Raw genomic sequence first — 57,671 nt, 5'->3', positions numbered from 1 at the left:
TTTGGTGATAAAGCAAATTTCCTTGCAGGATATTTTGAAGATAGAAATTTAAAGATTGATCTTCAAGAATTTTATTTTTATCATAATGTTGCTGCAATTCTAAGCAAATATTTTGACTGGATTCCAGAAACAGATTTGCCAATTGAAACATTTGAGTCGGAAGGTGATTTCGAATTCCCATTTTAATATTTGATAAACATTCCCATTTCCAGCTACGTCACATTTTGGCGCAATCACCATTTATCTTTACTGAAAATTAAGCATTATAAACCTTAAAATCAGTAAAAATGGAAAATCAAAAAGAAACAAGACTTCGCTTATTTGCAGAAGGTGGAAGCATCAAAATTTGCAGTATTTATAAAGGAAATAACGAAGGTTTTGATTATTTTGTAGAATCATCAGATGTGGAAATGTGCGTTGAAGATATCATGAAAGAACCACCTTTAATTCACGAGTCATTTTATGGCGCATTTAATGAATTAGATAAGAGATATTGTTGGCATTTTTTACATATAGATTTTGTAGATGAAGATTTTTCCGAATATGTTGCGGACAAATTATTAGAAAAACTAAATGATCCGCTCGAAATGTGGCAAGATTTTGAAGCAGAAAATTTTGAGAAAATATTGGGAATCAAAATCGCTCAAAAGAAAATGCAAACCAAAACAGGATTTTCAGAAATTACCGTTAAAACTTTAGCCAAAGAAACCGAATACTTTTACCAAGAATTTGTAGATAGTTATGCAAATGAAATCGGGCAAAAATTCAAGTTGGAAAGTACCGTAGAAACTTGGAGTACTTTCCGTGGAGAATCTTTTCACTTTACAGGAACTTTAGAAATAGTCGGAAATACCATTATTTTAAAAAATGAAAATAAGGAAATTTGCCATATTTTGCCTGTAGAAAAATTTCAAATTGCAGCCAAACCAGAAGTTGCTTTGGAGAAAAAATGGGTTTTCGAAATTGTTTGAAAAGTAAATTGTTGAAATTAACTTTATTTTCTGTTTTATAGATTTTTTCTTCCATTCTACGTTTCACAGTAGTGTAATTTTTCTTAAATTTCAACTTCATAAAGAAACGCAATAATAATTTTCAAAATACTTCTCTTTTATGAAATACGTTTTGAATTTGCTTCAGGAAATGACTCCAGAGCAGAAAGAACCTTTAGCTAAAATACTGGGATTAAAAAATCAATCTGATTCCGAAATCATCAAGAAATTTTCCAAAATGCTTCTTCCAGTTAAAGGATTTATGCAAGAACCCATGAATTATGATCAGGTTTTAAAGTCACTATCTGAAAAGAACGGTGAAGTAATCGATTTTAGCAAAGGCAATGTTATCGCCGAAAAGGAATTGTATCTGAAATTATTTCAAAATGAATTTGAAAAGTTGAGTCAAGAAGATAAGCAGAAAATTATTGAAGAATTAGAAAAAGCGGGTTTGAACAAAGACCAAATATCATCTTTAAGTGGTATTACAGCAATAAGCATTGCACAATTATCAGGTTTTGGAATTTATATGTTGGCAAGTACAACTTTGGGAGCCATAACTTCTATGTTAGGTTTGACGCTTCCTTTTGCTGTTTATACCGGAATGTCTTCCGCAATTTCTTTTATTATTGGTCCTGTTGGTTTTTTGGTAATGGGCGTAATGATTTACCGAAGTTTCCGTCATGTTAAAAGTTGGGAAGAAGTACAAGAAATACTTAACGAGAGTTGGAAAGAAGTAGTTACTTTATTTAGTGGAGATTATGATCGTGCAACGCAATGTTTCAAATATTTGGCTGCTTCCAGAATTGTTCTTGAGCAGAATTTTAATAAAGAAAAAGAAGGTAACGATGAAGAAATACAAAGTATTAATCGAAGAACAGTAGAAATTCAAGACAAGATTGAAACTCAAAAATTAGAGATAAAAAATATTCAAAATGCTGTTGGGCAAAAAAAAGATCTCATTTATCGGATAGAAAATGAAATTAGGGAAAGGCATAATGAAATTGCACGTGTCAATTCCGAAATTTACTCAATCAAAGAGAAAATTGGAGATTACGAAATTAAAAAGTCAGAATTGAATATGGAAAAGCAACAAGGAGAAGCAGAATTACTTGCCATTCAACAAAATTCTAAAACCTTACAAGAAAGAATTAAAAATATTACTCAATAGCAGCCAACAAAATTGGCTTTAGATATTAAAGTATTTAAATCGGTAAATACAGCGACAATTAAAAATCAAATGACTCAAGACACCATAAAAAAACTCGAAATAGAACTTTGGGAAGCAGCAGACGAACTGCGTGCGAATTCTAAACTCACGGCTTCCGAATACAAAGATCCTTTGCTGGGTTTAATCCTACTGCGATTTGCAGAAAATAAATACGAAGAAGCTAAAGAGAATCTGGCGAAAACTTTGCCCATTAATCCACGAACCAAACAAAGACGGGAAGCAACCAAAGAAGATTTTGCTGCCGCAGGTTCTATGCAATTACCCGAAAAAGCACAATACAGTTATTTGGCTTCTCTGCCGGAAAGCGAAGATTTGGCAGAAGCGGTGAACACAGCAATGAAACTTATCGAAGCCGAGTATGAAGAATTAGCGGGAATTTTACCCAAGAATTATCAGGACTTAACACCGGAAGATGATTCCGATAATAATCTGTTGGCGAATCTGATTCGGATTTTTAATTCCGATTCGGTACGTAATGCTAAAGGTGATGTTTTTGGTAGGGTTTATGAATATTTCCTGATGAAACTTTCCATGATGGGAGCGGGTGCGCAGGAAGGTGGTGAGTTTTTTACGCCGCCCTCTTTGGTGCAACTCATTGTAAATTTTATTCAACCCAATCACGGGATTATTCACGATCCTGCTTGTGGGTCGGGTGGAATGTTTGTGCAAACAGCGCATTTCATCAAAGACACCGAAAACAAAAGTGTCAACCAAGCCATCACGGTTTATGGAACCGAATATAAATCAAATACCACACGTTTGGCAAAGATGAACTTAGCCATTCATGGGATTGAGGGGAAAATCGCCAACAACAATTCTTTTTATTCAGATCCGCATGAGCTGTTTGGCAAATGTGATTTCGTGATGGCGAATCCGCCCTTTAATGTGGATAAAGTAGATGCGAAAAACAAATTTCTGGCAGAAGATCAGCGTTTGCCTTTTGGTGCGCCACTGACTGGGAAAGGAACGATCGGAAATGGAAATTATCTGTGGATTCAGTATTTTATGTCTTACCTGAATCCTACAGGAAGAGCCGGTTTTGTAATGGCATCTTCGGCCACAGATGCTGGAAATGCGGAGAAACGAATTCGGGAAGAACTGGTGAAATCGGGCAATGTAGATTGTATTGTTTCCATAAGCAACAACTTTTTCTATACGCGGTCTTTGCCGTGTCATTTGTGGTTTTTTGATAAAGGAAAATCTAAAAGCAACCGCGATAAAATTCTAATGATTGATGCCCGAAACGTTTACCGAAAAGTAAGCACGACCATTAATGATTTCTCGGAAGAACAGATGGAAGGTTTAACCGCAATTATGGCAATGCACCGCGGCGAACAACCTAAAGTTGCCAATGACAATGCTTGGTTCAACGAACATTTCCCCGACGGAAAATATCAGGATATTGAAGGTTTGTGCAAAGTGGTGACTTTGGAAGAAGTAGCCGAACAGGATTACAGTTTGACGCCGGGACGGTATGTAGGTGTGAATATCGATATTGATATGGATTTTGATTACAAAAGCCGCATGGAAATTTTGCATAATGAATTGGCAGATTTGAATGCCGAAGCGAATGATTTGATGAACCAAATTCAATCTTTTAAATTATGAGAGAGGGTTGGAAAGAAGAAAAAATTGGAAATTATGTAAAGCTACAGCAAGGTTTTGCATTAAATAAAAAGAGTGATCACTACATTTCTGAAAAACCTACAGCATTTCCATTGCTGAAGATTTCTGATTTGATAAATGGAACAAAAACTTTATTTGTTAAAGAAACTATACCTAAACAGTTTCTTTTTTTTGAGGATGAACTTATTTATAGCAGAACTGGACAAGTTGGTTTAATTTTTAAAAATAAAAAAGGTGTAGTTTATAATAATTGCTTTAAGATTAAACCAACGGTAGATTTAGATTCTAATTTTTTGTTTTACTTTTTAAAGCAGCAATATGTAATTAATTATGCACAAACATTAGCAACAGGAACTGCACAACCAGACTTAAATCATAGTGCTTTTAAAAGTATTAAAATTTTATTTCCGGAAAAGTTAGAAACCCAGCGCAAGATTGCTTCTATTTTATCGGGTTATGATGATTTGATAGAGAACAACTTGAAGCGCATTAAAATTTTGGAAGAAATGGCACAACAAACCTATGAAGAATGGTTTGTGCGCATGCGTTTTCCGGGTTTTGAAACTGCGGTGTTGAATGAGGAGACGGGTTTGCCGGAAGGTTGGGAGAAAGTGAAGTTGGGAGATAAAATTGAAGTCGGACGAGGAAGTTCGCCACGTCCAATTGCCGACAAGAAATATTTTGAAGGTGGGACAATTCCTTGGTTGAAAATTGCAGATGCCACTGCTTCAAAAATCTATATCTATAAAACCAAAGAATATGTAAACGATTACGGTGCATCGTTCAGTAGAAAATTGCCCGTAGGTTCATTAATATTGGCAGCAAGCGGTACATTGGGGTTTCCAATGTTTTTAGGAGTTGAAGCATGTATTCATGATGGGTGGATCTATTTCAAAGGTATTAAAGAAGAATTGAAAGAATATTTCTATTTCAGTTTTATAGGATTAAAACAGTATTTTGATGGAATCGCTTACGGTGCAGCAATCCAAAATATTAATACTACAATATTAAGAGAATCGCCATTAATTATTCCTGATTTTAAAACATTACAAAATTTTAAAATAATTGCTTCAAGCGCATTAGAAACTATCGTAAATCTACAGCAACAAAACCAACGTTTACGGGAGTCGCGGGATCTTTTGTTGCCACGGTTGATGATGGGGATGATTGAAGTTTAATAAAACGATAATGTATGTTTGATGAATTAGAAAAATACAAAGAAAATGGTCATTTCTTTTTTCAAAAAGGAGATAACCTAAAAAACGTTAGCAAAAATGTTCCTGATAAACCGGGTGTTTATTATTTTTTACGTTTGCGAAAAGGAAAGATAGATTTGGTGTATATCGGAAAATCTGGAACGATGATGCAAAATGGGCTGTTTAGAAATCAATTGCTTAAAAATCGTTTGAATAATAAGCAAGGGGGAATGAAACGGCAATTTTTTTTAGATTTAAAATTAGCTGATGAAGAAATAGATGCAGTTGATATTTATTGGTTTGTAACTCACAATGAACAGCATCACGATTTACCCGCATTTGTAGAAGGGATATTACTACAACGTTATTTTGAAATGTATGGAGAATTGCCTGAATGGAATAGCGGATTTTAAGAAACAAACAATCATTTTATCTAATTGAATTTTAAGGAAAATAAAAAAATAAACTATAATAATTATGAATGAAACTGGTGTTAATGAACTTGAATTGATAGCCATTCCAGATTTAATGGAACGAAATTTTTTCATTCCAGATTATCAAAGAGGTTATCGGTGGGAAGAAATACATATTTTCCAATTACTTTCTGATATTTGGGATTTTACTAATAAAAATAGTGGAGATTTCTACTGTTTACAACCTATTGTAGTAAAAGAATTGGACCCGACAATTGTTGAAAAAAACAAATTAGAATCTTCATTTGATAACAACAGATGGTTTGAGGTAATAGACGGTCAACAAAGATTGACTACAATAAGGCTTATTATTCAAATGAATAATATTATAACACCTATTTCTAAAATTAAAAATTGTTATAATTTGTTTTATGAAACACGCTCTGAACTAAAGGATGTTTTTGAAAAATTAAGTATTACGTCAGAAGATGATAGCTTAAATGTAGTGGTTGATAAAACTAGTATCGACTCTTTTTATTTAACATCTGGCTTGAAGCATATTGTAGATTGGTTTAATCTACCTGGGAAAGATTATGAAAAAAGAGCAACTATGCAACAGTTTCCAAGCTTCTTTTCCGTGTTTTTTGGTCAAAAATCAAAACCAGAATCCCAAAGACAAGGTAAATCTACACAAGTAATTTGGTATGAGGTTAATCAAACTGAAAAAGACAGTTCATTAGATTCTAAAAAATTATTTAACAGATTGAATGATTCCAAAATCCCGTTGACTAATTCTGAATTGATAAAAGCATTATTTCTTTCAGAAGACAGTAAATTCAAATTAGATTATCTACCAAGCAATAGTGCGGATGAAGATTTACAAAATCTTGCATTAAAAATAGATAAAGCCAAAAAACAAAATCATATTTCCAAAAAATGGGATATGATTGAACATTCTTTGGGAAGTCCAAGATTTTGGAATTTTGTAACCAATAATGACATAACAAAATACAGTTCAAAAATTGAATTGTTGTTTGATTTAGTTTCCAAAAAGCATATTAAAAATGAAAAATTTAGTGATTTAAATAAAAATGACAATTTATATACTTTTTTATATTTTGACCGAAAAATAAGAAAAGGCAGTGATTTGTGGGAGATTTGGATGCAAATAGAACTGTATTATGAAACCATCTGCTACTGGTTTGAAGATAGAGATCTTTACCACAAAATTGGATATCTTGTGTGTATCATGGGAGATAGTATTTTAATAGATTTATTAGCAAAAGCATCAACACAGAATAAAGATGAATTTTTAAAATATTTAAAAAGTGCAATTACAAAAAGTGTAAGTTTCGATTTAGCGACTATAGATTATAAACAAAATTACGAAGAAATACAGCGTATTCTCATCTTATATAATGTAGAAACGGTTCGCAGATTAGAAAGTTTAGATTTTTATCCTTTCCATCTTCATAAAGAAATGAAATGGACTTTGGAACATATTCATGCCCAGAATTCTGACAATTTAAATAAAGATGAAAAAAAATCTTGGTACAATTGGATTGATGAGCATATTCCTGTTTTATCACATTTTATAACAATTGACACCATTTCAGATACAAATAAATCTGAACTTCAACTAATATTAAAAAGTTTAGTAACACAGCGAGAAAGTTCCAAATTAGATTTCTCAACATTTTTAAATGAATTTAATAGAGTTATTAAATTTTTAAATTTAATAGATACATCAAGCGGTTCAAAAAATAAAGTTCATCTGCTTTCAAATATGGCATTACTTGGTGGTTTAGAGAATACGATTTTAAGTAATTCTATTTTTGAAGTAAAAAGAAAAGAAATTCTTAGAATGGATGCAGATGGGAAATATATTCCACTTTGTACAAAAAATCTATTCTTAAAATACCATAATGTAAAAGATGAAAATTTTCTTAATCAACAATTATATTTTTGGAGCGAAAATGATCGAAAGAATTATTTGACGCATATAAATCTAATTTTAAGCGAATATCTTGAAATAGAAAACCTCTCGCCAATAACAGAAAGCCTAAAACCAGAATTACTAGAAGAATGAAAAATAGAAAATACACTTTTTGGTCACTACTGCAAAGAGGTAGGATCGTTATACCGCAAATTCAACGAGATTATGCTTATGGAAGAGATACAGAAAAAGCAAACAACGTTAGGAAAGATTTGCTAAATGCCATGTTTGATGCTCTTAAAAATGATATTTATAACATAGAAGAAACTCTTGTGTTAGATTTCGTTTATGGAAGTATTTTAAAGGATAAAAGTATGACGCCCATTGATGGGCAACAAAGATTAACGACTTTATTTTTACTGCATCTTTATGCATCTATAGAAAATGGAATTGTAAAAAATAAAGAATTATTGCAGTTTTCGTACGAGACAAGACATTCTGCAAATGAATTTTGTAAATCTTTGATTAATGATTTTATTTATGATTTAGATTCAAATAAAACTATTTCAATTCAAATTCAAAATCAAGCAAAATTTTTGAATTCTTACCATGACGATCCTACAATACAATCAATGTTGGTTGTTTTAGATGATGTTCATAAAAAGTTTTATAATGTTGAAAAATTATGGGAAAAACTTACTACTCAGGAAAGAATAATATTTTATTATTTAGATCTTGAAAAATTTGGACTTACTGATGATTTATATATAAAAATGAATTCCAGAGGAAAAAGTCTTACAAGATATGAGATTTTTAAATCTTCTTTTGAAAAGTATCTTGAAGAAAAATTTCCAACTTACAAAGAAGAAATATCTAATAAGTTAGATGTTCAATGGACTAATATGCTTTGGAAAGAAGAATGTAAAATTGATTCTGGTTTTTTAAATCTATTTAAAAACATTTTCACACTTAGATATTATCTACAAAATTCTGAGGCAAAAAAAATCGAGGATGCAGATCGATGTTTTCGTGAAATGATTGCTTCAAAAGAAGATTTAGAGTTTTTCATTAAATTCTTAGACGCCTTTTATTTGTTGTATAATAAGGATGAAAAAGGTATATCGGAATATTATAGTCGATTTTTTTATCATTCGAATAATGGATTAGGTAAAAACAATTTAATTAGGGTTTTTTGGCAAGGTGATGACAATCTTTTTATTAAAGCAACTTCTTCCACTTTACGATATGCTGAATTAATCATGTTTTATGCATTAAATCTTTCACTGCAAAATGACCTTGAAGAAAATATTTTATTCTTTAGATTTAGACAATTGCGAAACCTGATTTCAAACAGTAATTTTGAAATGAGACCAGAAAATATGAATAGATTTTTATTACAAGTAAATGATCTTATTCTATTTGGAAAAATTCCAACGGACACGTTTAATCAAAATCAAATTGATGAAGAAAATTTAGTAGAAAAGTTTAGCGATGTAGAAAACAAACTTTTGGTTTTTGAGAATCATGATATTTTACGTGGTTCATTGTCGCTATTTGTTAATAATATAGTGGATTTCAGTATAATATTGGAGAAATTCGTAGATATTTTTGATGATAATTATAAAGCAAATACACCTTTAATAAGAAAAGCATTACTTTCTACCGGTGATTATTCCAATCGCGATAAAGATGAACGCAAAAGATTTTTAATTCACAAGAGTGATGCTTGGCGAGATTTCTTTACAACTAATCAAAGAAGATTTGAACAGGAAGAAATAATTAAAACTTTAGATAAAATAAATATTGGTACAGATGTAAAACAATCATTAGAAAACAGTTCAATTGATTATCTAAAAGCTTCTAAAAAAGACTGGAAATATTATTTTATTAAATATGATAATCAAGCACATGATGCTGAAACTCAAGGTTACTATTATTGGAAAAATCGCGATGTAAATCCATTAGAGGTAATTATGTTAAATAGTAGTATGGAATCTTCTACCAATCTAGAATGGAATATTTTTAATTGGATATTGTTTGACAATAATAGGGAAATAATTTATTTGGATTATCATGGTGCTTCTAAAATGCTTTTGCTGAAGGCAGGATTAACAATGGATGCAAAGCAAGAAGGTTTTAAAATAGAAATAACAAATGAGCAAACTAACTTATTTGATAATTTATTACAAGAAAATTTAGTAAATGAAGAAGGTTTTTATAAGATTGAACCTGATGAAGATTTTATTGAAAAAGGTCAATTATTAATTGATAAAATTGAATTAATTTTACAAGAAATAGCAGTTTTAGATTTATAATTAATATAATTTTATGTCCTACGAATACTCAGAAGACGCACTCATAGAACAAGCCACCGAAGACGTTCTGAAAGAACTCGGTTGGAAGGTGGTTACTGCTTGGCAAAATGAAAGTTTTGGCGAACAGGGATTGTTGGGTCGTGATAACAAAACTGAAGTTATTTTAGAAAGGTCTGTCTTGGCGGCTTTGAAAAGATTGAATCCTAATTTACCGGAACTGGCTTATTCCAGAGCGATTGACAAACTGGAGCAGCGGGAGGCGGATAAAACAATATCCCAACAAAACAAAGCCAAATACCAATTGCTGAAAAATGGCATCGAAGTTTCGTTTGTAAATGCAGCAGGGAAATCTGAAAAGAAAACCTTGAAGATTTTTGATTATAAAGACTATCGCAACAATGATTTTCTAGCCGTAAGGCAATTGGAAGTCAGCGGTGAACTGCATAACCGACGTCCTGATGTTATTGGTTTTGTCAATGGCATTCCTTTGGTTTTCTTTGAACTGAAATCGCATGCTGTCGATTTGCGTTCGGCGTATGATGATAATTTTAAAGATTACAAAGACACCATTCCGCATTTGTTTTACCACAATGCCTTTGTAATTTTAAGTAATGGGACGGATGCGAAAGTTGGAACCATAACCAGTCCGTATAAATATTTTCTGGACTGGAAAAGAATTACCGAAGATGCGGAAGGATTGGTGAGTTTAGATACCATGTTGCGTGGAACTTGTTCCCCGGAAAATCTGATGGACATTTTTGAGAACTTTTTGTTATTTGATGAAAGCAACGGAAACATTGTAAAGTTAATGGCGAAAAATCACCAGTTTATCGGTGTGAATAAAGTTTTAGAAAATGTTACTAACATTGAAGATCTTGAAGGGAAGTTAGGTGTTTATTGGCATACCCAAGGTTCGGGAAAAACCTATTCCATGGTTTTTATGTGTGAAAAGATTCATCGGAAGTTTGGCGGTTCTTATACTTTTTTAATAGTCGTTGATCGAACTGAACTGGAGAACCAAGCCTACGATACTTTTTCAGGAGTTGGAGTAGTAAACAATAAAAATGTCATTGCCGGCAAAAAGAAAGGAATTACAGGACGCGATCATCTGCGGGAATTGTTGAGTGAAAATCACCGTTATGTATTTTCTTTAATCCATAAATTTTCGATTGATCCAAATCTGGAGACAGAATATCCGCTCATTACCGACCGAAAAAACATTATCGTTATTTCTGATGAAGCACACAGAACGCAAGGTGGAAAATATGCTAGAAATATGCGTTTCTTCGGCTTGCCAAATGCGTCTTATTTAGGATTTACAGGAACACCGATTATCAAAGATGAAGAAGAAGTCACCAAAAATATATTTGGAGAATATGTTTCGGTTTATGATTTTAAAAGAGCCATTGAAGATGAAGCAACATTACCTTTAAAATACCTTAATCGTGGCGAACGTTTGAATATTGAAAATCCTGCCTTAGATGAACAGATGGCGGAGATTTTAGAAGAAGAAAATCTGGACGAAGATCAAAAGAAAAAACTGGCGTATTTGTTCAGTAAAGAATATCCAATCTTAACGGCTGAATCACGTTTGCGTGCGATTGCCAAAGATTTAGTTTGGCATTTCAATGAAAGAGGTTATCAGGGAAAAGCAATGTTGGTTGCTTTAGATAAACCTACGGCTGTTCGGATGTACGATTTTGTAATGGAATATTGGCCAGAATATTTGGCTGAATTAAAACAAAGAATTGACCAATCAAACGACAGTCAGGAAGTACAGGAATTAAACAGAAAGTATGAGTTAGTTGCTACCACAGAAGTTTGCGTGGTCATTAGTTCAGAGCAAAATGAAATTGATAAGTTCAAGAAAATGAATTTGGAGATCGAACCACATCGCCGAAGAATGGTGGAGCGCAATCTGGAAAAAGAATTTAAAGATGAAGACAATCCTTTCCGATTAGCCATCGTTTGTGCCATGTGGATTACCGGATTTGATGCGCCTTGCGTTTCTACCGTTTATCTGGATAAACCGATTAAAGGACATACTTTGATGCAAACTATTGCTCGTGCCAATCGAGTTTACGATGACGAAAAAGAAAACGGTTTAATCGTTGATTATGGAAATGTCTATCAACAATTAGAAAAGGCTTATGCCATCTACGGAGAAGGACAGAAAGGAAAAGGAAGTGAAGACGGAAAGAAAGACACCAAACCTTTTGAGCAGTTAAAAGCAATAGCTGCAGAGATTCAGCAAGCAATTAATGAGGTTGTGGAAATGTTGAAGGAAGAAGATTTTGATCTGATGACTTTAATAGAGTCAACAGCGATGGGGAAAATTGCAGCGGTGAACAATGGAGCTAATGCAGTTTGCAGAAATGAGGAATCAAGAGCGAAATTTGAAATCGCAGCACGCAATGTTTTTAGAAAATATAAAGCCTTATTTCCAGAAAAGGAAGCCAAGAAATTCACCAAGCAATACAACGCAATTGATGCGATTTACAATAAACTGAACCAGAAAACAAAAAGTGCCGATGTCACGGAGATTATTTTGCGTTTGCAAAGTGTTGTAAATGATTCCATAATTATAGATACAGTTTCTGAACCCGTAAACGTTGCCATTGATTTATCAAATTTGGATGCTGATGCTTTGCGCAAAGCTTTTGAGAAAGTTCAGCGTAAAAATGAATTGGTTTACGATCTGAATAAAGCAGTAGAGCAGAAATTAGAACAAATGCTCAAGGAGAATCCTTTGCGAATGGAATTTTATGATCGCTATAAAGAAATTGTTGAAGAATATAACAATGGAAAATCTGAAGCGGAATTAAAACGAAGTTTTACGAAATTAACAGATTTTGTCCAAACACTTTCAACAGAAGAAAAGAGAGCGTTTCAAGAAAATTTAGATGAACCGACTTTGTCGATTTTCGATTTGCTGATTCAAAATAAAGAATTGACTCAAACTGAAAGAGAACAGGTTAAAAAAGTGGCAAAAGATACTTTAGAAAAACTGCAAACCGAAAAATTAAATATTCTAAACTGGAAAGAAAGTCGGGAAATGAAAGCCGGGATTAAAACTACAATATACGATCAATTGCTTTGGCTACCAGAGGAGAAATATACAGATGAAGAAGTGAGTTTGAAAAGTTTGGCTGTTTATCAGCATGTTTATAGTTATGCACAATTTTAAAACTTCTATTTTAATCTAACTTAACCGCCATATTTCGGCGTAGTGACTTACCATCTTTGTAAAAATAAATTACAAAGCATGGAAACAAAAATCACTTTCAACGTTTTAGAATGTATCGAAACCATTCACAAATTTTCTAAATATTCTCATCTTCGTGAACCTCTTTTTGAGTCGATTGAAAAAGAATTGGCATCGCTTTGTCCGTATTTACAACTGAATAAAATAGAAGTTGTTTTATTTGCAAATGCTTTTGTTTCGTGGTTTGAGGAAGCTTCCTTTACAAAAGTATTTCAGTATTTCGGAATGACCAGTTTTCAAGTGCTCAAATATCGAGAAGCCATTGAAGTTTTGTACCAACGAAATCTTTTGATGAATAAAGAAAGCCGGAAAAGACAAATTTCCACCTATGAATTGTCGCAATCCGTGATCAACACGATTTCCAAAAATGAACCATTAAAAATCTTTCAGAATAAAAATTGTACTAAAGAGAAAAATTTTGTGGATTTGCTCGAAGAATTTGATGGAATGAGCGATCAGTTGGATGCAAATATGATTCATCAATATGATTTTACGGATTATATAGAAACGCTTTGCGAAGAAAATTTGCACATGCCGATCTTTCGGGAAATCAAAAATTACAAACTCGACCTTTTCGAAACCTTCTTTTTTTTAGATGCAATTTGGGACACCATCAGTTGTGGTGATAACGATTTCAATACCAATATTCAATCCACGGTTAACGATTATTTTAAACAAAAAAGCCAAGCTTTATATAATATTAAAAAATTGGTTAATAAAGAAACGAAATTGAGCAAGTTGGGTTTAATTGAAATCTCCAATCAAAGCTTCGCCAATAAACCACACGCAAAACTCACCCAAAAAGTTATCACTTTTCTACGCGATCACCAAGATTTATTAATAGATGACGTTTCAAATGAAAATTCAAAATTGATTCTGGCTAAAAATATTCAACAGAAAAAACTCTTTTTTAATGAAGATGAAAGTACGCAATTAGATCAAATTTCCGCTATTTTGGAAGATCAGAAGTTTAAAGAAATGCAAAATAGATTAAAAGAAAAAGCAATGGCAATTGGGATTACCGCCATTCTTCACGGCGTTCCTGGAACTGGTAAAACAGAAAGTGTATTTCAATTGGCAAAAAATTCTGGACGAAATATTTTTAAAGTAGATATTTCCGAAACCAAAAGCATGTGGTTTGGCGAAAGTCAGAAATTAGTGAAAAAGATTTTCACGCAATATGAAGACATGAAAAAAACAGAAAAATTGTGTCCCATTTTGCTCTTCAATGAAGCAGATGCAATTATTGGCAAACGAAAATCTGCTGGAAGTAGCAATGTTGCAGATACCGAAAATGCGATTCAAAATATCATTTTAGAAGAAATGGAAAATTTTGAAGGTATTCTTTTCGCCACCACAAATCTTGTAGAAAATATGGATACCGCTTTTGAACGGCGGTTTTTATTTAAAGTAAAATTTGAGCAACCATCGACAGAAAATTCGGCAAAAATCTGGCGTGAAAGACTATCGCAACTATCAAAAAAAGAAAGTGAAACATTAGCAGAATGTTTTAATTTTTCTGGTGGCGAAATGGAAAATATTGCTCGAAAATGTGCGATGCAAGAAATTCTATCGGGTGAAAAACTTCATTTTGAAGAAATTAAAAACCTCTGTAAAAATGAAAAATGGAGTGGGGAAGTAAGAGGTAAAATTGGATTCTAAAAAACAAATGATGAAATCGCTATCAGCAAATTTGTAAGAAAAAACCTATGACCAGTAAGGCGATACCATTTGACCTTAAAAAAAATAAAATCTACAAATGAAAAAAATATTTGAAATCTTCTTTGAAGAAATTCCAACTGCAGAATTAAATGTAGAAAGAAAACTTGAGTGGAAAATGTTCCTTCCAAAATCTACGGATGTGATAGAATTAGCACTGTTAAAAGGACTCTTGCTGTTCTTCCCTATATTTTTGGTGTTATACTTTTCATCCATAGTATTTGCAGTGCTATTCAAATACCATGAATAATTATCTATTAACTTTAAAAATGTAATCATGTCACAAATAATTTATATCGGAATTAAGCTTATAAAAATATCATCCGAAAATCCTTATCAATTGCTAGTGTCTAATAATGCGGGTATTTCTTGGAGCGTCGTATTTGAAGGATCAGCGGAATTAGGGTCGTTTTTTGAGTTAGGAAATAAAGGTGCAACTGTTTTCGCCAAGACTTCAATTGGCAAATTTCGGTCTGTTACAGAAGGTCGCGATTGGACGAAAATAAATTCCTAAATAAGCAGAAATAAAATCTTTTTAAATTCATTTTTGCTAAGAATTGAAGTAAAGATCAATTTAATGGTTAATGCACTAATAAATAAATGTAATTTTATAAAAAACAAATAAACATGACATTAGAGAAATTTAAATTGGCTGAAGAAGCCAATGATCAATTGTTTGAAGGTGACAAAGTAATTTATGACGGAATTGTTGATTTTGTACAGTATAGTCAATCTTCGCCTAAAATTTTATGGATTTTAAAAGAAGCAAATAGTGAAGAACATGGCTGGACTATGAGAGATGCACTCAAAAACTTAAAAAATATAAATAAAGTTGGTCTCACTGATGGTTGGGCAAACACTTTTACTTCAATTGTGTATACGACAAATGGTATTTTTACCGGCGAAGATTGGGATTCTATGGGAAACTTTTATGAAGATCAATCAATTATTAATGTGATGGAAAAAGTAGCGTATATCAACGTGAAAAAGATTCCCGGTGGAAGTTTAGCAGATTGGAATTTGATCAAAAGATATTATTCTGAAAATAAAATTGCACTACATGAACAAATAAAAATGATTAATCCTGAAGTAATTATTTTTGGAGGAACTTATAATTTTTTCGACGATGATTTTTTCAATTCATTCGGAGAATTGGAAGAAAATGTAGAAAATAACTCTTTACATATTTATCAAAACAAAAATCATTTACTTTTAAATGCTTACCATCCTAATAATCGCGTTATTAAACATTCAACATACTGTAATTTGATTTTGCACGCTTTTAAAAATTGGCAACTAAAATACAGCAATTAAATTACAACCTAAGCCACTCTCGAAGTGGCTTTCTTCTTTTTAAAAGCAAAAGTGCAACATCTGTAAAAGTAGGAATTTCATCAAATAAATAGGGTAAAATTAACTCTTCTTTCAAATCGATAATTCCGTACTTCAGTTTTCCTTGGATGTCTTTTCCCACAGCAAAAAGGCAATTTCCCAGATGTTGCCCTTTCAGGTAATGGGCTGGAATTTTAAAATTTCCATTTCGATCGACAAATCCGAAAGTCTTTCCGTTCTTGCTCACACATGCATATCCATTCTGGAATGTTTCCACTTCTTCAAATTGTTTATTATTAATTTCAATATTTTCAAAATTGTGGAGCTTCCATTTTTCATTTTTACAACCCCAAAAGTGATGTGTAAATGCGGGTAAAATCTCTTCATAGGTGGGTGGGATTATGGTTTTGAAATTATACGCAATTAAACCATAAAAGTTTTCAGAAGAATACACGAATATATTCTCCATAAAACAAAATTTAGTTGTTGATGTTTGCGACAATCTTTCGATTTTTAAAATTGGGTAGTTCATTTTGCTTCAAATATAAACGCTGAACCCGACAAAACAAGTCCTTAAACAATCACAAGCATTTTAAACTGTTTTATTTTAGATTGTTCTATTTTGTCTCAATGGTCAATTAAATTGCGACATAATCTATACAGGAAAAATGTCACAAATCATCAAATTCAAAGAAAATTATATAAGAATATGTTCTACAAATTCATCGCATTTACTTCAATCGACAGATCGCGGAAAGTCGTGGGAATTGCTCTTTGATGGAACGTTCATGATGAATTCGATCATGAAAATTGCTTGCGATGATAAAATAATTCTTTTAGATTCAAACAAAGGATATTTTATTTCAAAGTCAGGAATGTTTTGGATAAAATATGTAGATTTAGAACAAATTGAAGATCTAGCAGATGAAAATTGATAAGAGGTATTTTAGAAATACAAAGCTAACATTTATAAGAATAGATGAGATCTTGGTAGTATAGAATTGAAAAGAATCACAAAATATAATAGTAATCAAAACCTAAAATCAGATATGGAAATTACAGAACAAATAATTGAATTAAAAGAAAAAATAGCTCAAATAAAGTTTACAGAATCATTTGACGACTTAAAAGAAATGGATGATTGTGATTTTGATGTCATGAACTTAATTTATAACTATTGTCTTTCAAAAAATTATAATACAGATGATTTTCCCAGTAAATATTTAGATTTAATAGAAAATGAAGATGAAGACTTTGAAGATTTTTTAAACTATGATGTGAAATCATATTATGTGTACAAAGTTTCTTTACTGCATGAGGATGTTTTTCAATTGGTTAAAGTCTCCTTTTTTGGTACGGAAGCTCTAGAAACAGATGAATTTTGCAGAGAAGGAATTGTAATATCAATTGCAATTTTAGAAAAAGATAAAATAAATCTAACTTTCAATAAAGAAGATTGGGAAGCTGCACCTCCATTTAGACCGAAACTTCCGGGATAATTATAAATGATTTTAAAGAAAAATAACTCCAATGAAAATAGTTTTTATATCCGATACACACGGACAACATCGCAAACTTAAAAACCTTCCTAAAGGAGATGTGATCATTCATGGTGGAGATGTTTCAAAAATGGGGAGAGATCATGAAGTGGAAGATTTTATCCATTGGTTTCTTCGTTTAGACTATGCTCACAAAATTTTTATTGCCGGAAATCACGATTTTTATTTTGAAGAAAATTCCATGAAATTTATTCAGCAAAAACTGACTTCCAACTGTCATTATTTGTGCAATAATGGAGTAGAAATAGAAGGAATTAAAATTTGGGGTTCGCCAATTACACCCACATTTTTCAATTGGGCATTTAACGAAGACCGCGGAAAACCGATTCAAAAATATTGGAAAAAGATTCCGAAAAACACAGATATTTTGGTAACGCATGGTCCGCCAAATGGAATTTTAGATAAAACAACTTCAAACATCAATGCAGGATGTGGAGATTTACTAAAAACCGTAAATCACTTAAAAATAAAATTTCATTTATTTGGGCATATTCATGAGGCTTCTGGACAAGAAACGCTAAACGAAACTACCTTTATTAATGGAAGTTTGTTGGATGAGAATTACAATCTGGTGAATTTACCGATGGAGTTTGATTACCCGCTCTAAATATTTTGTAAATGTTTAAAAAACGTTGTCAATATATTTTTTCTAACGGACTTCGTTTGTCGGTGTTAGAATTTATATTTGTCAAAAATTAAAACTATGGCAAATTTTTACTGCGAATATTGTGGAACAAAAGCAACCAGCATTGCTACATTAACGGCAAGTTCTTGCCAACATCATCCAAACGGTAGCAACAAGGGAAAACATAAATTGTATGAAGGCATTGAAAAAACAAAATATAGTTGCAAATATTGTGGCACATCTGCATCGTCAATAAAAAATTTAGTTATAAATTCGTGCCATCGCCATCCAAATGGAAGCAATAAAGGGAAACATGCGGTGGCTTTGTAACAATCAAAAAAAACAAAAAATATTAAAATATGCCATTTATCTGGATTATAAATATAGCATTTGCGGGAATACCATTGCTTATTATATTTTTAAAATATAAAAAAAACATAAAAGATTTCTTTTCTGATCCAGCAAAAAACAAACTTGGTATTTTAGGAATGGATGCAGCAGGAAAAACATTATTTCTATGTTTTTTAAGAGGTGTTCCATATCACGAGAATATGGCTAAAACGGCAGTGAATGATGAATATAAATCATTCATTTTTACAACTTCATCTGGAGATAAAATTAACGTAGATTCAGGATTTGATATTCCAGGTATGTCTGATTATCGAATTAAATATCATGAAATAATGGACAAATCTGATATGATTTTTTATTTTTTTGACATTAATAGATATTTTGATGAAATTGATTATCAGCGAGAGTGTAACAGCAGATTTTTATATTTAAACGAATACTTTGAAAAAAAATCAGAAAAAAAACTTCTGATTTTTGGTTCACACCTTGACAAATGCAAAGAAGATAAGAATAAAGTGTTAGAAAATCTTAGAAAATTAATTAGGGAAAAGCCTTACAAAGGACTGATAGAAAAAATAACTCCCATTAATCTCACTAACAAAGAAGAGTTAATAAAAATAACTGATTTAATTTTTAAAAAATAATGAAACGTATTTTATTATCACAAAACGAGCACAATGATGGCACTAATTATATAGTTGTAGATGGAAAACTTCTATCAAAAAATCCAGAGAATTTAAAATATGTTGAATTACTCTCCGATACAAAAGATTATAAAAAACTGTACAAAGATGGATTTATTACTATAAGTGAAAAAGATAATATAATTTTATTTTCTTCGCATTACAAAGATTTAGATGATAAGGGAAGGCGTATTTTTTATATGTATCTTCTTGACAAAATAGATAATCTTGAAAAAATTATAGAGTTACTTATTCAAGATTCAAAAGTAATTAATAAAAGTATTGATTATCAAATGACACTGGAGATTGTAATAAAAATAAAACAAAATTCTATGCTACAAAGAAAATTGCGGATTTTTATTGGCGTTACGTTGTTCGCTTTAATATTATCTTCTGCCGTAATTTATCTCATATCAAAATCTAATAAAACTCAACAAAATACAATTAAAAATGAACGAACAAATCCCTGAAATTATATTATTTCAAAAGGATGAGAATGCTTTAGGATATAAATATCAACTTCCAACAAAGAATCAACTTTCTTCCTCAATTGAAGTTAAATCAATAGACTATGATGTAGAAGATTTTTCACAGAATTTTGAACTTATAGGTGGAAGACCAAAAGAAAATTCTGTGTATTATCTTCACCCCTATAGAAAAAACACATATGTTCATGAAAGTCAAGGTGAAAATTATTTTATCGCAGAAAAAATTGCGCTTTATAGAAAAATTGGCTTTTATCTAGGTGCAAAAAAAATTGATACTAAAATTACTTTTAAGAAAGAGAAGAGATTAATAACTAATGCTGATGGAACTATTTCGTATAATCTGGTAGATGCAGAAATCAAAATCAAAACAGAAAAAGAAGAAAAATATAAAGAAGAATACGAAATACATGAGGATGTCGAACTACAAGATAATTTTGATTTAAAAAAGAATTTAATGGACTGTAGAAAATTTATAAAAGACCATTATTTAGGACATGAAACTGAACTTCTATCTCTGATAGATTTTAGAGATTCTAGTGAATCAGGAGTTTTACTAACAAAAAAAAATGTCATAACTGAGATTACTTCTGAATATAATAATTTACTTGAGATTTCCGCAAAATTATCCTCACCTGTTTTTAGTGTTTCAACTAACTTTAAAAGTAAAATTGAAACTTTAAATATTGTTAATATTGATATTACTTATAATTTTTAAAGATGTAAAATAATGACATCCAATATCAATATTTCCCAAGACCAAAATTTCAAAAAAATCCAAAACCTAAAATGGCTTCCGTGGATTGGGAAAGATTATTTTGCGCAAGACAAAAGATTGCTCATCATCGCAGAATCGCAGTATGCACAAGGCGAAACAAAGGAGCAATACGAGAAAGATTTGGCATTGGTCAACAGTGCAAATTTTACCAGAAATGCAGTGCAGCAAACGCAAATAGAAAACTATTACAAACATCTGGCATTAGACAATTTTTTGAAAGCAATGTTTGGAAATGCTACCATCAACAAAGAAAAATTGTGGCAAAACTTGGCTTTCTACAATTTTGTACAACGCACGATGGATTACAGCAATTTCAACGGAAACAAAACCGAACAACCTACAAACACAGATTTTGATGAAGGTTGGAAAGTTTTTGCAGAGATCATCAAAATTTTAAAACCTACAGATTGCGTTTTCATCGGCGTAACTGGCGCCACAAGTTTTGAAAGAATGATGGATTCCTTAAACATCCAAAGAACAGAAAGAATCTACCACAACAAGATCAATTCTGCAAAACCTGCTACAAGTTCCGTAACAATCGATGGTTTGAAAACGAATATTTCTTTTATCAAACATTCTTCTGCTTATTTTTCGCCAGAAAGTTGGCACCCTTTTTTAAAGGAAAATCATTCGGAAATAATTGCTGATTTAACTTCTAAAATTTTCTAAAAAATCTTTAACAAACTTTTTTTTTGACTGTGTCCTATTTTGGCGTAGTCGTGAATTATATTTGCTTAAAATTATTCCAGAGGGATATATAGAAGAAAATAATCAAAGTATAATTGCATTAACATTGGTTATTTACATTAAAAATGATGATTCTATCTAAAATGAAATTATAAACAACAAAATTTATCTAAATTAAACAGAAAACTGAACTAAATTAACAACATGGAAACCATTGATTTAATAGCTCAACTAAAACAGAATATTGTTAGAATTCAACATACGGATTCATTGGATGACGTAAAAGAACTAGAATTTTACGATTTTCAAATCATCAACACCATTTTTTATTATGGGTTGAAGCATCAATATTCAACCGAAGGATTTCCAGAAAAATATAATAAACTCATTAAAAATGAAGATGAGGATTTTCAGGATTTTCTAAATTATGATGTTAAATCTTATTACGTTTATAAAATTGCTTTACAACACGATGATGTTTTCCAAATGGTAAAAGTTTATTTCAATGATTCGAATAGTAATTATAAGGATGAAAATTGCAAAGAAGACTTATTAATTAGCATTAAAATTCTGGAAAGTGAAGGTGTTAATTTAATTTTTGATGCAGAAAGTTTTGGAACTATTCCACTGTTTAGACCGAAACTTCCTCGTTGAACAATCTAAAATCTCTCTTATTTAAACGCCGTATATTGTCGTTCATCTTTATTATCTTTACCCGATAAAATAATCCAAATGGCAAAAAAAGAACAAATGCTTCGCTTGAAATTTATAGAAGAATTTCTGAGAAGAAGAAAAGATAAAGGCGCATCTTACGAAGAAATCAACGATTATCTTGTACGAAAATATGAGGAAAAAGGAATTGAAGAATTAAAATTCACAAAACGCACTTTCCTTCGCGACAAAGAAGCAATTTTGGAAGTTTTTCTGATTAATATTTCCTACCGTCGTTCCAGCAATACTTATGCGATTGAATATGATGAAATAGATGAATACCACGAAGATGTTTTTGATAACCTTCTTTTGGTAGAAGCGTACAGAGAAGTGAAAGGGAAGAAAAATGTAATGTTTTTTGAGCAAAGAAAATCCCGAGGTTTGCATTGGTTAAATGGTTTGGTTCACACCATCACGCATCAAAAAATAATTACTTTCAATTATACCAAATTTTGGGAAGGTGTTTCCTATAAAAAAACGATCGAACCTTACGCTTTGAAAGAATTCCGTAATCGTTGGTATTTATTGGCGAATGAAAGAGATGGAAAAGATTTTTTTTTAAAAACCTACGGTTTGGATCGTATTTCAGATTTGGAAATTTCTAACTCAAGTTTTAAACCTGAAAAAATTGATATTGAAAACTATTTTAAACATTCTTTTGGGATTATTTATGGTGATAATGAACAAGTAGAAGAAATCGTTTTGTCTTTCGATCCAGAGCAAGGACAATACATAAAAACCCTTCCTATGCATCATTCTCAAATAATTTTGATAGATAATGAGCAAGAATTTCGCATCCAGTTGACCATTTTTCCCACCTATGATTTTGAACGTGAACTACTTTCACACGGAGAAAGAGTAAAGGTCATTTCGCCAAAAAGTTTGAGAGAACATTTGAGCAATGAAGTGAAAAATATGATGGAGAATTATAAAGATTAATTTAATGAAAAGTATTTCTAAATCCCGTTTTGTTTCTGGAGTTCAATGTTCCAAAAAAATCTATTTTGAATATTTCAGAAAAGATCTAAAACTTCCTGTAAGTGAAGCAACTCAGCAGATTTTTGATTTAGGACATACCGTCGGAAGTTTGGCGCAAAATTGTTTTCCGAATGGAGAAGATGCAACGCCCGAAGATTTTTCAGATTTTTCAACATCTATTCAACAAACTACAAAATGGATTGCAGAAAAAAAGAAAACAATCTACGAAGCTACTTTTGCTACGGAAAATACTTTGGTAATGCTCGATATTTTACATCGAAATGATGATGAAATTTGGGCGATAGAAGTTAAAAGCAGCACCTCTGTAAAAGAGTATCATTATACAGATGCGGCTTTTCAATATTATGTGATGTCGAAATCGGGATGTGTTCCAGATCAATTTTTTTTAATGCACATCAACAATCAATATGTAAAAAATGGCGCAATTTCTTCAGAATTTTTCCATCTTGAAAACATTACCGATGAAGTAATAGAAATGCAAGATTGGGTTGAATTAAATTTTGAAAATTTGCTTCAAGTTCTTAATTCAAAACAAGAACCTGTTATAGAAATTGGTGCGCATTGCAGCGATCCTTTTGAATGCGAATTTGCCCACCATTGCTGGAAACACGTTCCTGAAAATTCTGTCTTTGGTTTGACGAGAGCCGGAAAAAAATCTTGGCAATTGTATAATGATGGAATTTTAAAATTGGCAGATATTCCAGAAGATTATAATCTTACTTTTGCTCAGCAATTGCAGGTAAATGGAATTAAAAATAATGAATCCTATAAGGATTTTCCGGCAATTCGAGAGTTCTTAAATTCTTGGGAAGAACCGCTTCATTTTTTTGATTTTGAAACTATTTTTGCGGCAATTCCAGTTTTAGATGGAACAAAACCTTATCAACAAATTCCGTTTCAATATTCGCTGCATATTTTAGAAGGTGAAAAAGCGATTTCTCACAAAGAATTTCTGGCGAATCCGAAAGATTTCACCAATGGACAAACAGATCCAAGAAAGAAAATGATAGACCAAATGAAATTGGATTTTTTGGATAAGGGAAGCATTGTAACCTATAATCAAAGCTTTGAAGTGGGTAGATTGAAAGAATTGGCAAAAGATTTCCCCGAAGATGCTGCTTTTCTTTTTGGTTTAATAGATAGAATTGTAGATTTATTGGTTGTTTTTAATAAAAGATGGTATTATTTGCCGGCGATGGGAAATTCGGCTTCCATTAAATCTGTACTTCCCGCAATTGCACCTGAATTTTCTTATGATGATTTAGAAATTAGCGATGGTGGTAGTGCAAGTACATTATTTCATGAAAGTATTTTAGATGAAACTCAAAACACAGAACAATTAAGACAAAATTTATTAAAATATTGCGAGAGAGATACCTACGGAATGGTTGTTATTTATGAGTTTTTGAGAAATGAATTGGATAAGTTTTAAATTTTAAATTTTCCGAGATTTAAAAATGGCAGAATTATATGTAAGTAAAGAAATTTAATCAACCAATACGCTCAACCCAACTTCTTCAACTTCGCCTGATAACTTTGTATAAAATTTCTTTTTAATTGCTCGGTAAGAAAAGAACGATTCGTCAATTCTATGACTTCCTTTTCGTGTGAAGTGATATTTTTGAAAATCTTGGCAGTTGTTTTTTCTGGTATTTCGGCTTTTTGACTTAATAAAAAAAACTGATCTTTTATTTTTCCTTTGCTGATAGATTTTGGTAAAAGTCCTTCATTTAAGGCAAAGTCAGCATCTGCAATGTGAATTTTTGTATTCAATAAATCATAAGCCGGACTTAATTTAAAATCTCCTTGTTCGGTTTCTTTTAAAGAAAAGTTTTTTAAATGAGCATCTCCATTAGAAAATAAATAATTGAAGAGGATCAATTTGAAAAGTTTTGGAGCTTCCACTTTTGTTGCCGGAACATATTTTTTCAATGTTTCAAAAAGTTCCAGATAATTTCCTTTGTATTTGTATTGTTCTCCGTGGGTTGCAGGAGATTTTTGAAGAAGTGAAGCAAAATCTTCAACGGCTAATTTTTCACCATTTTTATTAACATCAAAGCGTTTTGTAATATATGCAGGTTTACCATCTTGAAAGAAAATGAGCGCATTTTCTGCTGTTTCAATTTTGAAAATTTGCTGTGCAATTTGCATAGTAAGATGTTCATTGGCTGGAGCAAATTCACTGTTTTTCGGCAAATCTGAAATCGGTTTCAAAATATATTGTCCGCATTCATCTTCATTGGTCAATCTTAATTTAGAATTTTCTATAATCAAAGAATATTTTTCTTGAAAACCAGAGATAGAAATATGCAATTGATTTTCATTAAATACCGAACGTTCCTTAGAATCTGATGGAGAAGGATAGAATAACATAGGACTGATTTTTTTACCATTGAACATTTTCCGTAAAACAATCGGACTGTAAGTTTCGAAACCTTCCGTCAATTTCCCAGGACAGTATTTTATTTTGGGCATTTCCATGTTATATTCTTTCAATAGTAATCGCTCCAACTGTATCCGTTTTTGCTGTTTTGAGTAGAATTCCGAAAGGATCGGATTCATCAATTTTGTAGGTTCTGCAAACCATTTTTTTATTGACACCTTCTGGTAAAAGATGGTAAAAAAATGGGAATAATTCCTTTGAAGAAAATTCTTTTTGTGCTTTTGGAAGTGTTAAGCTAATTGGCGGTTTGGTACTGTCTTGCAGCCAATCTTCATTATATTTAAACATGAAACTCCCATCATTATTTTGTTCAAGAATTCCTGCTTGTTGACCTTTATATAAGACTTTAGCGACTCTCAATGTTCAATATTTTTAATTTCCAGTTTTATTTCAAATCCTAAAGCATCGCAGATTTTTTGTAATGTTTCGAGTGTCGGATTTCCTTTTCCGCTTTCAAATTGTTTCAAGGTTCGAAGTCCGACACCTGCTATTTCCGCAAGGGTTTCTTGCGTGACATCAAGTATTTTTCTACGTTCTTTGATTTGTTCTATAAAATAAGATAGTGTCATATATTGCACTTTGAATACAAATTTACATAATTATTTGGTTTACACAATTAAAAGTGCTGTTTAATGCACGAATTGTAAATTTAATTTGATAAAAGCAAATTCGAAACAAGATAAGTACAACACAATGCACTTATTGTCATTTGTAATAAAGAAGATAAATTCAATTGAATTTTCCGATATTTACATTGTATTTTAAAATTATGGACACAGAAAATCAAATAGAAATATACCAAAACAAGAATCTGGTATTTCGCTTGAAGTGAAGTTTGAAGGAGATACTGTTTGGTTATCCCAAAGTCAATTGAGCGAATTATTCAAGCAAACAAAACAAAATGTAAGTCTGCATATAAATAATTGTTTCAAAGAAGAAGAATTAGATTCAAATTCAGTTGTCAAGGAATCCTTGACAACTGCTTCAGATGGAAAGAAATATAAAATCAAATATTACAATTTAGATGTCATTATCTCTGTTGGTTACCGTGTAAAATCCAAACAAGGAACTCAATTTAGTATTTGGGCAAACAAAATTCTAAAAGAATATTTGGTAAAAGGTTATTCCCTCAACCAAAAAAGATTAGCACAAAAAGAGAAATTAATATGAATGAAATAATTATTTATGAAGCAGAAAATCAGGTTCGAGTTGAAGTAACATACGAAGATGATTCACTTTGGCTAAATCTTAATCAAATCTCTGCGTTATTTGAAAGGGACAAATCAGTAGTATCTAGACATATTAAGAATATTTATAAAGAAAAGGAATTAAAAGAATATGCAACTGTTGCAAAAAATGCAACAGTTCAAATAGAGGGAGGAAGAGAAATTACGAGAAATATTGAATATTATAATTTAGATATTATAATTGCCGTTGGTTATAGAGTGAGTTCATCAAAAGGAACCCAATTCCGTATTTGGGCAAATAGTATTCTAAAAGATTATTTGGTAAACGGTTACGCCATTAACGAAAAAAGATTAGCCCAAAAAGAACAGGAAGTTCAACTTTTGAAAAATGGGATTCAGATTTTAAGCAGAGCGATTGAAGAAAAATTGGAGGAAAATGAATGGTTATCTGTTTTTTCTAAAGGATTGAAATTGTTAGATGACTACGATCACGAAGAATTGGATTCAAAAGGTTTAACGAAGAAACAAGCACTGTATCCTACAAGGCAAGATTATCAGGAACTCATCAATCAAATGGTTGTAGATTTTGATTCGCAGGTTTTTGGAAAAGAAAAGGATCAAAATTTCCAAAGTTCGATTGCACAGATAGAAAAAGGATTTGGCGAAAATGATTTTTATCCAACTCTTGAAGAAAAAGCGACGATGCTTTTATATTTAATTGTGAAAAATCATTCATTCGTAGATGGCAATAAAAGAATTGCTGCAGCGTGTTTTTTGAAGTTTTTACAAACCAATAGAATGCTTTACAACTCTCAAAAAGAACTAATTATTAGCAATGATACTTTAGCGAGTTTAACGCTATTTATAGCATCTAGTAAACCCGATGAAATGGAAACGGTGAAGCGATTGGTGATAAGTGTGTTAAATCGGAATAAGTAAGCATTGATATCAATGCATCCAAGACAAATATTAATGTATTCTGTCGCAAATATCTCCCATATTTGCGACAGAATAATTAGAAAATAGTAACGTAGAGCATTAATGTTATAATAGTTACAATAGTTTATGAAGCGAGCAGGGGTTCGCTATTTTTATTGAATATTTTCTTAAAACTTGCTCTAATAATTTCAAGTCTTTTATATCTCATCACATATAAAACATACCCCTTAATAATCGATATATGTAATTGCATATAATTTTATATATTTGTACTAAATACTTGCAAAAGCATATAATAATGTATAAAAATTTAGCGCAATTTACCAAAGATAAACGCAAAGAAGCCAACCTTACACAGCAGGAATTTGCTGAAAAAGCTGGTGTAGCTTTAACTGTGGTTAGAAAAATAGAACAAGGAAAGGATAATTTAAGTTTAGCAAAAGTGAATCACGTACTATTGATGTTTGGCAATAAATTAGTTCCAGCATCAATAAAGGATATTGAGAAATGAGAAATAGGAAACGTAATTCACCATAAAGATATAAGAGAATGATTAATTTTACTTCAGAAAATCAAGAAAAGTATAAAGCGATGATTAGTAGTAGATTAGATGTTTTTAGTTAAAAATCCTTGTATTATTCAATACCTTATTTGTACCATAAAAATGTAAATAATTGATTTACAATGGTCGTTATTTTTGAAGAAGTGAAATAAGACTTTAAAATTTATAAATAGAAATTCCCCGAGTGAAAACTTGGGGAATTTTTTTGATAAATGCCAAAAAAAATACCTCAATCGAGGTATTTAAATTATTGTTTTAAAAATTCATTAAGTTTCATTGCCTCCGCATTCATTGGGTCATATGCCAGTGATTTTCCGATATGCTGTTTCGCTTGCTCTTTATCGGTTTCCTGCAGTTTGTATGCGACAAAGAAATGTGCGTAACCCAAATTCTTTTTACTCGCTTCCACTTCTGCAGGTTTTACTGTTGCGATATATTTTTCGTAAGCCATTTTTGCATTGGCATCATCTTTCATGCTTTGATAAACATACGCTTGGCTATAATAAGATGGAGCCCAATCTGGTAATAAAGTCGACATTTTTTTCCAGGTTTCCAATGCACCATTCCAATCTTTCTCATCTTGATAAGCAGTTGCTAGTTTCACAATAGATTCCGTATCATTAGGATTGGCTTCAATTTGTTTTTTCAACGTTTCGATTGTTGAATTTTGTTGCGGTGCCTGAACCTGAGCTGTTGTATTTGCGACAGTTTCAGATGCCACAGTTTCGGTTTGTGCATATCCGAAACTTACTGCTCCTAAAAATAATGCAGCAACTAAAACTTTCTTTGTGTTTATAACGCTTTCCTTTTTCATATTCCTTTTTTTTGATTAATGTATAAGTCGCGGTGTTCCCTACAACAATAATTCCATACAAATAAATATTTGGAAACTTTAATAGTTTTTATAACAACTTAACTTTTTAATCTTATTAAATAAATAAGTTAAAATGTTTACAGAATGAAGATTCTAAAATAAAAAATATGTTTACATAAATCTACTAATAGAAAAATTTCTGAGAAAGATTGAAAGTGAAATATTTCCACTAAAGATATTTTTACTATTTCAAATAATAAAAATTTGGAAATGCCCGTAGTTAATTGGTTCATGATATTCAATATTTAAGGAGTAAATATCTTTGGGTAACCAACTATTAGAAAGGACATGCAAATCAGATGATTTAATATTTAATAAACTGATAATCAATTTATTATGAAAAGGCAAAATTGTTTAGAATTAATATTACCTTGTAATTATCTTATTGTCAGATAGTTATCAGTATCTTTTTGGTACTTTTTTAACCATCTAATCTTTAATGATATTAAAAACCTTAGCTATCAATTCAATATTAATGCAGATGTTTTGGTCTAAAAATTTCTTGCTTCAATCTTTTAAAAATATCTTTGCACTTATATAAATTTTCAAAAATGCTCTCTAAAATCATTGTTCACAAAGTCGGAAATAAAGTCAATCAGGAAAATCTTTTTCTCTCAGAAAATGAGTTGCAAATTGATGACGACATGAAGGAACTCTTAACCGATTACTTTCTCAATGCCTTTAAATCTGAAGAACAATTTCAGTTTTACAGTGATTCTTATTTGTCCTTAAATCCTGTCTATTCTTCTGTTTCAGAAATTTTTGAAGAAAAAGACAAATTCAGATTTGAATCTGAAAATATCGCAAAACATCTTTTTGAGATCAGTGATAATCCACGAATTCAAGGTGGCGAATTATTTGTCGTTTATTTTGAAGGCGGCATTACTGAAGAAGGAAATCAGATCGATTCCATCGGGATTTTTAAGACAGAAAATAAAAACCCCTTCCTGAAAATACTACCGATTGATGAAAATTATGAAATAGAAAAAGATTACGGAATTTCTCTTGCAAAACTCGACAAAGGTTGCCTGATTTACAATACGGATAAAGAAACAGGTTATGCAATTTCAGTGGTTGATAATAATAAAAACGGCGATCAATATTATTGGTTTGAAGATTTTTTGAAAGTTCGACAACGCGATGACGAATATTTTCACACCCAGGAAACGCTTTCCGTTTTCAAAGATTTTGTGATCAAACAGTTGCCGCAAGAATTTGATGTAAGCAAACCCGATCAAGCTGATTTTCTGACCAAATCACTCACTTTTTTTAAAGAAAAAGAAACCTTTGATTTCGAAGAATTTACCAATGAAGTTTTAGCAGATAAAAATGTGATTGAAAGTTTTATTAACTTCAAAACCGATTATGAACAGGAAATGCAGGTTTCGATTTCCGAAGAATTCCCTATCAATCAAACCGCGGTGAAGAAAAACCAACGGTATTTTAAAAGTGTCATCAAACTGGATAAGAATTTTTCTATCTACGTTCATGGCGATCGAAAAATGATCGAACAAGGTCAGGATGAAAACGGAAAATATTACCGACTGTATTTTGAGGAAGAAAAGTAAATATTCTAAAATTATAAAAGTAAATTACCTACTCAAATTGTAATAGAATAATCTATCGGTGCCATGAAAATTCAATTTTTGAAAGATTTTTACGCAAATAATTCTGCGAAACTGCTCATTTCACTGCTGTTTCTTCTTATAGCTTTATTTCTGTTAGTGGAAATTACCGATGAAATGGTTCTTGAAAAGGAAGACAATGTTGATTTTCTGGTTTTCAAATTTTTCAATAAGTATGTCATAAGGAATAGCTTAACAGGATTTATGTCTTTGATCACGCAGTTTTCTTCTACACCCTTTATAAAAGTTGTTTATCCTTTTCTGATCATTATTTTACTTATTTTTAAATTCTATCGAAAAGCTATTTTTACATTTTTAGCCGGAGTTGGAGGTTTGCTCCTCATCTATGGTATGAAAATGTTTTTTGCAAGACCAAGACCACCTTATCCGCTCATTCACAAAGAAGAGAATTTTAGTTTTCCGAGTGGTCACGCGACTTTTAGTTTTATTTTTTATGGAACCTTGGCTTATTTTATTTGGTTGACCGATTTACCGAAAGTCTGGAAATATATCGCGATGATATTTTTGATTTCGCTTTCATTGACCATTGGTTTAAGTCGGGTTTACTTACGGGTTCATTTTCCAAGCGACGTTTTAGGTGGGTTTTGTCTTGGTTATTCCTGGTTGTTTTTAATGATTTTTGCCTTTAGAAAATGGTATCCTTTAAACTAAGGAATTGAGTCGTTAATAATTAATTCTGAAAAGTAAAAAAACCTTCATTTTTTGCTTACTCGTCTTACATTTTGTAAATTTGAAATTGTGCAAAAATTCAGAGTCTGAATAAATGAATTGCAGAATTTTTTTCTACTATAAATTTAATTTCTTCAAAATAAAATAAAATGCCAGAAGGACCATCCATACATTTTCTTAAAAATAAATTGCAAAGATTTAAGGGTAAAACCGTCTCCGAAGCTTCTGGTTATGGAGAAATGGAAAAGTCAGAAATGACTAATATTAAACTTTTGGACATTGAAACTTACGGAAAAAATTTACTTTTTGTTTTCAAAGATTTCTTTGTCGGCGTTCATCTCGGACTTTTTGGAAGCATGTTGGTCAACAAACAAAAAAAAGTGAATGCCAGTTTTGCACTCCATTTTGCAGATGGTGAAATTAATTTTTATGTTGCCAAAACGAAATTATATTCTGGAAAACCAACCGATCATTTCAATTTTAAAACCGATATTTTAAAACCGGAATTTGATGTAGAATTTGTTTTAAATGAATTGCAAACGAATCATTCAGAAGAACAAATCGGTGATGTATTAATGAATCAGAAACTTTTTGCCGGCGTCGGAAATATCATAAGAATTGAAAGCCTTTACCACGCCAAAATCCATCCTGAAAGTATTGTTAAAGTAATCCCGGAGAAAAAATTAATCTTCCTTCTTTCCATGCTCGTCGATTACAGCGAAGAATTTTTAAGTTTACTGAAAACCGACGGTGTAAAAGAAGCCGCCATGATTTATGGAAAAAAGATTTGCCCAAAAGATAAATCAGAGCTTTTGATCGAAGAAATGGGTAAAGTAAAAAGAAAAACTTACGTCTGCTTAAAATGCCAGAAATTATATAAATAAAAAAAATCCTGCATGATCGCAGGATTTTATGTTTTCAGGATAAACTATTAAAGATTAACCTTTATAAGGATTTTCTTCAAAAAGTCCCTCAACAGACCAATATCTTTCACCTGTATCATAATTGAAAGTCAAAACGACAGAACCTTCAGGGATTTCTGATAACTTTTTATTCACTGCTGCACAAGATGCTCCGGTTGAAACTCCGGCTAAAATTCCTTCTTCGCTTGCGAGTCTTTTTGTGAATTCAAAAGCTTCTCCTTTTTCAACAGCAATTGTTCCGTCTAAAAGTTCAGTGTGTAAATTTTTTGGAACAAATCCAGCGCCGATTCCCTGCAAAGGATGCGGTCCAGGTTTTCCGCCAGAAATTACGGGAGAATCGGTAGGTTCAACCGCAAAACTTTTCATATTTGGAAATTTCTGTTTTAAAACTTCAGTTACTCCGGTAATGTGACCTCCAGTTCCAACACCAGTGATAAGGTAATCGATCCCGTTTGGAAAATCATTTAAAATTTCCTGAGCCGTAGTTTTCGCATGGATTTCTGGATTAGCAGGATTTTCAAACTGTTGTGGGATCCAGGAGTTTTCGATTTCTTCAGCCATTTGCATGGCTTTTTTGATCGCTCCCGACGTTCCTTCTTCTTTTGGTGTCAAAACAAATGATGCTCCGTAAGAACTCATCAGTTTTCTCCTTTCAACACTCATACTTTCCGGCATTACCAATACCAATTTGTAACCTTTTACGGCACAAACCATTGCTAATCCAACACCGGTATTACCAGAAGTTGGCTCTATAATCAGAGTGTCTTTATTGATTGTTCCATCCTTTTCCGCTTTTTCTATCATTGCCAAAGCAATTCGATCCTTCAAACTTCCACCGGGATTTTGTTTTTCCAGCTTCATCCAAACTTCCACGTTGTTTGGAAAAAGTTTATTGATCTTGATTACCGGTGTATTTCCGATAGCTTCTAATATATTGTTCAGTTTCATAAAATAAATTTTAAAATTTGTTAATTATTTGGGCAGCTTTTTGACTACGTCGAATGTCTATTTACTATTTTTTTATGGCAGCTTTTTCCGCCCTCCATTCCCGCTTTTTTTATTGTCATCTTCGGCAAGCTCAGAAAACAATAAAAAAGAGCTCCATTCAGGTCGGGCTGTAAGAAATTCCGTTTTAAATACTAAAAATAATTGGTTCATTTCCGGGGAATTTATTCTTTACGGTAACTTGACCTTTATGAAAAACCACAGAGTTTGGTGCTACACTTTCTGTAATCCAGACATTTCCACCAATTAATGCATTTTTTCCAATCACCGTTTCGCCACCCAAAATCGTAGCATTTGCATAAATCACAACACCATCTTCAATGGTTGGATGACGTTTTATGTTTTGTAAATTTTTGGCAACTGAGTGAGCACCTAAAGTCACTCCTTGGTAAATTTTCACGTGATTTCCAATGATTGTAGTCTCTCCAATTACAATTCCTGTGCCGTGATCAATGAAGAAATAGTCACCAATTTTAGCACCTGGATTAATGTCTATTCCTGTTTTACTGTGCGCAAATTCCGTCCAAATTCTTGGAATTAACGGAATGTTATTTTTATAAAGTTCATGCGCAAATCGATAAACAGCAATTGCAAAAAACCCAGGATAAGAAAACATGACTTCTTCTCTGCTTTTTGCCGCAGGATCATTGTCAAGAATTGTTTGGGCATCATTTTCCAGTGACTCGTAAACTTTCGGGAAACTTTCAAAAAAGTGATCTGTTTTAAGACTGTCTTTTTCTTCAGTTACGGAGCATAATATTTCTTTAAATTCAATTTTAAAAGCATTTAAACGCATTTCAATATTATCCAGTTCCGAACATCTTTGATATTCCAGAAAGAAAATAAACCGGAAAAATCGGTCGATAAAATCTTCGATTTTCTTTTTATCGATGTCATATTTTCGGTTCGAGTACCCTTCGTGAAGTCGTTTTGCAAAACCCATTTTGACTGCTAATTTTAAACAAATTTAGTTTATAATATTTCCAAAAATCTTGATTTAGGGCAAGAATTAACTATGGCAATGATCCAGATTATGAATTGCCTGCATTTTTTAAATAATTAGGAAAACTTTAATAATACTAAAATTGCCCAAAACTTTAACATTTCGTAAATTTACGTCACATAAAAAAGGGAAATCTACTTTATTAAAAATGAAAGTCGAGTTTCCATATTACCTTTAAAATCAATAAAAATTTAAATATGAAAGTTACCGTAGTTGGAGCAGGAGCAGTTGGCGCAAGTTGCGCAGAATACATCGCGATGAAAAATTTCGCAGCAGAAGTTGTTTTAGTTGACATTAAAGAAGGTTTTGCTGAAGGTAAAGCGATGGATTTGATGCAAACCGCCTCTCTAAATAATTTCGATACCAAAATTACTGGAACAACCGGTGATTACAGCAAAACAGCTGGATCAAAAGTTGCCGTAATCACTTCAGGAATTCCAAGAAAACCTGGAATGACGCGTGAAGAATTGATCGGAATTAACGCTGGAATCGTGAAAGATGTTACTGCAAACCTGGTAAAACATTCGCCAAACGTAATTATTATCGTGGTTTCTAACCCGATGGATACGATGGCTTACTTGGTTCATAAAACTTCTGGTTTACCGAAAAATCAAATTATCGGAATGGGCGGAGCTTTAGATTCTGCACGTTTTAAATACAGATTGGCAGAAGCTTTAGAATGTCCAATTTCAGACGTTGACGGAATGGTAATCGCTGCTCACAGTGATACAGGAATGTTGCCTTTGATGAGTAAAGCAACCAGAAACGGTGTTCCAGTAACTGAATTCTTAGACGAAGCAAAACAAAATCAAGTTGCGGAAGAGACCAAAGTTGGTGGTGCAACGCTAACTAAATTATTGGGAACTTCCGCTTGGTACGCTCCAGGTGCGGCAGTTTCTGTAATGGTACAGGCAATTTTTTGCGACCACAAAAAAATGATTCCTTGTTCACTAATGTTAGACGGAGAATACGGTCAAAGTGATATCTGTCTAGGAGTTCCTGCAATTATCGGTGCAAATGGTGTTGAGAAAATTGTAGAAATAAAATTAACCGATGCTGAAAAAGAAAAATTCGCTACCGCTGCACAAGCAGTAAGAGAGGTGAATGGTGATTTGAAATTCTAAATTTCCAAGAAGCCATGAAATGGCGAAATCAACAGCAAAGGGCGAAACCCTTTGAAAACGGAGATTTGAAATTCTAAGAAATTATCATTAATATTGAAACGCATCTTTCCGAAGGTGCGTTTTTTTTTGGTGTAACAAGATTATTGCTTTGTAGAAAATTCTTCACTCTTTCCATTACAATCTTTTTTATATTTTGAAAATTATAAAAAAGGATTTCCATTGCGAACCGAAAAATGAGATTCGGCGATTCCTTAAAATAATTTAGAAAAAGAGTCAATCGGGCCTAAAAATTAACATTCATTTATTTTTGATCATTTGTTTAAAGTTGTTCATGAAAAGTTCATTCTTTTTTTTAGAATTAAACCCTTAAATTTGTCTCTAAAATTCGAACATCCGTAAATTTTTAATTATGTTGAAAAATATTTCTATCATTTTTTTAGCCCTTGTCTCAACGGGTTTTTCTGCTCAAAAAAATAAATCCTCTCAAATCGAAAGACCAAAACTCGTCGTGGGTTTAGTCGTTGATCAAATGCGGTGGGATTATCTCTATCGTTATTATGAAAAATATGGTAATGATGGTTTTAAAAGACTTTTAAACCAAGGATATTCTTTAAATAATGTTCACATTAATTATATTCCAACGTACACTGCGGTTGGACATACCACCATTTATACCGGTTCTGTTCCGGCGATTCATGGTATTGCTGGAAATGATTGGTACGATAAAACAACTGGAAAAAATGTCTACTGTACAACCGACGACAGCGTAAAACCAGTCGGAACATCTGATGCTAAAGTAGGCAGTCATTCTCCTAAAAATCTATGGTCAACTACGGTTACTGATGAACTTCGTTTAGCAAGTAATTTTCAGGCAAAGGTGGTGGGAGTTTCTCTAAAAGATAGGGCTTCAATTCTTCCCGCAGGTCATAATCCTACAGGAGCTTACTGGTTTGATGACACTAGCGGAAATTTCATCACAAGTTCTTATTATATGAATCAGTTGCCAAAATGGGTGAATGATTTTAATGCTCAAAAAATTCCAGATGAATTGGTGAAGAATGGTTGGAATACTTTGCTACCAATTAATCAATATACCGAAAGTTCACCGGACAATTCACCTTGGGAAGGACTTTTGGGAAGTGCTAAAACACCCACTTTCCCTTATAATAATTTGGCTGCTGATTATCAAACGAAGAGAGACAACATACGATCTACGCCTTTTGGAAATACCTTGACGCTGAAAATTGCAGAAGCTGCCATCAAAGGAGAAAATTTAGGAGCCGATGCAATCACCGATTTCTTAGCCATCAATTTAGCTTCTACTGATTATGCCGGACATAAATTTGGACCCAATTCAATTGAAGTTGAAGATGTTTATTTAAGATTAGACCGCGACTTGGCAGATTTCTTTAAATATCTAGATCAAACAGTTGGTAAAGATCAATATACCGTTTTTCTTTCTGCAGATCATGGTGGTGCCCATTCTGAAGGTTTTATGGAAGAACATAAAATGCCGACCGGTTTTTATGGTGAAGACAATAAAGAATTTAATGTGATGTTGAAAGATAAATTTAATGTTGATAAATTAATTTCTAAAATAACCAACAATCAGGTTTATTTAGATGATAAATTAATGACTGACAATAAATTAGATGCGGAACAAGTGAAGCAATATTTGATTGATATTTTGAACAAAGATAAATCTATATTGTTTGCCGTTGACATGAAAAAAGCTGGCTCATCATCAATCCCCGAACCGATTAAAACAAGAATTATGAATGGTTACAATTGGCAAAGAAGTGGAGATATTCAAGTTATTTACCATGATTCCTGGTTGCCAACTTATTCTAAACTGGGAACAACTCACGGAGCCTGGAATTCTTATGACTCTCACATTCCTTTAATCTTTATGGGTTGGGGAATTAAAAAAGGGGAGAGTAATAAAGATTACAACATGACCGATATTGCACCAACAATTTCTGCATTATTGCACATTCAGTTCCCAAGCGGAAATATAGGAAATCCAGTTACAGAGGTGATTGGGAAATAAGATATAAATAAATATAGAATAATTAAAACCGCTTTCGAGCGGTTTTTTATTTAATATCAATACTTGCTACTTGCGCGGAATTTAATTGGCATCGGAAATGGAGGCGTAAAGAAAAATTGATAGAAAACCGTGAAAAAATTTCTTTGTCCGAAGCGCGTAATAATTTTAATACTCATGAAAAAATTAAACGATCGCGCGAGTTCAGAAATTTTAGGTTAAAAAATAAATTTTTAGCCGGAGTTTCAAGCCTTGTCCGCCGCGGCGGATTGTTATTTTGTTTCAAGACAAAAGAACAAGACAAAATATAACAAGATTAAATTAATGAGATTCTTCCTTTGTCAGAATGACAAAGTCGTTGTAATTATTTTCAAGACATTATTTCCATTAGAAATTAAAAAAATTAATAATCTTCACCATTAAGAAATTAAGATTTCTATATCTTTAATTTCATTAATGAAAATGAATAGATTTTTATCATTAAGATATTTAAGGTTGAGTTCGGAATATGATTACAACAATCTTTCATATTCTTTTGTAAATCTATATAGACGTGAACCTTTTGTGACTTTACTTCATTTATTTATTCTTTTTTAAGGAATCAGTGAATCTTAAATTTTTGGTTAAAAAAAAGACCGCATTTATGCAGTCTTCATTATTTTCTAAAAAAATTATTTCATTTTATTTGGAGGATAATTCGCCATAATCTCCGCAACAATCTCCGGAATCTGTTTCTGTTTCGCTTTTGGTGAATCTACCGAAATTCCGCTTCCGACACCTTGCCAAACCAACTTCTGCGTTCTTGCATCAATTAAATCCAGAATCAAAGCACCTTGATTATAATTTTGAGTCCACGTTCTGTTCATTCCAACTCCCCAACCGAAAGATCCGCCCCAACCGTACATTCCGTAAGGTCGGTTGCTTTGTACGTCCTGAATTTTCTTGTAATTCGCTTTCACGTTTACAATTAAATCGGGATTATCAGAAACGCTCAAGCCTTTCATTTGGAGTTGTTTCGAGACTTCATTCAAAACGCGATCTTTATCAATATCGTTCATTTTTAAATCATCAACTCTCAATTTGTACGATTTGTACATATTGAAATTTGCGGTTTCTGCATAATCAGATTTCACTTGAAAAGGACTGCAAGAAGCAAGTCCCAATGTGGCCGAAGCCAATAAAAGTAAGATATATTTTTTGCTCATGACCTGAAATTTTTTGTGTAAATATATTTTTTAAAAAATTGAATGCTAATTCTATTATCTTTTAGTCTGCATTTGGTTTCGTCTCCGCTCTCAACGGTTTTTTAAAACTATCCGTCTTTTTATCATAACCGTACGGACAATGTTTACACCCACTTTTGCAACAATAACCGCGCTTTAGGTGATAAGCTTCCGTAAAAACTTTATAACCCTGTTCGTTGTAATAAAAGTCTTCGTGTTCTTTGATGATTTTCTGGTACATAAGTTAAATCAGATTTCCTGAAATTAATATCTTTGTTTCATGATCCTGATTTGCCAAAGACTTCTCAAAAATACAAAAATTTCGGGGATCACTCTTTTTCCCTTTATCCTTCTTCGAAAGCCAGAAGATCTTCAAAATAAAACCTTGATCAACCACGAGAAAATTCATCTGCGTCAACAAGCGGAACTCCTGATTATTTTCTTTTATCTATGGTATGTTTTAGAATATTATTACCACTATTTCAAGTTAAAAGATTCTTTCCTCGCCTACAAATCCATCTCTTTCGAGCGCGAAGCTTACGCCATGGAAGATGATTTAAACTATCTCACCAAAAGAAAATTCTGGAGTTTCTGGAAATATATTTTAGATTAATATTTTTTGTGCGCCTTTTTCCGCCCTCCGTTCCCGCTTTTTTAATTGTTGACTTCGACAAGCTCAGTCACCAATTAAAAAGAGCTCCACTCAGGTCGGGGCGCAGCTTGAGCGAAAAATGAATATTAGTTTTAAGCAACTTAAAGATTTTCTTCTTTTGGATTTTGTCTGTTAGAGAAGAAAGATAAGATTTCTACATCGTTTCCTGTGATCCGATAGTAGAGCGTATTGATCTTTAGGATTACAACTTTGTAAATTTCCTTATTTTCAGACTTCGGAAAAATTAATGGATTGATAGAAATGAGTTCGAGAACAGTTTCTGTTTTTTTAGCAAGCTTTTTAATTTCTTTTTCTGTGAAATTTATTTCAAGATACTCGATAGTTTTTTCTAACTCTTCTAAAGCATATTCAGTCCAAAGAATATTATAACCACTTTTCATATATTTTTCGTGCTTCAGAATGGGGCTTTAGTTTTTTCTCATCAGCATCATTAATTCCTTTCTGGATCGCAATTTTCTCTTCGGCAGAAATAGAAGTCCACCAATCTTTAGTTTCTTGTTGGCGAAAATTAATCAATTTTTCAATCACCGATTGATCCTCCAATGCCGAAAGCCACTGAATTAATTCTAATTTTTTACTTAAGATTTGAGTATCCATAATGTTCTTTACTAAAAATGTCGCTTATCAAATTTAGGATTTTTTAATTAATCTGTTATAAGTCTTTTCATAAAGTCTTGAGAGTTTGTCTTTATTTCTTTATCGTTTCCAAATAACTTTCCCCATTCATCACAGGAATCATCGCATTTTTAAAATCTTTTTCGTTTCTCGTAACAATCAAATCACAATGTGATGCAATCGCACTAAAATACTGCATCGCATCTTCAAAATCTTTGAAGTCAGAATTGATTGCTTTTTCAACAACTTCATCATCCATCAAGGAAATTGCACAAAGCACTTTAAATTTTCTAATTTTCTCCATTGCTATTTTTGTGTTTTCGTATTTTGAAAGCAGGTAATAGGTATTTGAGATAGAACTTGGCGAGGTGAAAATTTTAATTTTCTTGTGATCTGCTAAAGTCATTATTTTTGCTGCAGGTTCATAGAAACCATCTCTTTCTCCGAGAAAGTCAATGACAATATTGGTATCTAAAAATATCCTCTGCATTTTACTGATATTTTTTGTCTAAATAATCAGTGTAATCTTCCGTTGAAGTTTTCCAGTCGGCATCAGCAGGAATACTTTTTCCGCTCGAAATGCTTTTCACAAAAGGAGAAATCTCAAAATCATTATTTTGTTCTTGAGTAATCGAGTCCAGATAGTTTTCAATTAATCTTGATAAACTCAATTTTTTAGTTGAAGCGTATTTTTTCGCACGTTCAATTACGTTTTCGTTGAGTTTAAGAGTGAGTTTGCTATCCATAACTTAGATTATACGTACAAATATAATAATTTTATACGACCTTCACATTTAATTATGCAACTTTTTGTATTCTATCAATATTTCTCCCAACTTTACACCAATGAAAATCCCCACCTTTTCAATTCCCATCATCGAAATCCCTCTTCAGAAAAATATTCAGCTTTTTTTGAAAAGAGAAGACCTCATTCATCCAAAAATTTCAGGGAACAAATACTGGAAACTCTTTTATAATATCAATTCTTATTTAGATCAAAATCCAGAAAATCCTTTCCTTATTACTTTTGGTGGCGCTTTTTCCAATCATATTGCCGCAACCGCTGCTTTGGGAAAAGAATTTAAATTGAAAACTATGGGACTTATTCGGGGGGAAGAAATTCAGGAAAAATGGCAGGAAAATCCAACCTTAAAACTCGCGCACCAAAACGGAATGAACTTTCGATTTGTAACACGAGAAGAATATAGAGACAAAGATTCTTTAACCCAAATCCTACTTAAGGAATTTCCCGAAGCTTTGATCGTTCCAGAAGGCGGAACCAACGAACTCGCCGTGGAAGGGATTCAGTTTATGCTCGATTCTTATACAAAAAGTTTTGATTATCTTTGCACCGCAGTTGGAACTGGTGGAACAATCGCAGGAATTTCCAAGTTTGCAGAAGAAAATCAGCAGGTTTTAGGTTTCAAAGTCGTAGATGATGACTCCTTATATAATAAGGTGATTGAACTTTCAAAAAGGAACAATTTTAAACTCCTTGAAGCACATGATGGAGGTTACGGTAAAATAAGTGACGATAATATCCGTTTTATCAATGACTTCAAAGAAAAATACGGAATTCAACTCGATCCGATTTATACCGGGAAGATGATGAAGAAGATCTTCGAATTGATAGAGGAAGATTATTTTCCGGAAGGATCAAAGATTCTGGCTTTTCACACGGGTGGTTTACAAGGAATTTTCGGAGCAAACGAAATGTTGAAAAAACAAAATCGGGAATTGATTAAATTGTAAAATTGATAAAGATATTCCTGCCCATAGAGCAGATGACGCTGCGTAATGCATTTTTGATCTGCTAAATACGCGAGAGAAATAAAATTAAATATGAGATAAAACTTTACTTGTTTTAAAATCATCAAAAAGAATTTATGAAAAGAATATTTTTTGCTTTTGCACTCCTAATTATAGCAAAATTTCACGCTCAAACCTGGAAAACAGATGAGCAATACATCCAGAAATTCGCGCCGTACGCCGTAGAAGAAATGGAGAAATATAAAATCCCGGCTTCAATCACTTTAGCGCAGGGACTTTTGGAAACCGGTGGCGGACAAAGTCGATTGGCACAACAGGGAAATAATCATTTCGGTATTAAATGCAAAGAAGACTGGACCGGAAAAACGATGACGCACACCGACGATGCGCCGAATGAGTGTTTTCGGGTTTATAATGATCCGAGACAATCTTACGAAGACCACTCAAAATTTCTCGCCTACAGACCATTTTATGTGAATTTGTTCAAACTCGATATGATGGATTACAAATCTTGGGCACACGGTTTGAAAAAAGCCGGCTATGCGACGAATCCAAAATATGCCTACATTCTCATCGATAAAATTGAAAAGAACAGGCTCTATGAATTTGATAAAAGCAGTTCTGGCGAGGTGCTTTACGCCGTTTTGAGAATGTATCCTGATCTAAAAAATGACCGTATTTTTATGGCGCAGTTAGATCAAAGCAGATCTTCCTCAAACCCCGTAACTGTAAAAGTTCCTTACGAACAGGTTTCCTATGCGAAACAGCAGCAGAATGTAGAAAAAATTGTTTCAAAAGCCGAAACTTTAAATTCAATCTTAATTAAAAGTCATCCGAATGATGGGATGAAATTCGTGATTATTCCAGATAATTTAGATTTAGCAGCAGTTTCAAAAAAGTTCGGTATCAGCGAAAGTCGTTTGATGAAATGGAATGAATTGGACGGAACACAATTAAAAAGAAATGACTTTCTTTTCTTAGAATCAAAATCTTCCAGTGGAAATGTAGCAACTTATAAATCTCAGGTTGGCGAATCAATGCACGATATCGCTCAGAAATTCGGAATCAAACTAAAAAAACTCTATTCAAAAAACAGAATGGATTACGGTCAACAACCACAATCCGGACAACTCATCTATCTTCAAAGCAAAAAACCTAGAAAATAATCCGCGATTTTGAAATGATGATCTATTATATATTTTTGACTCATCCATCATCCATCATCCAACATCCAACAATATTATGTTATACCAAAGAAGTTCAGCTTTATTCGACGAAGCGTACAAATATATTCCGGGCGGCGTAAATTCTCCCGTTCGTGCTTTTAAATCTGTAGGTGGCGTTCCGATTTTTATGAAATCCGCAAAAGGAGCTTATATGACCGATGTTGACGACAATCAATACATCGAATATATCAATTCATGGGGTCCCGCAATTCTAGGACATACTCATCCCGAAGTTTTAGAAGCGATTAAAAAGCAAGCTAAAAAAGGTTTTTCTTACGGAACTCCAACCGAACTGGAAACGGAGATCGCGAAATACATCGTAGAAAATGTCCCGAATATTGACCAGATCAGAATGGTTTCTTCCGGTACAGAAGCTTGTATGAGCGCTATCCGATTGGCGCGAGGATTTACAGGAAGAAATAAATTCATCAAGTTCGAAGGTTGTTACCACGGACATTCCGATTCTTTTTTAATTAAAGCGGGAAGTGGAATGGCGACTTTTGGAAATCCAAGTTCTCCCGGCGTAACTCCCGGAACTGCGAAAGATACTTTGCTTGCGAAATATAATGATATTGAAGAGGTTGAAGATCTGTTCCGACATAATCAAGGTGAGATCGCTGCAATAATTGTAGAACCAGTTGCCGGAAATATGGGTTGTGTTTTACCGGAAAATAATTTCCTTCAAAAATTGAGAACATTGTGTGACGAAAACGGAGCGCTTCTAATTTTCGATGAGGTGATGACGGGATTCCGTCTGGCTTTCGGTGGTGCTCAGGAATTATATAAGGTGAAAGCCGATATCGTAACTTTTGGAAAAGTAATTGGTGGTGGACTTCCTGTTGGAGCTTTTGCAGCGCGTAATGAGATCATGGATCATCTTGCCCCAAAAGGTGCAGTTTATCAAGCCGGAACTTTAAGTGGAAATCCTTTAGCGATGAGAGCGGGTTTGACGACTTTGCAATTGATTAAAAGTGATGAAAATTTCTATCAAAAATTGAACAAGTCGACAGAGACTTTAGATTTTGAAATTGGTAAAATTTTAAATCAGAAATCAATTCCACATCGAATTAACAGAAAAGGTTCGATGATGAGTATCTTTTTCCATGTTAATGCGGTTTCTAATTTTGATGAAGCAGCGAATGCGAACCATGCTTTGTTTAATAATTTCTTCCATCAGTTATTAGAAAAGGGGATTTATTTACCACCAAGTGGTTATGAAAGCTGGTTTATTTCTGCTGCGATCACCGAAAAAGAAATTGATAAGACCTTGGAAGTAGTTCGGAAATTTGAATATTCCTAATATTGAAAACTTATTTATACTAAAACTATCTAATAGCAGTTTTTAAGTAAGAACTTAAAACAGAACCCATGAAAAAGAAACTCTTAAACATCTTGATGATTTCTTCAATTTTTACAACAATTGGATTTATAATGGATGGTGATCCCAAAGTTCCCAGCATTATTTTGCGATTTACCGAATTTTTTCTAATGTTAGGAATCTTCTTCTTAGTTCTATCCGTTTTATATTTTGGCAGTATATTTATAAAGCGAAGTTTTCGAAAAGTGATTAATTAAGAATTTAATATAGATAAAGCAGAAAAGCCATTTCAAATCGAAATGGCTTTTCTATTATTAACAAATGAAGTTTAGATCCTCGCTCTATCATACTGATGCGGGAAAAAACATTCTCCTTTTCCTTCGAAAGAATTTTCAACCGCCAAATAAGGGTTTCTCAAAATTTCTCTTGCGACAAAAATTAAATCCGCTTCTCCTTTTTCTAAAATTTCTTCTGCCTGTTCTGCAGATTTAATGAGTCCAACCGCGCCGGTTTTGATTCCTGCTTCTTTTTTGATCTCCGCAGAAAGTGGAACTTGATAGCCATCAAACAAAGTGATTTTAGCACCGTGAATATTTCCACCACTCGAAACATCAATTAAATCCACATTTTTAGTTTTTAAAACTTCCGCCAGTTTCACGCTTTCTTCGATATCCCAACCATTTTCAGCATATTCTGTTCCGGAGATTCTCACAAAAAGCGGATGATTTTCATTCAACAATTCATTTACTGCTTCCACTATTTCTACCAGAAAACGAATTCTATTTTCAAAACTTCCACCATATTCATCAGTTCTGACATTTGATAAAGGCGACAAAAACTGGTGAATTAAATATCCGTGAGCAGCGTGAATTTCAATGAGATCAAAACCAGCTTCCAAAGCTCTTCTCGCAGAATCCTGAAAATCGTGAACGAGTTTTTTAATTTCTTCCACCGACAATTCGTGTGGAATTCTTTCCTCTTCTGAATAAGGAATTTTTGAAGGTGCAACAGTTTCCCAACCTTTTTCCAAAGACAGTTGTTTGCCATTCCAGGTAGAAGCTTTTCGTCCAGCGTGACCCAATTGAATTCCAAATTTACTGTCAGAATTCTGGTGCACAAAATCCACGATTTTTTTCAGACTTTCTTGCTGTTTATCGTTCCAAAGTCCCATACATTTGTGCGTAATACGACCTTCAGGAACAACTCCGGTTGCTTCAACCATCAGTAATCCGGTTCCACCTTGAGCACGACTTCCGTAATGCACATAATGAAAATCAGTCGCAACACCGTCGTTACTTGAATACATACACATTGGCGACATCACCCAACGGTTTTTAAGTTCTAAGTTTCTAAATTTAATTGGCGAGTATAAAATCATAAATATTTTTTTAATTAAGAGCACAAATTTACAACAAGTGGAGTGGAGCGGCACATTTTTAGCCATTCAAAATATCGATAAAAGAGAAAGGTATTTTAGAATAAAATCTCTTTTTCTAGATGAATTTTTTCAGGCAATACTTTTATCTTTACTGAACTTGTGCTTTTCATTAAATAAATTTGGCTGATCTTAAACTACAACTATGACTAAAAAAATTATCCCCGAAAGTGATTTGACGAATATTGCAATCATTGGCAGCGGTCCAACTGCACTGTTTCTCCTCAAATATATTTGGGAAAATATTGATATTTTAAAATTGAAAATTAAAAAGATCACTATTTTCGAAAAAGAAGAAGTTCTGGGAATCGGAATGCCTTATAATTCTAAAACGACGGATATTTATAATTTGGCGAACATTTCTTCCGAAGAAATTCCGATGCTGCAGGAATCTTTCGCAGACTGGCTTCGAAAACAAAGTCCGGAATTATTAGAAAAGTTGAATGTGAGGGATTTTCCAATTGATGATTCGGAAGTTTACAGCCGGGTTTCTCTCGGACATTATTTTGAAGAGCAGTTTAAACTTTTGATTTCGGCTTTAGAATCGAAAGGAATTGAGGTCATTCAAAAGGTGAGATGTGAAGTTGCGGATATTTCAAAAGATAAAAATCAATTAGTAGTTACTGATTGTCATCAGGAAAAAACTCAGTTTTCTACCGTAATTATTGCAAATGGCCATGAATGGAGAGGCGAGGACAAACCGGAATCTGGATATTTTGCTTCACCGTGGCCAATTCATAAATTAATTCCGGAAAATGGAGAAGGTTATAATTTTCCAGTCGGGACTTTAGGCGCTTCTTTAAGTGCTTTTGATGTTGTGACTTCATTATCACATCGTGCTGGAACTTTTAAAAAAGAAAACGGCAAATTAAGTTTCAAAAAAAATGATGCAAATCCTAATTTTAAGATCGTTTTGCATTCTTCCGAAGGTTGGTTGCCGCATTTGCAGTATGAACAAAAAGAACCGATCCGGGAAATCTATCGTCATTTTAACCGAAATCAAATTTTACAATTAATTGATCAAGACGGTTTTCTACGGATTGAAAATTATTTCGTTCATTTATGCAGACCCGCTTTAATTGAAGCTTTCAGAAAAGATCACTTGGAGGATGTGGTGAAAAAGTTAAATGATTCGTCTTTCAGTTTTAAAGATCTTGTAGAACTGATGAGCCAAAAACATGAATATATCAATTCTTTCGAAGGAATGAAAAAGGAAATGGTCACAGCGAAAAATTCCGTTGAAAATAAAATTCCGATTTACTGGATGGAAACTTTGGATGATTTAATGTACAGTTTAAATTATCACGTAGATCTATTACCGGCGGAAGATCACCTCTTCTTTCACAAAGAAATAATGTCATTTTTAATGAATGTCATCGCTGCTTTACCGCTACAATCTGCAAATATTCTTTTGGCTTTATACGACGCAAATTGCATAGAACTGAAAGCCGGATTTGTAAATTTCCCTGAAGATTCTTTTGGTAAAGGTAAAACTAAGATTACTTTAAAATCGGAAGATGGAAATGAAGAAGAAATTGAATATCAGTTATTCGTGAATTGCGGCGGTGAAAAAAAATTAGAATTGGAGGATTATCCTTTTCAATCGTTAGTAAAACAAGAAGTAATTAGCACTGCGACTGCAAAATGTGCAGAGGAAAATATTTGCAAAGAGAAAGCGAAAAATTCAGATAAAATTGATTTATTTCAAACTGAAAATGGTTTAGAAATGAAATTATCCGGAATTCAAATTGATTCAAGTTACCGAACTATTAATAAAGAAAATGTTGCGAATGCTTTTCTATATGATATCAATTTTACGCATGCAAATGGTTTAAGACCTTATTCGTACGGACTTCAAGCGTGTAGCGCAACAAGTTTAATCGTAGTTCAATCTTGGTTGGCAGAAATTGTAGAAGATAAAAATGTAAGTGAAGAAATTGAAACGATCACCGAATTATATGAAGACGTGGATGGTTTATAAAATATTTAAAAATGAAAAAGGCTCCAATTACGGAGCCTTTTCTATTTAAGTTAAAATACTAAGCGGGCACAACAGGATTTTTTTCACGTTCCCAAAATCGGTGCTGTTGAATATTTTTTACAAAATCTTCTAAATTTCCATTGATAGAAACTCCTTTTGCGGGAAGTTTAATTTCTGGAATTGCTTTTTGCAAAAATGCCGCTGCATCTGAATCGCATGCGATAGGTTTACAATGTTTAAAAGCTTCTGCAACAAAATGAAGCGCATCTGGATTTGATAAAAGTGTTTTCATATCATCTCCACCCGCAACATAAACGGCGTCAAAAACAACCGAAGCTGCAGTTAACAAACTTTCGTCAACTGGATATTCATCTCCGGATTTTGTAGTGACAAAACCATGTTTCGGTGCAATTACTGCGACCATCGCATCCAAATCACACAATCCTTTTTTAATTTTGGTGAAAGCGTCATCGTTGACACCATCTGCAGTGATTATCGCAATTCTTCTCGCTTTAATATCGTTTACTAATTTATTTGACATGCTTAAAGACGGCGCATCTTTGATCGGTAATTTTTCTTTGAAAGAATGATAATGCTCCAAATTTCCGTCCGCAGGAATACTTCCCGTAATTGGTTGAGGAAGTTTAGCTGGAATCAAACCTAAATTATCACCTACGATTTTTGCTAATTCTTCATCGATTTCCAAAAGCATATTAACCATTCTTTGACGAATTGGAACAATTTTCACTTTTCCTAACTCAAAAGAAAATGCATTTTGAATGTGTCTTTTTTCATTGTCCGTCATGCTTTTATAAAATAATTCAGGCTGACTGAAATGATCAAAGAAACTTTTACTTCTCATTCTGATTTTTTTAGAATCGATTCTCTCTTCGAAAGAATTAAAACCACCTTCCGCAATTTTCGCCTGGAAAGGGCAACCTCCTCCCATAGAATTTGGGTTGTAGGAAACCTTTCCTTTCACGATCTGCATTCTGTGCATTCCGTCGCGCTGATTATTTGTGACTTCTGGAATCGATTTATTGATGGGGATTTCATGAAAATTTGGTCCACCTAATCTGGAGATTTGAGTATCCGTGTAAGAAAATAGTCTTCCTTGTAACAACGGATCATTCGTGAAATCAATTCCTGGAACCAAATGTCCGGGATGAAAAGCAACTTGCTCGGTTTCTGCGAAAAAATTATCAGGATTTCTATTCAAAGTCATTTTTCCAATGATTTCCACGGGAACCATTTCTTCCGGAATTAATTTCGTAGGATCCAATAAATCGAAAGCATATTTGTGTTCATCTTCTTGTGGAACGATTTGAACTCCCAATTCCCACTCGGGAAAATGCCCTTCGTCAATGGCTTCCCACAAATCTCGACGGTGAAAATCCGTGTCTTTTCCGGCAATTCTCTGCGCTTCGTCCCATGCTAAACCTAAAACGCCTTGTTTTGGTTTCCAGTGGAATTTTACAAAATGAGATTTTCCTTCATCATTTATAAATCTAAAAGTGTGAATTCCAAAACCTTCCATTGTTCGTAAACTTCTTGGAATTGCGCGGTCACTCATTAACCACATTACATTATGCATCGCTTCGGGCATGAGCGAAATAAAATCCCAAAAAGTATCGTGTGCAGAAGCGGCTTGCGGAATTTCATTGTGAGGTTCAGGTTTTACTGCGTGAACTAAATCCGGGAATTTTGTCGCGTCCTGAATAAAAAACACAGGCATATTATTTCCGACCAAGTCATAATTACCTTCTTCCGTATAAAATTTCACAGCAAATCCACGAACATCTCTTGGAACATCGGTTGAACCTCGAAATCCAGCAACGGTGGAAAATCTTACAAAAACAGGAGTTTTTATCGAAGTGTTATTGAGGAATTTTGCTTTCGTATATTTTCCCATGGATTTGTAAAGTTCGAAAACTCCATAAGCTCCGGAACCTCTTGCATGAACGATTCTTTCCGGAATTCTTTCGTGGTCAAAATGCGTAATTTTTTCCCGAAGGATAAAATCTTCCAATAAAGTTGCGCCTCTTTCACCTGTTTTTAAAGAGTTCTGATCGTCATTTATTTTTAAACCTTGGTCAGTTGTCAGAAATTCACCTTGATTATCGGTGGTAAATTTCCCTAATTGTTCCTGTTTTGGATTTGCGCCATTTTCAAACGGTTCGCTTTCGTTTATTTTCATAGTAGTATTTCTAATGTTGGTGATTAATTTTAAACGGCATTTAAATCTTTAGACTGTAATTTTCCATCAACTACTTGAGAATTCAAATTGGTATCTGCAATCGTACTGAGCAAACAATCTGACTTTTTTTCTTCACCTAAAGTTTTCAGAATTAAATCCAGCGCAGTTCTTTCATTCAAAGTTTTCGCAAATGCTGCTAAAGTTCCATAAGTTGCGATTTCATAATGCTCTACTTTTTGCGCACTTGCAATAATTCCGGCGTCACGAACTGGACCTTCTGCGGTTTCTTCCATAATTTCTTCGCCTTCTTTAATGATTCCATCCATTGCGAGACATTTTTTACCTTCCGCTTTTAAGCCCATCGATTCGAAAACCTGTTCTAAACGCGTAACATGTTCTTTTGTTTGCGCCAAATGGTCTTTAATGGCTGTTTTCAATTTTTGATCTGTTGCCTGATCGAACATTTTCGGAAGGGTTTTTACCAGAGCATTTTCTGCCCAATAAATGTCTTTTAGGGAGTCGATGAAAAATTCTTTTAGATTTTTAGCAACTTTACTTTTTTCTGATTTCGGTGATTTTGGTTTTTTGGTGTCCATTTTTTGATGTTTTTATTTTTAATGATTTTCGAGAATTTATTTAATCTTCACTCTAAAGTTTAAAGAATATTTAAGAATAAATTAATAATTTTCAGAAACATTTTTTTTCAAATTAATAATTTAAATAAATTGTATCACTTTAGCAATAAGGGTTTTAGATGAAAACTGAATCAAATTTTAAACCAAAATATTTAGAACTTTAATAATTCTTTCATCGAAAGTTTTATACAATTCTAGTTAGAAATCTACTTATAAAATTTTAGAATCACTTCAGATTATGTTGTCAATTAGATTTATAACGTTTGTACTCGGAGCACAATAAAACGTTTTAAAAATTTCCAATGATTATCCTTAAACATTAAAAAAAACAATTTTTCTATAATTATTTATTTGAGTTTCTTAGAGGATCTTTAAGTTTACAATAAGATTTATAGCAAAAACTTTTCGGGAGACAGCACAAAAAGATTTTCTACGAACAATCACAATCACGAATTCGTTGTTAGCAATTTCTGAAACATCCGTTTTGCAGACCAGAAGTTTACTGCTTTCTGCCAATTTATATTTTCAAAAAGAAAATGCTAAAAAATCTGTAGAACCCGCTTTGCAGATAAAATGAAGAGTAAATTTTATGGGTATTTTGTCCAGCTTATACAAGGATTTAAATCTTTGTAATTGGTCAAAAGAGTATTTAGATAAATGGGTAAAAGTGCGTGATAAGATTTAGGATAAAAACGTGGCGAATAATAATCAAGAATTAAGTTATTTAATTTTTATACCCTTCTACATGAGAAGCCAGAAAAGCATCGAATATGCGATTTAGATGGTTGGCTATAAATTCTTCTTCTTCTTGGGCGCTAACTGCTAATAAAGTTGCAGCTTTATAATAGTTTAGTTTAATAGCCAGATGAGCAAGACCGCCATAAGACGCTATTTTATAATGAGCTAATTTCTGAGAAACAAGAATAAGGGCTATTTCCCAATTTACGGGATCATCTGCAAACATGGCAAGCTGCTTCTTTCCCTCTGAAAGTAAAGCATTAAAAGTTTCGCAATTTTTACCTTCGATCGATTCATCTTTTAATCGAAAAATCTTTTCCAGGCGTATTTTATGTTTAAGGAGAATGGAGTAATGATTTTCAAGAATTTTCTTTAAGTTTTCCGAAATGATCTGACCTTCTATGAGCGAGAATTCTTTAGATATTTTGCATTCAGCAAAGTACATTTCCTGTAAAGAATGAATAAAAAAATCCTCTAAAACAGATTTTGAATTTGTAATGGTATCTTTTGGTGTAGTATGAATATTTTTATCTAAATTTTTCATGAGTCTCATTTATTTGTTCACTAAATTTAAAAAGACCGGGAAGTTGGATTAGTAAAATTACGACATTAGTTTTGTATAAAGTCATTTTTTGGTACCGTGATTACACCCTTTCGTATGGATAAATTTACTGCAAATGATAAACCGAATTTTTACTGCAATTATTTATTTATTGTCAATTTTCAAAACCAAAAGAAATTTTAACATATATAAAGAGGAACTATTATGATTTCAAATTCTACAAAATAATACTATCTTTTTGTAAATAATAAATGCTCATTGTACAAGTTTCTGAACCTATCTCAAGCATTTCTTTTCTCCTGCTGCGAAGCTTTCTTTCAAAAAAAATATCTATCTTTACTCTCCTATTTTTAATACATGCAAAAAGAATATACCACTAGTTTTGAAGCCATCGAGAGTTACGATCACCTTGATGAAACTGAAAAAAAACTATTCGATTCCGCCCAAAAATTTCGTGCAATTGCTTATGCACCATACTCTAACTTTACAGTAGGGTGCGCAATTTTATTAGAAAACGGCGAAATCATTTCTGGAAGTAATCAAGAAAATGCAGCTTATCCTTCAGGTTTGTGTGCAGAAAGAACGACCATCTTTTGGATTGGTGCCAATTTTCCGGATGTGAAGATCAAGAAGCTTTTTGTAATTGGTGCGCCGAGAGAAGCTTTGACTTCTGTGCCGATTCCACCTTGTGGAGCTTGCCGACAGTCTATATTGGAATATGAAGCCAAACAATCAGATCCGATCGAGATTTATTTTGCGTCTTTAGACGGAGCGATCTATAAAACAAAATCAATTCGAGATCTACTGCCTTTTTCCTTTGATTCTTCTTACCTTTAATAAATAATATTTCCCCGAAAACAATGAGAATTGCCGCGATTGACATCGGAAGTAATGCAGCACGATTGCTGATCAATGAAGTGACGGAACCCAAGAAAGGGAAACCGCAATTCACTAAGCTCAATCTGCTCCGTATTCCGCTTCGTTTGGGGATGGATGTTTTCACGAAAGGAGAAATCGGTGCAGAAAGAGAACAGATGATCATGGATTCAATGAATATTTTCAGCAATCTCATGAAAATTTATAAAGTTGAACATTATCGAGCTTGTGCAACGAGTGCGATGCGCGACGCGAAAAATGGACAGGAGATCATACAGCAGGTGAAAGAAAATTCCGGACTTAATATCGAAATCATTTCCGGTGACGAGGAAGCCAGTTTGGTTTTCGAAACACATATTGCAGAAGGTCTTGATAAGAATTTCGATTATCTCTATATCGACGTTGGTGGCGGTTCTACAGAACTCACTTTCTACGAGAACGGAAAAATAAAATACGAAAGGTCGATTAATATTGGAACGATTCGTTTGCTCGAAGGTTTGGTAAAAGACGATTTGTGGAGAGAAATGAAAGAAGATATCCGCAAAAATATCAACAGCAGTAAGCCGATTGTTGCGATTGGTTCCGGTGGGAACATCAATAAAATATTTTCGATGAGTAAGACCAAAGACAGCAAACCGATGTCGAGTGCTTATTTGAAAAAATATTATAAAGAAATGAATGAACTGACGGTCGCGGAAAGAATGAGCAAATTCAATCTCCGGGAAGACCGTGCCGATGTTTTGGTTCCGGCGTTACAGATTTTTAATAATGTAATGACTTGGGGTGATATTGATAAAATATTTGTGCCTAAGATTTCTGTTGCTGATGGTTTAATTCACAGTATTTATGAAGGTTTGCAGAAGAAATAATCTTTTATTTCTTCCCTAGTTCAATCACTTCCAAGTTTTCAATTTGATCACCATTAATTTCAAAACGCATCATCGTTCTCATTTGATGCCATCCAACTTTTCCCATTGCGCCAGGATTTAAGTGAAGCAATTTATTTTTCTGATCGTACATTGCTTTCAAAATATGAGAATGTCCGGAAATGAAAAGTTTAGGTGTTTTTTCTTCGATTTCCTTTTTGGCTAAAAGCGTATATTTTCCCGGATAACCGCCGATATGAATCATTAAAACTTCTACATCTTCACATTTGAACCGTGAAACTTCTGGGAATGTTCTTCTTATTTCTGTTCCATCGATATTTCCGTAAACGCCGCGTAAAGGTTTTGTTTTCTCTAATTCTTCTAAAACTTCCATATTCCCGAAATCTCCGCAATGCCAAATTTCGTCTGCATTTTTTGCATATTCTAAAATTCGGTCATCGATATAAGAATGAGAGTCGGAGAGAAGGAGTATTTTCATAGGGTAAATTTCTTACTTTTTTATATAACTACAAATATATAAGGTTCATTTTAGTGGATTATTGAGAGGATTTTTAACACATGAGTCACATTAGTTTTTATTAATTCTTTTCTTGAAGAAAGCTCAAATGAGTTTTTCAAAATGCATTCTCTATAGAATAACTTAATTATCTTAATTTCTTAATTAAAGCTTAATGGTGAGACGTTTTGAATTCATTTTGAGCTTGATTTCGATATTTTGATTTGTAAAGGTTTAATAGGTTTCGGCTAAAGCCGATTTCTCTACTTTATTTTTAAACGGGCTAAAGCCCGTTCCTATTGATGGCTATTATAAGTTGAAAATAATTTTGATGACGATTTATTTTCCACAGATTTTACAGGTTCACAGATTCGCGGATTCCATCATTTTTCATATTTAGCAGATATAGTAGTTTTTGCGCAGCTTATTTTGACGAAGTTTTTAAAATAAGAGATGAGAAATAATCTTTATTTTAGCCCCGATTGAACGGCATGTTTGAGCTCTCCCAATGCATTTGATTGGGAAGCGAGTAGTGAAAGCGGGTAGGTTTTTCGGAAGACATTCACCCTTTTTTGCTCCTAAAAAATCAGTAAATTTGCAGCCGATGAGGTATTTTATAGAATTTTCTTATTCGGGTAAAAATTATTTTGGTTATCAAATTCAGCCGAACCAAATTTCTGTGCAGGAAGTTTTGGAAAAAGCTTTATCAACAATTTTACGCGAAAAAATTAAGACGACAGGAGCGGGCAGAACCGATACCGGCGTTCATGCGAAGAAAATTTTTGCGCATTTTGATACTGAGAAAAATTTGGATGACAATTTAGTTTATCAACTCAATAGTTTTTTGCCTTCTGATATTTCTATTTCCAGAATTTTCAGGGTTAAAGAAACCTTTCATGCCAGGTTTGATGCGACTTTTCGGACTTATGGATATTACATCAATTTAGAAAAAAATCCGTTTACGCAAGATTCTTCCTGGCAAATCTGGAAAAGGGATTTGGATGTAACGAGGATGAATGAAGCGTGTGAAATCCTTTTTGAGTACGAAGATTTCACGAGTTTTTCAAAATTGCATACTGGAAATAAAACCAATAATTGCAAAATTTATAAAGCGTTTTGGGAACAAAATGGATCTGAACTGAAATTTACGATCTCTGCGGATCGGTTTCTGCGAAATATGGTTCGTTCGATTGTAGGAACGATGGTCGAAATTGGAAATGGAAAAATAGAACCTTCGGATTTGCGAAAAATAATTGAAGACAAAAATCGAAATTCTGCCGGGACTTCCGCTTCTGCACAAGGTTTGTTTCTGGTAGATGTTGGTTACGATTTTTAATTATCAATCATCACAATATCAAATCTCAATCTTTCAACACCTTTCATCACTGCAAAATTTCTTATTTTTGCAAAGAATTTTTAATTAAAATATGAAGCAGCAATCTACCTGGGATATTATAAAACGGCTATTTAAAATCGGCATGAAATTTCGGTCGTGGTTTATGGTCACGCTGATTATCTCGATTGTTTTATCGGTGATTTCTACGTATCGACCGTACTTAACGATGCTTATTGTAGATACAGATATCATTCAACTTCGTGACAAAGAGTTGATGATGAAGCATATTTATATTTTGGTGGCTTTGGTTTTTGGAGAAACTATTTTGAATTTTTTCCTGGTTTATTTCTCCAATTTTATTTCTCAAAATGTGATTCGCGATATTCGAGAAAGGCTTTATCATAAACTCATTTATTTCAGAACTGCTTTTTTTGATAAAACTGCGATCGGACAATTGGTTACTCGCGCAGTTGGCGATGTAGAAACGATTGCGACGGTTTACACGGATGGATTTTTGATGGTTTTTGGAGATATTTTGAGAATCGTTTTCGTTTTGGTGATGATGTTTCAGGTCGATGTGCATTTGAGTTATATTTCTCTTGCGATTCTTCCGTTAATGGTTTTGATAACGCGATTTTTCCAGAAAAGATTGAAGAAAGCATTTACTGATGAGCGCGCCTGGACTTCGAATCAGAATTCTTTTGTTCAGGAACGACTTTCCGGAATGTCTTTAATCCAGGTTTTTAACAGGCAAAAAGCGGAATTTCAGAAATTCGATGAGATCAATATTACTTTAAAATCTGCCTTGCTTCGAACCGTTTTTATTTTCTCCTTATTTTTTCCTGTTGTTGAATTAATTTCTTCTTTATTTATAGGATTTATTCTTTTTTATGGTGGATTTATAACTATTAAAGCGGGAGCGGTAATCGCCTTTATTCAATATATTTCAATGTTAATTCGCCCGTTGCGACAAATTGCTGATCGTTTTAATAATATTCAAAGAGGAATTGTTGGTGCAGAAAGAGTTTTGGGAGTGATGGATGAAGATTTCGCTTTGCCAAACAAGGGTAACATCTCAAAAAATCATTTCGATGGAAAAATAGAATTTAGGAATGTGCATTTTGCCTATGATGATAAACAGGAAGTTTTAAAAGGAATCAGTTTCAAAGTGAATCCTGGAGAAACTGTCGCAATTGTTGGAGCGACCGGAGCCGGAAAATCTACGATCATCAGTTTAATTACGAGATTGTATGACATCAATTCCGGTAAAATTTTACTTGATGATGTGGAGTTAAAAGAATATGAACTCTACAATCTTCGAAGTCATATTGGAGTGGTGTTGCAGGATGTTTTCCTTTTTCACGGAAGTATTTTTGAAAATCTTTCTTTTGGAGATGAAACCGTGACTTTGGAAAAAATTAAAAGTATCGCGAAGGATATTGAAGTTGATGATTTCATTGAAAGTCTTCCCGGTGGTTACGAATATGTGGTGAGAGAAAGAGGTTCGTCGATTTCTTTGGGTCAAAGACAGTTGTTGTCATTTTTGAGAGCTTATCTTTCTGATCCGAAAATATTGATTCTAGATGAAGCAACTTCTTCAATCGATCATGAAAGTGAGAAATTGATTCAAAGAGCTACCGAAAAAATTACGAAAAACCGAACTTCAATTATTATTGCGCACCGACTTTCTACGATCGAAAAAGCTGACAAAATTATCGTCATGGAACATGGGAAAATTGTAGAGGAAGGAAAACACCTGGAACTTCTGGACAAAAACGGTTATTATGCGACCTTATATAAAGCGCAGTTGAAAGTTAAAATTCTGGAAACAGAATAAATTACATCTAAAGAAGAAGCCGTCTCAAAATAAAATTTGAGGCGGTTTTTTTATTTTGTTTTACAAGACGCTAAATTGTTGATTATAATGTTCTTTTTTAGAATTGTCTAAAAAAGTGCTCCTTTTAGGCACTTTTCTTCCTTAGATTGTGTGCTAAAGCGTGTAATCCGAACTCTAGTTCTGCTTTTTCTATTCCGATGTGCGTAAAACGCTTGAAGTTCCGGTTGGATTTGATATGTGCGAAGACAGGTTCTACATCTGCGGTTCGTTGTCTGCGTTTTAGTTTACCGATTTCACTTAAGAGGTTTTCCCGAACTCTGTCCTTATGGCGTTCTAAATTTTGGTTCCGTTCTATTATTCTGTTTCCCTTCGATTTATGGCAAGTCCCTCGCAGCGGGCAACCATTACAGTTTTGAGCTTGGTACAAAGAACTTGCCTGAGCATAACCGCTTTTGGTTTTTCGGTTTTTAGAAGATATTTTGTTCATCGGTTGCCCCATCGGACAGATATACTGATTTTTTTCTTCGTTATAATAAAGCTTATC

Annotated in this window: 60 protein-coding genes (1 of these 60 running past the window's edge); 41 read left to right on the top strand and 19 right to left on the bottom strand. The window is 32.9% G+C overall.

Annotation, left to right across the window (positions count from 1 at the left end; all coding sequences use genetic code 11):
* The 13 genes from OA86_RS02860 to OA86_RS02800 all read left to right on the top strand — a co-directional run.
* Positions 1-186: the end of a hypothetical protein gene (locus tag OA86_RS02860; RefSeq protein WP_039348583.1), read on the top strand. Its footprint begins 747 nt before the window's first position; 186 of the gene's 933 nt are visible here — the last part of the coding sequence; the start codon falls outside the window, past its left edge; its stop codon occupies positions 184-186.
* A gap of 101 nt (positions 187-287) precedes the next feature.
* Positions 288-971, top strand: a complete 684-nt coding sequence (locus OA86_RS02855) for a hypothetical protein (protein WP_039348580.1) — start codon at positions 288-290, stop codon at positions 969-971.
* Positions 972-1,110: 139 nt separating this feature from the next.
* Positions 1,111-2,160, top strand: a complete 1,050-nt coding sequence (locus OA86_RS02850; RefSeq protein ID WP_039348577.1) for a coiled-coil domain-containing protein — start codon at positions 1,111-1,113, stop codon at positions 2,158-2,160.
* Positions 2,161-2,229: 69 nt separating this feature from the next.
* Complete coding sequence (locus tag OA86_RS02845) at positions 2,230-3,828, top strand: type I restriction-modification system subunit M (RefSeq protein WP_039348573.1); 1,599 nt, start codon at positions 2,230-2,232, stop codon at positions 3,826-3,828.
* Positions 3,825-5,024, top strand: a complete 1,200-nt coding sequence (locus tag OA86_RS15195) for a restriction endonuclease subunit S (protein ID WP_052257362.1) — start codon at positions 3,825-3,827, stop codon at positions 5,022-5,024. The genes OA86_RS02845 and OA86_RS15195 overlap by 4 nt, the downstream gene beginning before the upstream one ends.
* A 14-nt stretch (positions 5,025-5,038) precedes the next feature.
* A complete protein-coding gene (locus OA86_RS02835) occupies positions 5,039-5,455 on the top strand; it encodes a hypothetical protein (RefSeq protein ID WP_039348570.1) in 417 nt (138 codons plus the stop codon).
* Positions 5,456-5,519: 64 nt separating this feature from the next.
* Positions 5,520-7,544: a DUF262 domain-containing protein gene (locus OA86_RS02830; RefSeq protein WP_039348567.1), complete on the top strand. Its 2,025-nt coding sequence runs from the start codon at positions 5,520-5,522 to the stop codon at positions 7,542-7,544.
* Positions 7,541-9,706, top strand: a complete 2,166-nt coding sequence (locus tag OA86_RS15190) for a DUF262 domain-containing protein (protein ID WP_052257361.1) — start codon at positions 7,541-7,543, stop codon at positions 9,704-9,706. The genes OA86_RS02830 and OA86_RS15190 overlap by 4 nt, the downstream gene beginning before the upstream one ends.
* A 13-nt stretch (positions 9,707-9,719) precedes the next feature.
* Positions 9,720-12,893 (top strand): type I restriction endonuclease subunit R, encoded by a 3,174-nt coding sequence (locus OA86_RS02820; protein ID WP_039348563.1) that lies wholly within the window; start codon positions 9,720-9,722, stop codon positions 12,891-12,893.
* A gap of 78 nt (positions 12,894-12,971) precedes the next feature.
* On the top strand, positions 12,972-14,633 hold the full coding sequence (locus OA86_RS15185) for an ATP-binding protein (protein ID WP_052257360.1): 1,662 nt from the start codon (positions 12,972-12,974) through the stop codon (positions 14,631-14,633).
* A gap of 97 nt (positions 14,634-14,730) precedes the next feature.
* Positions 14,731-14,940: a hypothetical protein gene (locus tag OA86_RS02810; RefSeq protein WP_039348560.1), complete on the top strand. Its 210-nt coding sequence runs from the start codon at positions 14,731-14,733 to the stop codon at positions 14,938-14,940.
* Positions 14,941-14,967: 27 nt separating this feature from the next.
* Positions 14,968-15,204, top strand: coding sequence for a hypothetical protein (locus OA86_RS02805; RefSeq protein ID WP_039348557.1), 237 nt, complete (start codon positions 14,968-14,970; stop codon positions 15,202-15,204).
* A 113-nt stretch (positions 15,205-15,317) separates the two neighbouring features.
* Complete coding sequence (locus OA86_RS02800; RefSeq protein ID WP_052257359.1) at positions 15,318-16,004, top strand: hypothetical protein; 687 nt, start codon at positions 15,318-15,320, stop codon at positions 16,002-16,004.
* Position 16,005: 1 nt separating this feature from the next.
* On the opposite strand, the gene OA86_RS02795 is transcribed toward OA86_RS02800, so the two are convergent.
* On the bottom strand, positions 16,006-16,491 hold the full coding sequence (locus OA86_RS02795; protein WP_169743938.1) for a WG repeat-containing protein: 486 nt from the start codon (positions 16,489-16,491) through the stop codon (positions 16,006-16,008).
* Between the two features lie 199 nt (positions 16,492-16,690).
* Here OA86_RS02795 and OA86_RS02790 point away from each other — a divergent pair, with 199 nt between their 5' ends.
* From OA86_RS02790 to OA86_RS02745, 11 genes are all read left to right on the top strand, one after another.
* Positions 16,691-16,957 (top strand): beta propeller repeat protein, encoded by a 267-nt coding sequence (locus tag OA86_RS02790; RefSeq protein ID WP_039348550.1) that lies wholly within the window; start codon positions 16,691-16,693, stop codon positions 16,955-16,957.
* 114 nt (positions 16,958-17,071) lie between these two features.
* Positions 17,072-17,521, top strand: a complete 450-nt coding sequence (locus tag OA86_RS02785) for a hypothetical protein (RefSeq protein ID WP_126340449.1) — start codon at positions 17,072-17,074, stop codon at positions 17,519-17,521.
* Positions 17,522-17,552: 31 nt separating this feature from the next.
* Positions 17,553-18,188, top strand: coding sequence for a metallophosphoesterase family protein (locus tag OA86_RS02780; protein ID WP_039348544.1), 636 nt, complete (start codon positions 17,553-17,555; stop codon positions 18,186-18,188).
* Between the two features lie 96 nt (positions 18,189-18,284).
* Positions 18,285-18,536, top strand: coding sequence for a hypothetical protein (locus OA86_RS15480; RefSeq protein WP_074781391.1), 252 nt, complete (start codon positions 18,285-18,287; stop codon positions 18,534-18,536).
* A gap of 29 nt (positions 18,537-18,565) precedes the next feature.
* Positions 18,566-19,201 carry a GTPase domain-containing protein gene (locus tag OA86_RS02775; RefSeq protein WP_039348541.1) on the top strand — a complete coding sequence of 212 codons (636 nt, stop codon included), beginning with the start codon at positions 18,566-18,568 and terminating at the stop codon, positions 19,199-19,201.
* The gene (locus OA86_RS02770; RefSeq protein ID WP_039348538.1) at positions 19,201-19,710 is read left to right on the top strand and encodes a hypothetical protein; all 510 of its coding nucleotides are present in this window, start codon (positions 19,201-19,203) and stop codon (positions 19,708-19,710) included. Before OA86_RS02775 ends, OA86_RS02770 begins: the two co-directional genes overlap by 1 nt.
* Positions 19,691-20,443: a hypothetical protein gene (locus tag OA86_RS02765; protein WP_039348536.1), complete on the top strand. Its 753-nt coding sequence runs from the start codon at positions 19,691-19,693 to the stop codon at positions 20,441-20,443. The genes OA86_RS02770 and OA86_RS02765 overlap by 20 nt, the downstream gene beginning before the upstream one ends.
* A 12-nt stretch (positions 20,444-20,455) precedes the next feature.
* Positions 20,456-21,172, top strand: coding sequence for a hypothetical protein (locus tag OA86_RS02760; RefSeq protein ID WP_039348532.1), 717 nt, complete (start codon positions 20,456-20,458; stop codon positions 21,170-21,172).
* Between the two features lie 222 nt (positions 21,173-21,394).
* Complete coding sequence (locus tag OA86_RS02755; protein ID WP_039348530.1) at positions 21,395-21,844, top strand: hypothetical protein; 450 nt, start codon at positions 21,395-21,397, stop codon at positions 21,842-21,844.
* 78 nt (positions 21,845-21,922) lie between these two features.
* A complete protein-coding gene (locus tag OA86_RS02750) occupies positions 21,923-22,840 on the top strand; it encodes a helix-turn-helix transcriptional regulator (RefSeq protein ID WP_039348526.1) in 918 nt (305 codons plus the stop codon).
* A gap of 4 nt (positions 22,841-22,844) precedes the next feature.
* Positions 22,845-24,332, top strand: a complete 1,488-nt coding sequence (locus OA86_RS02745; RefSeq protein ID WP_039348524.1) for a DUF2779 domain-containing protein — start codon at positions 22,845-22,847, stop codon at positions 24,330-24,332.
* A 71-nt stretch (positions 24,333-24,403) separates the two neighbouring features.
* Here OA86_RS02745 and OA86_RS02740 read toward each other — a convergent pair whose 3' ends face one another.
* The 3 genes from OA86_RS02740 to OA86_RS02730 are packed head-to-tail and all read right to left on the bottom strand — an operon-like array spanning position 24,404 to position 25,912.
* A complete protein-coding gene (locus OA86_RS02740) occupies positions 24,404-25,462 on the bottom strand; it encodes a type II toxin-antitoxin system HipA family toxin (protein ID WP_311316315.1) in 1,059 nt (352 codons plus the stop codon).
* The gene (locus tag OA86_RS02735; protein WP_039348521.1) at positions 25,383-25,703 is read right to left on the bottom strand and encodes a HipA N-terminal domain-containing protein; all 321 of its coding nucleotides are present in this window, start codon (positions 25,701-25,703) and stop codon (positions 25,383-25,385) included. The genes OA86_RS02740 and OA86_RS02735 overlap by 80 nt, the downstream gene beginning before the upstream one ends.
* On the bottom strand, positions 25,700-25,912 hold the full coding sequence (locus OA86_RS02730; protein ID WP_039348518.1) for a helix-turn-helix domain-containing protein: 213 nt from the start codon (positions 25,910-25,912) through the stop codon (positions 25,700-25,702). Before OA86_RS02730 ends, OA86_RS02735 begins: the two co-directional genes overlap by 4 nt.
* 301 nt (positions 25,913-26,213) lie before the next feature.
* Here OA86_RS02730 and rhuM point away from each other — a divergent pair, with 301 nt between their 5' ends.
* The 3 genes from rhuM (at position 26,214) to OA86_RS02715 (ending at position 27,980) form a co-directional block, all read left to right on the top strand.
* Positions 26,214-26,513, top strand: coding sequence for a RhuM family protein (gene rhuM / locus OA86_RS02725; RefSeq protein ID WP_074781392.1), 300 nt, complete (start codon positions 26,214-26,216; stop codon positions 26,511-26,513).
* Positions 26,510-27,469, top strand: coding sequence for a virulence RhuM family protein/type II toxin-antitoxin system death-on-curing family toxin (locus OA86_RS02720; RefSeq protein WP_039348512.1), 960 nt, complete (start codon positions 26,510-26,512; stop codon positions 27,467-27,469). Before rhuM ends, OA86_RS02720 begins: the two co-directional genes overlap by 4 nt.
* A 298-nt stretch (positions 27,470-27,767) precedes the next feature.
* The gene (locus tag OA86_RS02715; RefSeq protein WP_039348509.1) at positions 27,768-27,980 is read left to right on the top strand and encodes a helix-turn-helix domain-containing protein; all 213 of its coding nucleotides are present in this window, start codon (positions 27,768-27,770) and stop codon (positions 27,978-27,980) included.
* Between the two features lie 298 nt (positions 27,981-28,278).
* Here the strand turns inward: OA86_RS02715 and OA86_RS02710 are convergent, their stop codons facing one another.
* Positions 28,279-28,845: a tetratricopeptide repeat protein gene (locus tag OA86_RS02710; protein ID WP_039348507.1), complete on the bottom strand. Its 567-nt coding sequence runs from the start codon at positions 28,843-28,845 to the stop codon at positions 28,279-28,281.
* A gap of 611 nt (positions 28,846-29,456) precedes the next feature.
* Between OA86_RS02710 and OA86_RS02705 the strand changes: the two genes are divergently transcribed.
* The 3 genes from OA86_RS02705 (at position 29,457) to OA86_RS02695 (ending at position 32,104) form a co-directional block, all read left to right on the top strand.
* Positions 29,457-30,473 (top strand): nucleoid-associated protein, encoded by a 1,017-nt coding sequence (locus OA86_RS02705; RefSeq protein WP_039348505.1) that lies wholly within the window; start codon positions 29,457-29,459, stop codon positions 30,471-30,473.
* A gap of 63 nt (positions 30,474-30,536) precedes the next feature.
* Entirely contained in the window at positions 30,537-31,202 is a 666-nt protein-coding gene (locus OA86_RS15180; RefSeq protein ID WP_052257358.1) for a phosphatase PAP2 family protein, read from the top strand.
* A 167-nt stretch (positions 31,203-31,369) separates the two neighbouring features.
* Positions 31,370-32,104, top strand: coding sequence for a DNA-formamidopyrimidine glycosylase family protein (locus OA86_RS02695; RefSeq protein WP_039348502.1), 735 nt, complete (start codon positions 31,370-31,372; stop codon positions 32,102-32,104).
* 54 nt (positions 32,105-32,158) lie between these two features.
* Here the strand turns inward: OA86_RS02695 and cysK are convergent, their stop codons facing one another.
* Together cysK and epsC are read right to left on the bottom strand one after the other, a co-directional pair.
* A complete protein-coding gene (gene cysK, locus OA86_RS02690; RefSeq protein ID WP_039348501.1) occupies positions 32,159-33,091 on the bottom strand; it encodes a cysteine synthase A in 933 nt (310 codons plus the stop codon).
* Positions 33,092-33,275: 184 nt separating this feature from the next.
* Complete coding sequence (gene epsC / locus OA86_RS02685; RefSeq protein WP_039348498.1) at positions 33,276-34,091, bottom strand: serine O-acetyltransferase EpsC; 816 nt, start codon at positions 34,089-34,091, stop codon at positions 33,276-33,278.
* 257 nt (positions 34,092-34,348) lie between these two features.
* Here epsC and OA86_RS02680 point away from each other — a divergent pair, with 257 nt between their 5' ends.
* Both OA86_RS02680 and pafA read left to right on the top strand, forming a co-directional pair.
* Positions 34,349-35,275, top strand: a complete 927-nt coding sequence (locus OA86_RS02680) for a malate dehydrogenase (RefSeq protein ID WP_039348496.1) — start codon at positions 34,349-34,351, stop codon at positions 35,273-35,275.
* 409 nt (positions 35,276-35,684) lie between these two features.
* Positions 35,685-37,325, top strand: a complete 1,641-nt coding sequence (gene pafA / locus OA86_RS02675) for an alkaline phosphatase PafA (RefSeq protein ID WP_039348495.1) — start codon at positions 35,685-35,687, stop codon at positions 37,323-37,325.
* A gap of 668 nt (positions 37,326-37,993) precedes the next feature.
* On the opposite strand, the gene OA86_RS02670 is transcribed toward pafA, so the two are convergent.
* Positions 37,994-38,527, bottom strand: a complete 534-nt coding sequence (locus OA86_RS02670) for a DUF4136 domain-containing protein (RefSeq protein WP_039348493.1) — start codon at positions 38,525-38,527, stop codon at positions 37,994-37,996.
* A gap of 61 nt (positions 38,528-38,588) precedes the next feature.
* Entirely contained in the window at positions 38,589-38,786 is a 198-nt protein-coding gene (locus tag OA86_RS02665) for a C1orf53 family protein (RefSeq protein ID WP_039348491.1), read from the bottom strand.
* Positions 38,787-38,825: 39 nt separating this feature from the next.
* On the opposite strand from OA86_RS02665, the gene OA86_RS02660 reads away from it, so the two are divergent.
* Positions 38,826-39,158 carry a hypothetical protein gene (locus tag OA86_RS02660; RefSeq protein WP_039348489.1) on the top strand — a complete coding sequence of 111 codons (333 nt, stop codon included), beginning with the start codon at positions 38,826-38,828 and terminating at the stop codon, positions 39,156-39,158.
* A gap of 140 nt (positions 39,159-39,298) precedes the next feature.
* Here OA86_RS02660 and OA86_RS02655 read toward each other — a convergent pair whose 3' ends face one another.
* The 4 genes from OA86_RS02655 to OA86_RS02640 all read right to left on the bottom strand — a co-directional run bounded on the left by OA86_RS02655 (position 39,299) and on the right by OA86_RS02640 (position 40,579).
* Entirely contained in the window at positions 39,299-39,598 is a 300-nt protein-coding gene (locus OA86_RS02655) for a type II toxin-antitoxin system RelE/ParE family toxin (protein ID WP_039348487.1), read from the bottom strand.
* A complete protein-coding gene (locus OA86_RS02650) occupies positions 39,582-39,815 on the bottom strand; it encodes a hypothetical protein (RefSeq protein ID WP_039348485.1) in 234 nt (77 codons plus the stop codon). Before OA86_RS02650 ends, OA86_RS02655 begins: the two co-directional genes overlap by 17 nt.
* Before the next feature lie 91 nt (positions 39,816-39,906).
* Entirely contained in the window at positions 39,907-40,323 is a 417-nt protein-coding gene (locus tag OA86_RS02645) for a type II toxin-antitoxin system VapC family toxin (RefSeq protein WP_039348483.1), read from the bottom strand.
* A gap of 1 nt (position 40,324) precedes the next feature.
* Complete coding sequence (locus OA86_RS02640) at positions 40,325-40,579, bottom strand: DUF6364 family protein (RefSeq protein WP_039348482.1); 255 nt, start codon at positions 40,577-40,579, stop codon at positions 40,325-40,327.
* A 100-nt stretch (positions 40,580-40,679) separates the two neighbouring features.
* Between OA86_RS02640 and OA86_RS02635 the strand changes: the two genes are divergently transcribed.
* The 3 genes from OA86_RS02635 (at position 40,680) to hemL (ending at position 44,129) form a co-directional block, all read left to right on the top strand.
* Positions 40,680-41,585: a 1-aminocyclopropane-1-carboxylate deaminase/D-cysteine desulfhydrase gene (locus OA86_RS02635; protein ID WP_039348480.1), complete on the top strand. Its 906-nt coding sequence runs from the start codon at positions 40,680-40,682 to the stop codon at positions 41,583-41,585.
* Between the two features lie 134 nt (positions 41,586-41,719).
* A complete protein-coding gene (locus OA86_RS02630) occupies positions 41,720-42,769 on the top strand; it encodes a glucosaminidase domain-containing protein (protein ID WP_039348478.1) in 1,050 nt (349 codons plus the stop codon).
* Between the two features lie 76 nt (positions 42,770-42,845).
* Positions 42,846-44,129, top strand: a complete 1,284-nt coding sequence (hemL, locus tag OA86_RS02625) for a glutamate-1-semialdehyde 2,1-aminomutase (RefSeq protein ID WP_039348476.1) — start codon at positions 42,846-42,848, stop codon at positions 44,127-44,129.
* A 346-nt stretch (positions 44,130-44,475) separates the two neighbouring features.
* Here the strand turns inward: hemL and namA are convergent, their stop codons facing one another.
* Positions 44,476-45,522 carry an NADPH dehydrogenase NamA gene (gene namA, locus OA86_RS02620; RefSeq protein WP_039350383.1) on the bottom strand — a complete coding sequence of 349 codons (1,047 nt, stop codon included), beginning with the start codon at positions 45,520-45,522 and terminating at the stop codon, positions 44,476-44,478.
* Between the two features lie 205 nt (positions 45,523-45,727).
* Here namA and OA86_RS02615 point away from each other — a divergent pair, with 205 nt between their 5' ends.
* Complete coding sequence (locus tag OA86_RS02615; RefSeq protein WP_052257357.1) at positions 45,728-47,563, top strand: FAD/NAD(P)-binding protein; 1,836 nt, start codon at positions 45,728-45,730, stop codon at positions 47,561-47,563.
* 58 nt (positions 47,564-47,621) lie between these two features.
* Here OA86_RS02615 and OA86_RS02610 read toward each other — a convergent pair whose 3' ends face one another.
* The 3 genes from OA86_RS02610 to OA86_RS15175 all read right to left on the bottom strand — a co-directional run bounded on the left by OA86_RS02610 (position 47,622) and on the right by OA86_RS15175 (position 51,677).
* The gene (locus tag OA86_RS02610) at positions 47,622-49,760 is read right to left on the bottom strand and encodes a catalase (protein WP_039348474.1); all 2,139 of its coding nucleotides are present in this window, start codon (positions 49,758-49,760) and stop codon (positions 47,622-47,624) included.
* Between the two features lie 29 nt (positions 49,761-49,789).
* Positions 49,790-50,356 carry a YciE/YciF ferroxidase family protein gene (locus OA86_RS02605; RefSeq protein ID WP_039348472.1) on the bottom strand — a complete coding sequence of 189 codons (567 nt, stop codon included), beginning with the start codon at positions 50,354-50,356 and terminating at the stop codon, positions 49,790-49,792.
* Positions 50,357-51,119: 763 nt separating this feature from the next.
* Positions 51,120-51,677 (bottom strand): YciE/YciF ferroxidase family protein, encoded by a 558-nt coding sequence (locus OA86_RS15175; protein ID WP_074781393.1) that lies wholly within the window; start codon positions 51,675-51,677, stop codon positions 51,120-51,122.
* A 375-nt stretch (positions 51,678-52,052) separates the two neighbouring features.
* On the opposite strand from OA86_RS15175, the gene cdd reads away from it, so the two are divergent.
* Together cdd and OA86_RS02590 are read left to right on the top strand one after the other, a co-directional pair.
* Complete coding sequence (cdd, locus tag OA86_RS02595) at positions 52,053-52,532, top strand: cytidine deaminase (protein WP_039348469.1); 480 nt, start codon at positions 52,053-52,055, stop codon at positions 52,530-52,532.
* A 23-nt stretch (positions 52,533-52,555) separates the two neighbouring features.
* On the top strand, positions 52,556-53,440 hold the full coding sequence (locus OA86_RS02590) for a Ppx/GppA phosphatase family protein (protein WP_039348466.1): 885 nt from the start codon (positions 52,556-52,558) through the stop codon (positions 53,438-53,440).
* 4 nt (positions 53,441-53,444) lie between these two features.
* On the opposite strand, the gene OA86_RS02585 is transcribed toward OA86_RS02590, so the two are convergent.
* A complete protein-coding gene (locus OA86_RS02585) occupies positions 53,445-53,936 on the bottom strand; it encodes a metallophosphoesterase family protein (protein WP_039348463.1) in 492 nt (163 codons plus the stop codon).
* Positions 53,937-54,558: 622 nt separating this feature from the next.
* Between OA86_RS02585 and truA the strand changes: the two genes are divergently transcribed.
* Together truA and OA86_RS02575 are read left to right on the top strand one after the other, a co-directional pair.
* Complete coding sequence (truA, locus tag OA86_RS02580; protein WP_039350375.1) at positions 54,559-55,290, top strand: tRNA pseudouridine(38-40) synthase TruA; 732 nt, start codon at positions 54,559-54,561, stop codon at positions 55,288-55,290.
* Between the two features lie 91 nt (positions 55,291-55,381).
* Positions 55,382-57,127 (top strand): ABC transporter ATP-binding protein, encoded by a 1,746-nt coding sequence (locus OA86_RS02575; RefSeq protein ID WP_039348460.1) that lies wholly within the window; start codon positions 55,382-55,384, stop codon positions 57,125-57,127.
* Positions 57,128-57,251: 124 nt separating this feature from the next.
* Here OA86_RS02575 and OA86_RS02570 read toward each other — a convergent pair.
* The coding region (locus OA86_RS02570; RefSeq protein ID WP_039348457.1) for a transposase at positions 57,252-57,671 on the bottom strand (420 nt) is incomplete at its 5' end.

The organism is Kaistella jeonii (assembly GCF_000812865.1).
Lineage (GTDB): Bacteria > Bacteroidota > Bacteroidia > Flavobacteriales > Weeksellaceae > Kaistella > Kaistella jeonii.
Note: the sequence above shows the minus strand (reverse complement) of the source record. Positions and strands in the feature narration are given on the sequence as shown.

What these genes read in the sequence shown, in the direction of transcription:
- OA86_RS02855 (WP_039348580.1), top strand. Translation starts at nt 288, where the DNA reads ATGGAAAATCAAAAAGAAACAAGACTTCGCTTATTTGCAGAAGGTGGA.
- OA86_RS02850 (WP_039348577.1), top strand. Translation starts at nt 1,111, where the DNA reads ATGAAATACGTTTTGAATTTGCTTCAGGAAATGACTCCAGAGCAGAAA.
- OA86_RS02845 (WP_039348573.1), top strand. Translation starts at nt 2,230, where the DNA reads ATGACTCAAGACACCATAAAAAAACTCGAAATAGAACTTTGGGAAGCA.
- OA86_RS15195 (WP_052257362.1), top strand. Translation starts at nt 3,825, where the DNA reads ATGAGAGAGGGTTGGAAAGAAGAAAAAATTGGAAATTATGTAAAGCTA.
- OA86_RS02835 (WP_039348570.1), top strand. Translation starts at nt 5,039, where the DNA reads ATGTTTGATGAATTAGAAAAATACAAAGAAAATGGTCATTTCTTTTTT.
- OA86_RS02830 (WP_039348567.1), top strand. Translation starts at nt 5,520, where the DNA reads ATGAATGAAACTGGTGTTAATGAACTTGAATTGATAGCCATTCCAGAT.
- OA86_RS15190 (WP_052257361.1), top strand. Translation starts at nt 7,541, where the DNA reads ATGAAAAATAGAAAATACACTTTTTGGTCACTACTGCAAAGAGGTAGG.
- OA86_RS02820 (WP_039348563.1), top strand. Translation starts at nt 9,720, where the DNA reads ATGTCCTACGAATACTCAGAAGACGCACTCATAGAACAAGCCACCGAA.
- OA86_RS15185 (WP_052257360.1), top strand. Translation starts at nt 12,972, where the DNA reads ATGGAAACAAAAATCACTTTCAACGTTTTAGAATGTATCGAAACCATT.
- OA86_RS02810 (WP_039348560.1), top strand. Translation starts at nt 14,731, where the DNA reads ATGAAAAAAATATTTGAAATCTTCTTTGAAGAAATTCCAACTGCAGAA.
- OA86_RS02805 (WP_039348557.1), top strand. Translation starts at nt 14,968, where the DNA reads ATGTCACAAATAATTTATATCGGAATTAAGCTTATAAAAATATCATCC.
- OA86_RS02800 (WP_052257359.1), top strand. Translation starts at nt 15,318, where the DNA reads ATGACATTAGAGAAATTTAAATTGGCTGAAGAAGCCAATGATCAATTG.
- OA86_RS02795 (WP_169743938.1), bottom strand. Translation starts at nt 16,491, where the DNA reads ATGGAGAATATATTCGTGTATTCTTCTGAAAACTTTTATGGTTTAATT.
- OA86_RS02790 (WP_039348550.1), top strand. Translation starts at nt 16,691, where the DNA reads ATGTCACAAATCATCAAATTCAAAGAAAATTATATAAGAATATGTTCT.
- OA86_RS02785 (WP_126340449.1), top strand. Translation starts at nt 17,072, where the DNA reads ATGGAAATTACAGAACAAATAATTGAATTAAAAGAAAAAATAGCTCAA.
- OA86_RS02780 (WP_039348544.1), top strand. Translation starts at nt 17,553, where the DNA reads ATGAAAATAGTTTTTATATCCGATACACACGGACAACATCGCAAACTT.
- OA86_RS15480 (WP_074781391.1), top strand. Translation starts at nt 18,285, where the DNA reads ATGGCAAATTTTTACTGCGAATATTGTGGAACAAAAGCAACCAGCATT.
- OA86_RS02775 (WP_039348541.1), top strand. Translation starts at nt 18,566, where the DNA reads ATGCCATTTATCTGGATTATAAATATAGCATTTGCGGGAATACCATTG.
- OA86_RS02770 (WP_039348538.1), top strand. Translation starts at nt 19,201, where the DNA reads ATGAAACGTATTTTATTATCACAAAACGAGCACAATGATGGCACTAAT.
- OA86_RS02765 (WP_039348536.1), top strand. Translation starts at nt 19,691, where the DNA reads ATGAACGAACAAATCCCTGAAATTATATTATTTCAAAAGGATGAGAAT.
- OA86_RS02760 (WP_039348532.1), top strand. Translation starts at nt 20,456, where the DNA reads ATGACATCCAATATCAATATTTCCCAAGACCAAAATTTCAAAAAAATC.
- OA86_RS02755 (WP_039348530.1), top strand. Translation starts at nt 21,395, where the DNA reads ATGGAAACCATTGATTTAATAGCTCAACTAAAACAGAATATTGTTAGA.
- OA86_RS02750 (WP_039348526.1), top strand. Translation starts at nt 21,923, where the DNA reads ATGGCAAAAAAAGAACAAATGCTTCGCTTGAAATTTATAGAAGAATTT.
- OA86_RS02745 (WP_039348524.1), top strand. Translation starts at nt 22,845, where the DNA reads ATGAAAAGTATTTCTAAATCCCGTTTTGTTTCTGGAGTTCAATGTTCC.
- OA86_RS02740 (WP_311316315.1), bottom strand. Translation starts at nt 25,462, where the DNA reads ATGAATCCGATCCTTTCGGAATTCTACTCAAAACAGCAAAAACGGATA.
- OA86_RS02730 (WP_039348518.1), bottom strand. Translation starts at nt 25,912, where the DNA reads ATGACACTATCTTATTTTATAGAACAAATCAAAGAACGTAGAAAAATA.
- OA86_RS02720 (WP_039348512.1), top strand. Translation starts at nt 26,510, where the DNA reads ATGAATGAAATAATTATTTATGAAGCAGAAAATCAGGTTCGAGTTGAA.
- OA86_RS02715 (WP_039348509.1), top strand. Translation starts at nt 27,768, where the DNA reads ATGTATAAAAATTTAGCGCAATTTACCAAAGATAAACGCAAAGAAGCC.
- OA86_RS02710 (WP_039348507.1), bottom strand. Translation starts at nt 28,845, where the DNA reads ATGAAAAAGGAAAGCGTTATAAACACAAAGAAAGTTTTAGTTGCTGCA.
- OA86_RS02705 (WP_039348505.1), top strand. Translation starts at nt 29,457, where the DNA reads ATGCTCTCTAAAATCATTGTTCACAAAGTCGGAAATAAAGTCAATCAG.
- OA86_RS15180 (WP_052257358.1), top strand. Translation starts at nt 30,537, where the DNA reads ATGAAAATTCAATTTTTGAAAGATTTTTACGCAAATAATTCTGCGAAA.
- OA86_RS02695 (WP_039348502.1), top strand. Translation starts at nt 31,370, where the DNA reads ATGCCAGAAGGACCATCCATACATTTTCTTAAAAATAAATTGCAAAGA.
- cysK (WP_039348501.1), bottom strand. Translation starts at nt 33,091, where the DNA reads ATGAAACTGAACAATATATTAGAAGCTATCGGAAATACACCGGTAATC.
- epsC (WP_039348498.1), bottom strand. Translation starts at nt 34,091, where the DNA reads ATGGGTTTTGCAAAACGACTTCACGAAGGGTACTCGAACCGAAAATAT.
- OA86_RS02680 (WP_039348496.1), top strand. Translation starts at nt 34,349, where the DNA reads ATGAAAGTTACCGTAGTTGGAGCAGGAGCAGTTGGCGCAAGTTGCGCA.
- pafA (WP_039348495.1), top strand. Translation starts at nt 35,685, where the DNA reads ATGTTGAAAAATATTTCTATCATTTTTTTAGCCCTTGTCTCAACGGGT.
- OA86_RS02670 (WP_039348493.1), bottom strand. Translation starts at nt 38,527, where the DNA reads ATGAGCAAAAAATATATCTTACTTTTATTGGCTTCGGCCACATTGGGA.
- OA86_RS02665 (WP_039348491.1), bottom strand. Translation starts at nt 38,786, where the DNA reads ATGTACCAGAAAATCATCAAAGAACACGAAGACTTTTATTACAACGAA.
- OA86_RS02660 (WP_039348489.1), top strand. Translation starts at nt 38,826, where the DNA reads ATGATCCTGATTTGCCAAAGACTTCTCAAAAATACAAAAATTTCGGGG.
- OA86_RS02655 (WP_039348487.1), bottom strand. Translation starts at nt 39,598, where the DNA reads ATGAAAAGTGGTTATAATATTCTTTGGACTGAATATGCTTTAGAAGAG.
- OA86_RS02650 (WP_039348485.1), bottom strand. Translation starts at nt 39,815, where the DNA reads ATGGATACTCAAATCTTAAGTAAAAAATTAGAATTAATTCAGTGGCTT.
- OA86_RS02645 (WP_039348483.1), bottom strand. Translation starts at nt 40,323, where the DNA reads ATGCAGAGGATATTTTTAGATACCAATATTGTCATTGACTTTCTCGGA.
- OA86_RS02640 (WP_039348482.1), bottom strand. Translation starts at nt 40,579, where the DNA reads ATGGATAGCAAACTCACTCTTAAACTCAACGAAAACGTAATTGAACGT.
- OA86_RS02635 (WP_039348480.1), top strand. Translation starts at nt 40,680, where the DNA reads ATGAAAATCCCCACCTTTTCAATTCCCATCATCGAAATCCCTCTTCAG.
- OA86_RS02630 (WP_039348478.1), top strand. Translation starts at nt 41,720, where the DNA reads ATGAAAAGAATATTTTTTGCTTTTGCACTCCTAATTATAGCAAAATTT.
- hemL (WP_039348476.1), top strand. Translation starts at nt 42,846, where the DNA reads ATGTTATACCAAAGAAGTTCAGCTTTATTCGACGAAGCGTACAAATAT.
- OA86_RS02615 (WP_052257357.1), top strand. Translation starts at nt 45,728, where the DNA reads ATGACTAAAAAAATTATCCCCGAAAGTGATTTGACGAATATTGCAATC.
- OA86_RS02610 (WP_039348474.1), bottom strand. Translation starts at nt 49,760, where the DNA reads ATGAAAATAAACGAAAGCGAACCGTTTGAAAATGGCGCAAATCCAAAA.
- OA86_RS02605 (WP_039348472.1), bottom strand. Translation starts at nt 50,356, where the DNA reads ATGGACACCAAAAAACCAAAATCACCGAAATCAGAAAAAAGTAAAGTT.
- OA86_RS15175 (WP_074781393.1), bottom strand. Translation starts at nt 51,677, where the DNA reads ATGAAAAATTTAGATAAAAATATTCATACTACACCAAAAGATACCATT.
- cdd (WP_039348469.1), top strand. Translation starts at nt 52,053, where the DNA reads ATGCAAAAAGAATATACCACTAGTTTTGAAGCCATCGAGAGTTACGAT.
- OA86_RS02590 (WP_039348466.1), top strand. Translation starts at nt 52,556, where the DNA reads ATGAGAATTGCCGCGATTGACATCGGAAGTAATGCAGCACGATTGCTG.
- OA86_RS02585 (WP_039348463.1), bottom strand. Translation starts at nt 53,936, where the DNA reads ATGAAAATACTCCTTCTCTCCGACTCTCATTCTTATATCGATGACCGA.
- truA (WP_039350375.1), top strand. Translation starts at nt 54,559, where the DNA reads ATGAGGTATTTTATAGAATTTTCTTATTCGGGTAAAAATTATTTTGGT.
- OA86_RS02575 (WP_039348460.1), top strand. Translation starts at nt 55,382, where the DNA reads ATGAAGCAGCAATCTACCTGGGATATTATAAAACGGCTATTTAAAATC.